Consider the following 55,451-nt stretch of genomic DNA (forward strand, 5'->3'; position numbering starts at 1 on the left):
GGCCGCTTCGGCCGGCAACGGCGCGTGGCCGAAGTATTCGGCGCCCAGCTCGGCAAAGCCGAATTCTTCTTCACCGGCCACTTCCCACAGGAAGTCGAGGTCGATATCGGCGGACACGGCCTTGGCCTGGTCCATCAACTCGGTGGGCGACGGCTTTTCGTATTGCAGCAGCACGTCCTTGATCTTGACCTTGGTACGCTTGCCGCTGGCCATTTCCACCTGGTAGGCCTCGCCTGCTTGCGACATGATGGCGCCGACCTTGAAATCGCCGGATTCTTCGAAAAATAGATTCATTGCTCTTCTGTTCTTTATATATTGACTTGTTTCAGTTCCATCACAGAAGGCAAAAACACTTCCGTAACCAGCAGGGTACCGCGCCGGCGCCGATATAGACAGCGCCGTGCATATAATATGTTCGGCCGGGCCGACTCTCCTCCAAGCGCCGCCCGGGCACGCTGCGCCAGGGGATGACCTTCGCGCAATCTTGCAAATTCGAGCACACTGCGCCGCACCAGCGGATCGCCGAACAGCGTGGTGCCCAGCGACCGTTCGCCCAGCACACCAAACAGCGGCCAGTCGCTGGCGGTCGCCGACAATGGCACCACCGTGTGCGCAAATACTGCCGCCGTATTATCACACCGCAGCAGTACTTCCCTCTCCCATACCTGGCCAGGCCGCTGCAGGCCGATGGCTGCCGCCTCGTCCGCCAGGCAGCGGGCGGTGCGCTGGTGCAGGCACTGCACGCGGAAGGCGTGGCTGTGCGCTTTCAACCTGGCCGTGAGCGAACCGGCAGTGGTGAGCCAGTCGCGCAACACCGGCGGCGCGCTCAACAACAATGCTTGCGGCTGCCATACAGCCTGGCGCAACGACGCGCCACGCCGGCCTTGCGCAACGCTCAAGCTGCCGCCTCGACGCCGCAAAAAGCCAGTACCGCATCGCGATAGGCGGGGAATTCGGAAATGCCGTGGTCGCTGCCAGCGATCACGTGCTGGCGCGCGCCCGCATAATGCTTGACCATATCGCGATAGTCCAGCACTTCGTCGCCGGTGGCGGCGATCAGGAAATAGCGTTCGGGACGCGTGATCGGGTCCACCGCCAGCGCCCGTAATTCGTCGATGTATTCGCGCTTGAATTCAAACGGTTCGTCGGAGTGATACTGCGTGGTCACGCCCACGTGCTTGTCGAGATCCTGCAACGGCACGATGGCCGGATTGAGCAGCACCGCACGGCAGCCAAGGCGCTCGGCCAGCCAGGTGGCGTAGTAGCCGCCCAGCGACGAGCCGATAATGGCCAGCTCGTCAGCCGGCACGTCCTCGACCAGCGACAGCGCCAGTTCCATCGCCAGCCTGGGCGACGCCGGCAGTTGCGGATTCATCAGTTGGTCGGACAAACCAAGTTCGGCCATGCGGCCAGCGATCACCCGTGCCTTCATCGACTGCGGCGAGGACCGGAAACCGTGCAAATACAAAATCATGCGAGCGCTTTCAACAGCTTGGCGTGAACGCCGCCGAAGCCGCCATTGCTCATCACGATGACGTGGTCGCCCGGTTGCGCCGCTTGTGCCACGGCCGCCACCAGGGCATCGAGGTCTTCGAAGGCGCTGGCCTTGTCGCCCAGGGGCGCGAGCGCGTCGCCCAGGCTCCAGCCCAGCGCCTCGTGGCTGCCGAAGCCGAACACCAGGTCGGCATCGACCAGGCTGCCCGGCAGCGCATCTTTCATGGCGCCGAGCTTCATGGTGTTTGAGCGCGGCTCCAGCACGGCCAGGATACGGTTGTCGACGCCCAGCTTCTGGCGCAGGCCGCCCACGGTGGTGGCAATCGCGGTCGGATGATGGGCGAAGTCGTCGTAGACGGTGATGTCGCGCACCACGCCGCGCACTTCCATGCGGCGCTTGACGTTCTCGAACGTGGCCAGCGATTGCGCGGCCTGCGCCACCGGCACGCCGACATGGCGGGCGGCGGCAATCGCGGCCAGCGCGTTGGCGCGGTTGTGCTTGCCGGTCAGTTGCCAGGCCACGTGGCCGGCCGTCTCTCCCTTGAAGATGACGTCGAAGCTGCCGTCGTCGTGTTCGACCAGCGACCAGTCGGCGCCCTCGGTGCGGCCAAAGTTTTCGTGCTCGCTCCAGCAGCCGCGTTTCAGTACGCGCGTGAGCGACGCTTCGTCGGCATTATGGATCACGCGGCCAATGCCGGGCACGGTGCGCACCAGGTGGTGGAACTGGGTTTCGATGGCGCCCAGATCGGGGAAGATGTCGGCGTGATCGTACTCGAGGTTGTTGAGGATGGCGGTCTTGGCGTGGTAATGGACGAACTTGCTGCGCTTGTCGAAGAACGCGGTGTCGTACTCGTCGGCCTCGATCACGAAGAAGATCGAGTCCCCTTTGTCACTCTTGCCCTGGATGCGCGCCGACACGCCGAAGTTGCGCGGCACGCCGCCGATCAGGAAGCCCGGCGCATAGCCGGCGTCCTCAAGGATCCAGGTCAGCATGGCGCTGGTGGTGGTTTTGCCGTGCGTGCCGGCCACGGCCAGCACCCAGCGGTCTGTTAATATATGTTCGCCCATCCACTGCGGGCCGGAGACATAGGGCAGGCCGCGATTGAGGATTTCTTCCATCAGTGGATTGCCGCGCGACACCACGTTACCCACCACGTACAGGTCGGGGTTGAGCGCGGTCTGCTCGGGGCCGAAGCCCTGTATCAATTCGATACCCTGGGCTTCCAGCTGCGTGCTCATGGGGGGATAGACATTGGCGTCGCAGCCGGTCACGCGGTGGCCCGCTTCTTTTGCCAGGACCGCCAGGCCGCCCATGAAAGTGCCGCAGATGCCGAGTATATGTATGTGCATAGTAAGTAAGACTGTGGAGACGTACGTAGAGACGCGCGATCGAATACACGATTTTACCTGAGCCGACGCCTATTTCCCGGATCAGGGTATTATCTCGTCCATGACGCCCAACGTGATCGATGAAGTCCAGCTGCTGCGTGCGGAAATTGCCGCTGCCGCCGCGCGCCTGATTGCCGAGGACGGCGCCGACTACGGCATCGCCAAGCGCAAGGCCGCCAGACAAATCCTGGGCGACCAGCCGCCGCCCGCCAATGTCCTGCCCGACAACGCCCAGATCGAAGCCGAGGTGCGCGTATACCAGTCGCTGTTCCACGCGGACACGCAACCGGCGCGCCTGTTCCGCCTGCGCACGCTGGCGGTGGACATCATGGACAAGCTGGCGCAGTTCAACCCGTTCCTGACTGGCGCCGTGCTGGGCGGCACCGCCGGCCCGCACGACGACATCCACCTGCAACTATTTGCCGACAGCGCCAAGGAGGTCGAAATCTTCCTGCTCAACCGCAACGTGCAGATCGACATTTCCGAGTCGCCCCACTTCAAGGGTCCGCGCTACGATCCGGTCGAGACCGTGAGCTTCCTGTGGCAGCAGGAAGGCGTGCACGCCGAGCTGTACGAACTCGACGATTTGCGCGGCGCGGTCAAGGCCAGGGGCGACAAGGTGCAGCGGGCCGATATCGCTGCCGTGCGCGCACTACTAGTTAACAGTACAAGCAGTACTCACTCTTCCGAATCGAACCATGAATAAAAAACATCTTGCCGTCTATGCCGGCGTTGCCGTGCTGTTTGCCGCTGCCGGCGCTTACACCGGCATGAAGAAACAGGATGCGGCGCCGATCACGGCTACCGCCCCGGCCGGTGTGACCGGTCCGGTACAAACGCTGCTGGCGCAAACCATGCCCGACGCGGCCGGCAAGGCCACAGCGCTGGCGCAGTTCCAGGGCAAGGCCATGCTGGTCAATTTCTGGGCCACGTGGTGTGCGCCGTGCGTGCAGGAAATGCCGGAGCTGTCCGAACTCTCTTCCGGAGAAGCCGGCAAGAAGCTGCAAGTTCTCGGGATCGGTATCGATTCGCCAACCAACATCGCCGAATTTAGCGCCAAGTATAAAATCACCTACCCGGTGCTGGTGGCCGGCATGAGCGGCACCGACCTGTCGCGCCAGTTCGGCAATGTTAACGGCGGCCTGCCGTTCACGGTGCTGATCGGCGCCGATGGCCAGGTCAAGAAGACTTACCTGGGCAAGCTGAAGTTTGACGAGCTGCACAAGGATTTGGCAACGCTGTAATCTGGCAGACAGTGGCTACACGCATTTTTTTCTCTTGCCAATGCACGCAGTTGGCGGCAAAATGCGAAACTTTCGCGGAAAACAGTCTCGAACATGGCAAAAAACCTCCTCCTCCTGAACGGCCCCAACCTGAATTTATTGGGCACCCGGGAGCCGGAGATTTACGGCGCCGCCACCCTGGCCGATGTTGAACAAGCAGCCCAGGCGCAAGCGCAAGCCGCTGGCGCCACCTTGTCTTGTTTTCAGAGCAATCACGAAGGGGCGTTGATCGACCGCATCCATGCTGCCCGCACCGAGGGCGTGGACGCCATCGTCATCAACCCGGGTGGACTCACGCATACCAGCGTGGCCCTGCGCGACGCCCTGGCGGGCGTGGCCATTCCGTTTGTAGAAGTGCATATTTCGAATATTTACCAGCGCGAGTCGTTTCGCCACCATTCATTCCTGAGCGCGATCGCGATCGGCACGATCTGCGGACTCGGTATCGAAGGATATCGGTTTGCCATCGACTTCGTTCTTAAAAGGCGATAATCTACGCGATCTGCGCGCAATTTAACGCGGCTGCGCCCAAAAGGCGTTGCCGTCATCACTTAAAAACAAGATATTCCTGGGGGTTACATGGATCTACGCAAACTGAAGACCTTGATTGATTTGGTCGCAGAATCCGACATCGCAGAGCTCGAAGTGACCGAAGGCGAGAGCAAAGTCCGCATCGTCAAATCGTCGGCCATGCCGCAAAACCAGATGGTGATGATGCAGCCGCAAGGCATTCCTCAGTACCATGCAGCACCGGCGCCGGCCGCCGCCCCGGCTGTCGCAGCCGCGCCTGCCGTAGCCGCCGAGCCAACCGGCCACATCGTCAAATCGCCGATGGTCGGCACCTTCTACCGTTCGTCGGCGCCGGGTTCGGCAGCTTTCGTCGAAGTGGGTTCCACCGTCAAGGAAGGCGAAACCCTCTGCATCATCGAAGCGATGAAGCTGCTCAACGAAATCGATGCCGACAAGTCCGGCACGATCACCCAGATCCTGGTCGAGAATGGCCAGCCGGTCGAATTCGGCCAACCGCTGTTTGTGATAGGCTAAGACGAGTTTCAGCGCCCGCCCCGCCGCACAGTCGGTGACGGGCGCGCCGTCTTCCGCATCCCCTCCCTACTTGATGTTACCGGTCTCTGCCGGTGATCACAGAAATACGCGAACCTACCATGTTTGAAAAAATCCTCATTGCCAATCGTGGCGAAATTGCCCTCCGTATCCAGCGCGCTTGCCGCGAACTGGGCATCAAGACGGTCGTGGTCCACTCGGAAGCGGACAAGGACGCCAAGTACGTCAAGTTGGCCGACGAGTCGGTATGTATCGGCCCGGCCGCCTCGACGCTCAGCTACCTGAACATGCCAGCCATCATCAGCGCGGCCGAAGTGACCGACGCCGAAGCGATCCACCCGGGCTACGGCTTCCTGTCGGAAAACGCCGACTTCGCCGAGCGCGTGGAAAAATCGGGCTTCGTGTTCATCGGCCCGCGTTCGGAATCGATCCGCATCATGGGCGACAAGGTGTCGGCCAAGCAAACCATGATCAAGGCCGGCGTGCCCTGCGTGCCCGGCTCGGAAGGCGCGCTGCCCGACGACCCGAAAGCGATCGTGCAGATCGCCCGCAAGGTCGGCTACCCGGTCATCATCAAGGCGGCCGGTGGCGGTGGCGGTCGCGGCATGCGCGTGGTGCATACCGAAGCGGCGCTGATCAATGCCGTGGCCATGACCAAGACCGAAGCCGGTACCGCCTTTGGCAATCCGGAAGTGTACATGGAAAAGTACCTGGAAAATCCGCGCCACGTGGAAATCCAGATCCTTGCCGACGAACACAAAAACGCCGTCTGGCTGGGCGAACGCGACTGCTCGATGCAGCGCCGCCACCAGAAGGTGATCGAAGAAGCACCGGCGCCGGGCATCCCGCGCAAGCTGATCGAAAAGATCGGCGACCGCTGCGCCGAAGCCTGCCGCAAGATCGGCTACCGTGGCGCCGGCACCTTCGAGTTCCTGTATGAAAACGGCGAGTTCTACTTCATCGAGATGAACACCCGCGTGCAGGTCGAACACCCGGTTACCGAAATGATCACCGGCATCGACATCGTGCAGGAGCAGATCCGCATCGCCTGCGGCGAGAAGCTGCGCTTCCGCCAGCGCGACGTCATGCTCTCGGGCCACGCCATCGAGTGCCGTATCAATGCCGAGGACGCGTTCAAGTTCACGCCGTCGCCGGGCCGCATTACGTCGTGGCACGTGCCGGGAGGTCCCGGCATCCGCGTCGATTCGCACGCGTACGCTGGCTACTACGTGCCGCCGCATTACGATTCGATGATCGGCAAGGTCATTTCGTACGGCGCCACCCGCGAGCAGGCCATCCGCCGCATGCAGATCGCGCTGTCCGAAATGGTCGTTGAGGGTATTTCCACCAACATCCCGCTGCACCGCGAGCTGATGATCGACGCCCGTTTCATCGAAGGCGGCACCAATATTCACTACCTCGAGCACAAGCTGGCCGACATGCCGGAACTCAATAAACTGAGCCTGAACCCGAAAGCACCACAATGAGCTGGACCGAAATCGTCATCGAAATCGCGCGCGAACACGCCGAAGCCCTGTCCGAAGCACTGATGGACGTGGGCGCGCTGTCGGTCTCCGTCGAGGACGCCGATGAAGGCACCGATGCCGAGCGTCCGCTGTTCGGCGAGCCGGGCATGGAGCCGACCGAAGCGGCCTGGGACCACAGCCGCGTGGTGGCCCTGACCGACGAAGCCGACGACCAGGCGGTGATCGTGGCTGCTGCCGCCGGCCAAGCCGGCCTGGCCAAGCTGCCCAAGTTCACCACCCGCAAGGTGGAAGAGCAGGACTGGGTGCGCCTGACGCAATCGCAGTTCGCGCCGATTCACATCGGCAAGAACATCTGGGTCGTGCCGAGCTGGCACGAAGCGCCGGATCCTGACGCGCTGATCCTGGAACTCGATCCGGGCCTGGCGTTCGGTACCGGCAGCCATCCGACCACACGCTTGTGCATGGAATGGCTGGAAGCCCATCCGGCGCCCGGCAAGACCGTGCTCGACTACGGCTGCGGTTCCGGCATCCTGGCCATGGTGGCCAAGAAGGTCGGCGCTGGCGAAGTCGTGGGTGTGGACATCGATCCGCAAGCGATCGAATCGGCCGCCGACAATGCCCAGCGCAACCATTGCGAGATCGAATACTTCCTGCCCGATACCTTTGCCCAGTCAGCGCATGCCGAGCAGAAGTTCGACATCGTGGTGGCGAATATCCTGTCGAGCCCATTGAAATTGATGGCGCCGATGTTGTCGGGCCGCGTCGCGCCCGGTGGCGCACTGATCCTGTCGGGCGTGCTGGCGCGCCAGGCCGAGGAAGTGGCTGCCGCTTACGCACCGTTCATCAAGCTCGGCGTATGGGCCGAACAGGATGGCTGGGTCGCCCTGCACGGTCGCCTCGGCAGTGACGTGGTTCCCGCCGCGCGCTAATCACACCCATGGCGCTTGCCACCAAATGCCCCCACTGCAACACGATATTTCGGGTCGCTCATGACCAGCTGAAATTACGTGGGGGCATAGTGCGCTGTGGCTCCTGCAACCAGGTGTTTGATGGTAATGCGGCGTTGCTGGAGCCGCTGGCGCCGCCTGCCGCTACTCCTACCGCCATTGTGCCGGCCGCCGAACCAAGCGAGTTCGATCTCGATTTCGACGGCCTCGACGACGCTATCCCGCCGCCGCTGCCGATGATGGAAGAAGTTAATCTGCCGGACTCGGTGGCGGCGCTCAGCCTGGATTTCGATGATGAGGCCGGGACTTCGGCGGCCGAACCTGCGCCGCAGCCATTGTCCGCACAGTGGCGTGTCCGGCCGCCGGCGCCGCCAGCGGCGCCGGTATCGCTCACCAAGCCTGAGCCCGAGCCGCTGCCGGAGCCTGCTGTACTGGCTGACCCCGAGCCAGCCCCCCTCCCCGAACCAACCGCGCAAGACCTGATCAGCGGCGACACGCTGTCCGAGGAAGAGTTGCAAGCGGCGATCGAGGTGGAGCTGGCCGCGCTGGACGCGCGCATGGCGGCCGCGCAACCGGCGCCGGCGGTGCAAGCCATCCGGGAAGTCAAACCGGCACGCAGCGACGAGCGCCGTGAACCCACGCTCGACTTTTCCCCGCGTCCTGACGAACTCGACGAAGAAGACGAGCAAGCGCTGCTGCAACTGTCCCATGGCGGTCTTGCCGCCCAGGCGCAAGACGATATTCCGCCCAGCCATACGCTGCTGCGCACCGTCTCCGCCCCGCCCGCAGACCGCTATTACGAGCCGGAATTCCACAGCACTGAAACACTGGTGGCCGAGTCCGCGGTGGACCACCACACGCTGGAACCTGAGGCAAAGACCCCGGCAGAGGCAATTGCAGAGCCTGCAGACGACGAACCCGGCTTCGTCAAGCGCGAACGCCACCGCGAGCGCTATGGCCGCGCCACCACCATCGCCCTGTGCCTGGGCATCGTACTGATGCTCGGCGCACTGGTGGCGCAGGGACTGACCACCTTCCGCAACCCGCTGGCAGCGGCCATGCCGTCGCTCAAGCCGGCGCTGGTGGCCGCCTGCAAACCGCTCGGCTGCAAGGTCGAACTGCCGTCGCAGATCGACGAGCTGGCCATCGAACAGGGCGAGCTGCAAACCCTGAGCGACAACACGTTTTCGTTCTCCACGTCGCTCAAGAACAGCAGCGGCAGCGCCCAGGCCTGGCCGCACATCGAACTGGTGCTGGACGATGCCAACGACAAGACCATGTTGCGCCGCGTCCTCGCGCCGCGCGATTATCTCGATCCCGAAGTCGAGATCGCCCAAGGGTTTCCCGCACGCAGCGAACAACCTGTCAAACTCTACTTTGAATTGAAACAGCCCAGGGCATCGGGCTATCACATCGCAGTCTTTTATCCATAAAGAACCATCATGACCCAGACCTCCTTGATTTGCGGCTCGCTCGCGATCGACACCATCCTGCAGTTCCCGGGCCGCTTCGACAGCATCCTGCTGGCCGACCAGCTCCATAAAGTGAACGTGTCGTTCCTGGCGCCAACCATGCGCACCGAATTCGGCGGCTGCTCCGGCAACATCGCCTACAACCTCAAGATGCTGGGCGGCGATCCGCGCATCGTCGGCGTGATGGGCCAGGACAACGCGGCCTATATTGCCCGCCTGGCCAAGCTCGGCATCCCGTCGGACAACATCCTGATCAAGGAAGATGCCTACAACGCCCAGTGCTTCGTCACGGCCGACCAGGACGGCAACCAGATCAACGCCTTCCACCCGGGCGCCATGTCCTATGCGCACGAGAACGATATCGCCAGGGCCGGCCCTGCCGCGCTAGCCATCATCTCGCCGGACGGCCACCTGGGCATGCAAAAGCACGCGGCCGACCTGGTCAAGCTGGAAATCCCGTTTATCTTCGATCCGGGGCAGCAACTGCCGATGTTCAACGGCGAAGAACTGACCACCTTCATCGACCAGGCCACCTACGTCACCACCAACGATTACGAAATCGAGCTGCTGACGGAGCGCACCGGCTTGAGCGTGACCGACATCGCCAGCCGCGTGGAAGCGCTGATCATCACCCGTGGCGAGCAGGGTTCGGAAATTTACACCCGTGGCGAGCGCATCGACATCCCGGCCGTGCCTGCCACCGAAGTGCTGGACCCGACCGGCTGCGGCGACGCCTACCGCGCCGGCCTGCTGTTCGGCATCACCAACGGCTGGAAATGGGAAACCACGGGCCGCCTGGCCAGCCTGCTGGGCGCGATCAAGATCGCTAGCAAGGGTGCGCAAAACCACCGCCTGACGGCAGCCGAGATCGCCGACAAGTTCGAAGCCGCGTTCGGTTACCGCTACTAATCCTGCAGCCGTAAAAAAGCCCGCGCCGGTGAATAACCGGCGCGGGCTTTTTTGCGTGCTGTCGGGTCAGCGGCCGTTGAAGGCCAGTCCCAACAGCAACTGCGCGATCTGGAGCAATATCAGCGCCACCAGCACCGACAAATCGAGATTACCGATCAGCGGCACCACCTTGCGGATCGGACGCAGCAGCGGCTCGTTGAGCGCCCGGATGAACGGCGCCAGCGGCGCATGCGGGTTGATCCAGCTAAAGATGACCTCGATCACCAGCAGCGCCATGAAGCCATACAGTATCCACGACAGGAAGCGCTCGAACGCCACCAGCAAGACCAGTTGCACACTCCAGCCCGCGAGGAAGAACACGCAGGTGGCCAGCAGCACGATCAGGAAGGCGCCGATCAGGCTGGCCCAGTCGTAGCCGCCCATGCCCGGCACCACGCGCCGCAGCGGGCGCACCAGCCAGTCCGACAACTGGAACGTGAATTGCGCCACCTGGGCCGGTGGCCGCACGCGGATCGCCTGCATCCAGAAACGCAGCAGTAATGCCGAACCGAGCAGAACCGCAATGGCATCGACAATCAACTTCAGTATTGTTACAAGCACGGAGTCCCTCCAATAAAAAAGCCGCTGTGTGATTGTCTCACACAGCGGCCCGATTGCCTCAGCAGAAGCCTTCGATTACGAAGGACGGGTGCTGGTTGGGAACGGCCATGCGGCAGCTGGTGCCAGCACGGTTTTGGCGGCAGGTGCAGGCGTAGCGGCCGGAGCGGCTGCTGGCTTGACAGCAGCTTCCTTCGGCGCGGCAGGCTTTTTAGGCGCTGCTGCTTTTTTCACTGCTGGTGCAGCGGCGGCTGGTGCCGCTGCTACTGCTGCCGGCGCTGCTGCTACCGGTGCGGCTGCTGGCGCTGGAGCGGCAGCGACAGGCGCCGGGGCGGCTGCCGGTTTGGCGGCGGCTTTCTTGGCGGCTGGTTTTGCTGCTACAGGTTTTGCGGCTGCTGGTTTGGCAGCAGCAGGTTTCGCTGCAGCTGGCTTGGCGGCAGCTTTTGCGGCAGGCTTGGCAGCTGGTTTCGCTGCAGCCTCAACCGGCTTTTTTGCTGCTGGCTTAGCCGCGGCCTTTGCAGCCGGTTTGGCTGCTGCTTTTACTGCTGGTTTGGCGGCGACAGCTTTTTTGGCTGCTGGTTTGGCGGCGGCTGGTTTTGCAGCTGCTTTAGGTGCGGCTTTGGCGGCTGGTTTCGCTGCTGCTTTAGGAGCGGCCTTGGCTGCGGCTTTAGGTGCTGCTTTAGGTGCTGCTTTGGCTGCTGCTTTAGGAGCTGCTTTGGCTGCTGGCTTGGCGGCTGCCTTCGGTGCTGCTTTCGCTGCTGGCTTGGCGGCGGCTTTAGGAGCTGCTTTGGCTGCGGCTTTAGGTGCTGCTTTGGCTGCGGCTTTAGGAGCTGCTTTGGCTGCGGCTTTAGGAGCTGCCTTGGCTGCTGCTTTAGGAGCGGCTTTCGCGGCTGGCTTGGCGGTGGCCTTTTTCGCTACCGGCTTGGCGGCGGCCTTAGTTGCAGCTTTAGGAGCGGCTTTTGCTGCTGGCTTGGCGGCTGCTTTAGGAGCGGCTTTCGCTGCCGGTTTAGCGGCGACAGCTTTTTTCGCTACTGGCTTGGCGGCTGCCTTGGTTGCTGCCTTAGGTGCGGCTTTCGCTGCCGGCTTGGCTGCTGCCTTAGGTGCTGCCTTAGGTGCTGCTTTAGGAGCTGCTTTTGCGGCTGGCTTGGCGGCTGCCTTCGGTGCAGCTTTCACTGCCGGTTTGGCGGCGACAGCTTTTTTCGCTACTGGTTTAGCGGCGGCTTTGGCTGCCGGTTTGGCGGCTGCGGCTTTGGCGGCGACAGGCTTTTTGGCTGCGGTGGTGGTGGTGGTCGCGGCGGCTTTAGTAGCCGGCTTTTTTGCTGCTGGTTTTTTTGCGGCGGTTGCCATAACTAGTTCTCCTTCATCGGGGATGGGAAAATTCACATACAAGATTTAAAACCCGTCCGACCCCGGATTGGGCCAGGCGAATTATTCATCGGCGCAAACGATGTCGGTTGCGCTAATGAATTCGGCACTAGCTGAACTGCTGCATCCCCTCACGAGTGCAGCGCTTCAGCCATCAAGCTGGTCGCCGTCCGTGGCCGGCGCGGCGGACAGCATAAAATCTTGTTGCGACGTGTGCGGTAGGTCGGGCGTATCCTCAGCTCCATGACCTTCGTCGCAGCCACCATCGCTTTCGATTCAAACAAAAAACCGCCCGGCCTGAACCCGGTCAGGCAAGACGGCTGTTCGAAAACGGTGTGGTCTTGTGCATAGGTGTGAATCAATGTCCCGGTATTTCATCTCGCGGTCAGTGTTTACATACACGCTTTTTCATGTTCGTAAAGTACACGAAAACCTTATCGGTGCGCAACCAGCACAGCAGCGAATCGCGGGCTTTTTTACTTCATATGCTCGGCATTTCACATACGCGCTGCGCCGCGCTTCCAGCGCGCCGCGCCGTCGCACCGCGTCGCGTGCGCTCGACCGGTCCGGGAAGCGCGCCTGCCGCGCCGCGCAAAACTTGATCGCTTTAAAGCGCACCAGTCTCCGCCTGGGTGTCTGCGATTCCGACTCGCACTGCACGCGCCGCGCGCCACCCTATTCCTGATCCGGAAGCGCTTGCGCATCGCTTGCGCGCCATCGCCACATACCGTTTTCAAATTCGTCGCGATTATGAGACACAGTCCGGCGAATGGCAAGCACAAAGCAGCGGTGCACCGCATGGGCACTGCGTTTGAGAGGCACGCGCAGCGCGCTCGCAGCGTGTAAATCGGCGTTAAGCACATCGGCGTCCGCGACGAAAACCCTTGCGGGCATTGGCGCGCTTCGATGCGACGCAATCGCCGCATCGATCATCGGGACGACCTGCGCGCTGATGCTATGGATGCTCGGCATATGCACCGGGTACTGCTATCGGACGCGTGAAGTGTCGTCGCATTTAAGGAGTAGTATCTTATCCATTAGGTGCTCGTCTTCCGCATAGGAGGCAATATGTTTGACTTTACGCTGGCGACCACGCCGGAGATTTGCGTCGAGTTGGGACGACGTTTGCGCGCGCGCCGGCTGGTGCAGGGATGGTCGCAAATCGAACTGGCGCAGCGCGCAGGCATCTCGGCAGGCACCATCAAGAACCTCGAAAAGCACGGCAGGGCGACACTCGAATCCTTCATCCATGTCGTCGCCGCGCTCGGCCTGTCCGACGAGTTGCGTGACATTTTCCTGATCCGGATGGTGTCTATCGCCGCCATGGAAAAGGCCGAACGCGCCAACCGCCAACGCGCACCGCGCAAGGCATCGAGATGAAGCGGCTCGCCGTCATGTACAAGGGATGGGGCGAGGACTGGCACCTCGGTACGCTGGCCGACAACGGTCTGGGTATCCTGTTCGAATACTCGCCGGCCGCACTCCATCGCGGCATCGAACTCTCGCCGCGCCACCTGCCGCTGCGGCCGGGTGCCTTCCACGGTTTCCCGCCACACCAGCACCACTTGCCCGGCCTGATCGCCGACTCTCTGCCTGACGGTTGGGGGATGCTGCTGATGGACCGTCTGTTCCGCAAGCAGGGACGCGCGCTCAATAACATCTCGCCGCTCGACCGCCTGGCCTTTATCGGCGACCGGGGCATGGGCGCGCTCGGTTATGTGCCGCCCGACCCGATGGAACTGTCGCCTGACGATCTCTCGCTACTCGACATGGCGAAAGCAATGCAGACGGTCCTGCAGGGCAGGGATAACGTCCTGCTCAAACAGCTGAGCATGCTGGGCGGCTCACCGCATGGATCGCGCCCGAAGGTGCTGCTGCGCCTCGATCCCGCCAGCGGCGCCGCCACCACCCGCGACGATCCGGGTTGGGGACAGCCGTGGATGGTGAAGTTCCCGGCGCAGGGTGAACACAAGGAGGTGTGCGCAATCGAGCATGTGTATGCCGAACTGGCGCGGGCCTGTGGCTTGCCGATGCCGGCCACCCGTCACTTCGACCTGGACCGACGCCTGGCAGCGTTCGGGGTCCAGCGCTTCGACCGGTACGCCGGGATGCGGGTGCCGGTGCATACGCTCGCTGGCCTGCTGCACGCCGACTTCCGGCTGCCGTCACTCGACTACAGCACCTTCCTGCGCGCTACCCGGCTCGTCACCCGCGACGAACGCCAGGTCGAGGCGGCGTTCGAACGTTGCGTGTTCAACGTGCTGTTTAATAACCGCGACGATCACGCCAAAAATTTCTCCTATCGAATGGAGCGAGATGGCAGCTTCCAGCTATCGCCATGCTACGACATCGGCTTCCACCCCGGGCCTGGCGGCGGACACCAGATGGCAGTCATGGGCGAAGGCGCAGCGCCCGCGCTGGACGACCTGCTGCGCCTGGCCACGGATGCCGCCCTGCCCGAACGACGGGCGCGCGATATCATCGCCGCGATGGTGACGCGGGCCGGCCTGTTCGCACAGCTGGCCCGCAATGCGCCCATCCGGGCCGCGACAGTGAAAGCCATCACCCGCGCCATCCTGGCCAACCGTGACCGGCTTCACTAAGAAAAAAGGGAGTGCAAATTTCTTTGCCCTCCCCTCAGCCAGCCATCAAATCCGGACTAACCATCAATCCCAGTTCAGCGCGCCGCCGGTCTGGTATTCGATCACGCGCGTCTCGAAGAAATTGCGTTCTTTTTTCAGGTCGATCATCTCGCTCATCCACGGGAACGGATTTTCTTCCTGGTCGAACAGCGTCTCGAGGCCGATCTGGGTGGCGCGGCGGTTGGCGATGAAGCGCAGGTAGCCTTTGAACATGGTCGCGTTCAGCCCGAGCACGCCGCGTGGCATGGTGTCTTCGGCGTACGCGTATTCGAGGTCCACGGCCTGCAGGAACAGCTGCTTGATCTCTTCCTTGAAGGCCGGAGTCCACAGCAGCGGATTTTCCATCTTGATGGTGTTGATCAGGTCGATGCCGAAATTGCAGTGCATCGATTCGTCGCGCAGGATGTACTGGTACTGCTCGGCGGCGCCCATCATCTTGTTCTGGCGGCCCAGCGCCAGGATCTGGGTGAAGCCGACGTAGAAGAACAGGCCTTCCATCAGGCACGCGAACACGATCAGGGACTTGAGCAGTTTCTGGTCGTTTTCCACGGTGCCGGTGGTGAAGGCCGGGTCGGTCAGGGTGTCGATGAACGGGATCAGGAATTCATCCTTGTCGCGGATCGATTTGACTTCGTTGTAGGCGTTGAAGATTTCGGCTTCGTCCAGGCCCAGCGACTCCACGATGTACTGGTAGGCGTGGGTGTGGATCGCTTCCTCGAACGCCTGGCGCAGCAGGTACTGGCGGCACTCTGGCGCGGTGATGTGGCGGTAGGTGCCCAGCACGATGTTGTTGGCGGCCAGCGAGTCGGCGGTGACAAAGAAGCCGAGGTTGCGCTTGACCAGGCGACGCTCGTCGTCGGTCAGGCCGTTCGGGTTCTTCCACAGCTCGATATCGCGCTGCATGTTCACTTCCTGCGGCATCCAGTGGTTGGCGCAGCCTGCCAGGTATTTGTCCCACGCCCACTTGTACTTGAACGGTACCAGCTGGTTGACGTCGGTTTTGCCGTTGATGATGCGCTTGTCGTCGGCGTTGACGCGGCGCGCCACTTGCTCGGCGGTGGTGCCCTCGCCTTCCAGCGCGGCAGGGTTGATGGCGGCGGGTGCAGCCGGTGCGGTGTCTTCGTCCCAGGAGAGCGACATAATGGATTCCTTCTATATATATGTGGTCCCGGCAGCCCGGGACGGCAAAGCCGTCGTCCCCGCAAGGGAGGACGACGGCGCTCAAGCTAAAGGTGCCGGGCGGTGTTCAAAACGCGCCCACTGCACCGTGGCGGATTATTGGCAGGCTTCGCATTCCTCGAAACCGTCGTCACCAGGACGCAGGTAGCAGGCTTCGCCGTCTTCCTCGGCGGATGCGGCAACTGCTGCGGCAGCTACCGGGGCAGCAGCAGCTACCGGAGCGACTGGTGCCGCAGCCTTGGCGCTGGCCGACATGCCGCCATCGACTGCCACGGCGTTCAGGGCGCCGGTCTTGGAGGTCGATTTCTCGGTATGGGTGGCCGAGGTGGTGCGCAGGTAGTACGTGGTTTTCAGGCCGCGCAGCCATGCCAGTTTGTAGGTCTCGTCCAGCTTTTTACCCGACGCGCCAGCCATGTAGATGTTCAGCGACTGCGCCTGGTCGATCCATTTCTGGCGACGCGATGCCGCTTCCACCAGCCAGCTCGGCGAGACTTCAAACGCGGTAGCGTAAATGTCGCGCAGGTCGTCCGGGATGCGGTCGATCTTGGTCAGCGAGCCGTCGAAGTATTTCAGGTCGGCGATCATGACTTCGTCCCACAGGTCGCGCGCCTTCAGGTCGCGCACCAGGTAGCCGTTGATCTCGGTGAACTCGCCCGACAGGTTCGATTTCACGTACAGGTTCTGGAACGTCGGCTCGATGCAGGCCGACACGCCGATGATGTTCGAGATGGTGGCGGTCGGAGCGATCGCCACGCAGTTCGAGTTGCGCATGCCGAACTTGGCGATGCGTTCGCGCACCGGGGTCCAGTCCATGGCCGACGACAGGTCCTGCTCGAGGTAGCCGCCGCGCTCTTCAGCCAGCAGATTGATCGAGTCTTGCGGCAGGATGCCACGGTCCCACAGCGAACCTTTGTACGACGCATAGTGGCCACGCTCTTCGGCCAGTTCGGTCGAGGCCAGGTAGGCGTAGTAGCACACCGCTTCCATCGAGGTATCGGCGAAGTTCACGCACTCTTGCGAGGCGAAAGGCACGCGCATCATGTGCAGGCAGTCCTGGAAGCCCATCACACCCATGCCCACCGGACGGTGACGCATATTGGCGTTGCGTGCTTTTTCGACGGCGTAGTAGTTGATATCGATGACGTTGTCGAGCATGCGCATCGCGGTACGCACGGTTTTCTGCAGCTTGACGTGATCGAGCTTGCCTTCTTTCATGTGCGCCGGCAGGTTGACCGAACCGAGGTTGCAGACGGCGATTTCGTCAGGACCGGTGTTCAGGGTGATCTCGGTGCACAGGTTGGAGCTGTGGACCATGCCCACGTGCGATTGCGGCGAACGGATGTTGCATGGGTCTTTGAACGTGATCCATGGGTGGCCGGTTTCGAACAGCATCGACAGCATCTTGCGCCACAGGTCGAGCGCGGCGATTTTCTTGAATACGCGGATCTCGCCGGCAGCAGCACGGGCTTCGTACGCGACGTACGCTTTTTCGAAGGCCTTGCCGACCAGGTCGTGCAGGTCAGGCGTGTCCGACGGCGAGAACAGGGTCCAGTCGCCTTTTTCCATCACGCGCTTCATGAACAGGTCGGGAATCCAGTTGGCCGTGTTCATGTCGTGGGTGCGGCGGCGGTCGTCGCCGGTGTTTTTACGCAGGTCCAGGAACTCTTCGATGTCCATGTGCCAGGTTTCCAGGTAGGCGCAGACTGCGCCCTTGCGCTTGCCGCCCTGGTTGACCGCCACGGCGGTGTCGTTGACCACTTTGAGGAACGGCACCACGCCTTGCGACTTGCCGTTGGTGCCCTTGATGTGGGCGCCCAGGGCCCGCACTGGCGTCCAGTCGTTACCGAGGCCGCCGGCGAACTTGGCCAGCAATGCGTTTTCCTTGATGGCGTCGTAGATGCCTTCGAGGTCATCCGATACGGTGGTCAGGTAGCACGACGACAGCTGCGAGCGCAGCGTGCCCGAGTTGAACAGCGTGGGCGTGGACGACATGAAGTCGAACGACGACAGCAGCTGGTAGAACTCGATGGCGCGCGCTTCGCGGTCCTGTTCGTTGAGCGACAGGCCCATGGCCACGCGCATGTAGAACGCCTGCGGCATTTCGATGCGCACGTCGCGCACGTGCAGGAAGTAGCGGTCGTACAGGGTTTGCAGGCCGATGTAGCCGAACTGCAGGTCGCGGTCGGCGACCAGCGCCTTGGCCAGGCGCTCGAGGTCGAACTCGGCCAGCTTGGCGTCGAGCAGTTCGTTCTTGATGCCGTTGGCGATGTATTGCGGGAAGTACGTGATGTACTCGGCAGCGGCCGCGCCTTGCGCGACTTCCTTGCCGAAGACTTCCTTGCGGATGGTGTGCAGCAGGATGCGGGCCGTCACTTGCGAGTAGGCCGGGTCTTTTTCCATCAGCGCGCGCGCCGCCAGGATGGCGGACTTGTGCAGCTCTTCGACCGGCACGCCGTCGTACAGGTTTTTCAGGGTTTCAGCCAGGATGGCGTCGGCATCGACGTGCTTTTCCAGGCCGATGCAGGCGGCGTTGATCAGGCTGGTGACGCGGCTCATTTCCAGCGGCTTGCGCTCGCCGTTTTCCACCACGTGGATTTGCGGCGCGGCGATGGCGGCGGCACCACCTTGGGCTTCCTTGGCCAGGCGGCGCTCTTCCATGTGCTTGGCGCGGTACAGCACGTAGGCGCGGGCCACGTCATGCTCGCCCGAGCGCATCAGCGCCAGTTCCACCTGGTCTTGCACGTCTTCGATGTGGAAGGTGCCGCCCGAAGGCTGGCGGCGCACCAGGGCCGACACGACGCTGGCGGTGAGCTGCTCTACCAATTCGCGAATGCGGGCCGAAGCGGCGCCCTGGCCACCGTTCACGGCCAGGAAGGCCTTGGTCACGGCGATCGCGATTTTCGACGGTTCAAACGCGACGACCGCGCCGTTACGGCGGATGATGCGGTAGTCACCGAGGTCGCTGGCGGCCGTGGACGGGCTGCTGGCGGCGCTCGCAGCGGCTGCTGGGACCAGCGCTGGATTGAAGGTGTTGTCTTGAGTAGATTGCATTGAAGCTCCCCGGTAACAGCGTGCAGCCGTGCTGCGCGATGTATGTTTGTAAATAAAATGGCAAAAATAAAGCATGCAGCCGGGCGAACCAGGCTGGCTTATTGTTGCGGAATATAGAGCTGAAATGGATGTTGCCCTGGCCCTGTGCCTTACAACAGGTTAAGAACCAGTGCCTTGAGAACTACTACATCTAGTGTTTAAACGAATTCCATGCACTGATTGTAGTAGGCGCAAAGTACCCGTGCAAGGGTATTTTTTAGCGGTAAAGGCAATTTTTCAATTGACTTTACAGGAGGCCTTTCACTACGCGCAGTCCGGGGTTAGCAAGTACTAACGACGGACTGCTCTCGGCATATTTTTTCCAGTCAAAAAACGCGCCGGGGTCGGTTTTGCGGCCCGGCGCGACGTGTTCGTGTCCTTGTATATCGGTGACCGGATACCGCGCCAGCAACGCCCCGGTCAGGTCCGCCAGCGCCGCATATTGCGCCGCCTCGAACGGGGTGTGGTCATTGCCTTCGAGCTCGATACCGATCGAAAAATCATTACATTTTACCCGCCCGCCGAACATCGAGACGCCGGCATGCCAGGCGCGCGCGCCGGCCGGGGCGTACTGCACCACGCGGCCGTCGCGCCGGATAAAGAAGTGGCTCGACACCCGCAGATCGCGCAGGTCTGCCAGCGAAGGGTCAACATTATAATCGAGGCGGCCGGTGAACAGGTCCGACACCTGCGGACCGCCACAGCGCCCGCCCGGCAAACCGATGTTGTGGATGACCAGCAGGGTGATGTCTTCGGGATCGGGCCGCGCGTCGATGAACGGGCTGTCATAGCGCGCCGCCGCCGGCCACCAGCCGTCGGCATCGACGGCAACTACAGGTTTCATGCTTCAGGTTCCTGGATATTCAGTTTCTGCATTTGATAGCGCAACTGGCGAAAGCTGATGCCCAGCAGCTGCGCGGCCTGGGTACGGTTGAATTGCGTCTGCGCCAGTGCCCGCAATATGATATCGCGCTCGATGGCGATCAGGTAGTCGGGCAGGTTGGCCGGCAAGTCGGCCGGCGCGGACGACGATATGGCAGACGACGCGGCAGACGACGCGGCCACCGCCACCCCATCGCCACCCTGGCTCACCTGCCCGGCCTTGAGCGCCAGGTCAGCCACCTCGATCACGCCGTCGTTGGCAAACGCCAGCGCGCGCTCGAGGATGTTTTCCAGTTCGCGCACATTGCCGGGAAAGCGGTAGCCGGCCAGCGCTTCGAGCACGCCCGGCCCCAGCGCCGCCTTGTGGCCGCCGCCACCGAGGCGTTCGAGGATGGCGTCGGCCAGCGCCGGCAGGTCGCCCTGGCGTTCGCGCAGCGGCGGCACTGCCAGTTCGATCACGTTCAGGCGATAGAACAGGTCCTGGCGAAAGGCGCCCTGCTCCACGCAGCGCGCCAGGTTCTTGTGGGTGGCGCTGATCAGGCGTACATCGACCGGCTCCTCCGACGTGGCGCCGATCTTGCGCACGCGCCGCTCCTGGATCGCGCGCAGCAGCTTGACCTGCATCGCCAGCGGCAGGTCTGCCACCTCGTCGAGCAGCAGGGTGCCGCCGTTGGCGGCCTGGAAAAAGCCGTCGCGGTCGTCGGCTGCGCCGGTGAAGGCGCCCTTGCGGTAGCCGAAAAACTCGGCTTCCATCAGCGCCTCCGGGATCGCACCGCAGTTGACCGCAATGAAAGGCTGGCCGGCACGCGGGCTGCGGGCGTGGATTTCGCGCGCCGCCAGTTCCTTGCCGCTGCCCGATTCGCCGTGGATGGCGATCGGCGCCATCGACCGCGCCAGCCGGCCGATCTGCGCGCGCAGCGCCGCCATCACGGCCGATCCGCCCTTGAGCCGGCCGTCCACCGCCTCGGCATCGGCCGGGCCATTACTATGGACACCGGGCGCGGCCTCGTGCACCCGCAGCGCCGAGCGCACCAGCAGGCGCAGTTGGTCGAGGGCGACCGGTTTGGCGATGTAGTCGAACGCGCCGGCCTTGAGCGCGACCACCGCGTTGTCGGCACTGCCGAAAGCGGTGACCACCGCGATCGGCGTGTTCTTGTATGTGGTGGCCACGTCGCGCACCAGTTCCAGCCCCAGGCCGTCGGGCAGGCGCATGTCGGTCAGTACCAGTTGATAGGGGTGGCGGGCCAGCAGCGCGCGGGCCTCGGCCACGGTGGCGGCGCTGTCGACATCGAGCCCCATTTTTACCAGGGTCAGCTCCAGCAGTTCGCGCAGGTCGGCTTCATCATCGACGACGAGCACGCGGGGGGACCTCACGCTCATGGACAGCCTTTCGATTACTTTTGCGGTGGTGCGAAAGTGATGACAAAGCGGCCGCCGGACCGGCGATCGACGCGATGACTGTCGTGGCTGTTTTCGATACCCTCGTCGATACCAACACTATCGAAGCGGTATTCATAATCGAGCCGCGCTTCATTATTCAAACACATTTCACGCGCCAGATACAGCCCCAGCCCGGTTCCTTTGCTCGATGTGGTGTAAAACGGTTCAAACAGATGCGCGCGCACCTCACCGCTGATGCCAGGACCGTCATCCTGCACGTGCAATTCCAGCCAGTTCGGCTGCCGCACCAGGTCCAGCCGCACCGACGCCGGCGCGCCGCTGGCGTAGCGCAGGGCATTGCCAACCAGGTTGGCGATCACCTCGCGCAGGTGCAACGGATCGAAATGCACGGTGGTCCCGGGGGCAACCGACACGGCAATCTGGTCTTCGGCCAGGCTGTGGGTTTCGATGAACTCGTCGCGCATCTCTTCCAGGAAACTGCCCAGCGCCAGCGGCTCGTACTGGACGTGGGATTTACGCGACAGTTGCAGGATGTCCTCGACGATGCGGTTGACCCGTTTGACGTTGTCCCCGACGATGCGCAGCAGGCGGCGCTGGCCGGGATCGGCGATGTCTTCCTCGAGCAGCGCGGTGGCGTGGCCGATGGCCGACAGCGGATTGCGCACTTCGTGCGCAATGCTGGCGGTGAGCCGGCCCATCGAGGCCAGCTTGAGCTGCTGCGCGCGTTCCTCGATCTCGCTCACCTCCTGCAAAAAAATCACGCTGCGCGCCAGGTTGGGACCACCGGCGATGACGTCGCCGAGATCGACGGCGGCAAACCGCGCCTTGAGGCGGATGCTGAAATACGGCTTCAGGGTGATGAAGGCGGTATCGAGCGCGGGATCCGCGCGCCACTCGGCGTAGGCCAGCGCCAGCGGCGCGTGGTCATCCGATGCCGACAGGTCCTGTCCGGTCAGACCGAGCATCTGCTGCGCGGCCGGGTTGCCGGCCCAGATGCGGCCATCGGCATCGACCACCAGCACGCCGTCGGCCACGTTGGCCATCACCAGCCGGTTGACCGCCTGCTGCACGCCGATCTCCACGCCGCGCCGGATCGCCAGTTCTTCCTGGCCGATCAGCCGCGCCGCCATGCGGTTCACCCCCAGCACGGCGGCAAAATACGCGGCGCCGTACAGGCCAGATTGCAAGAGCACGTGTTCGCCCTCCATCTCCAGCACCTGGATCACGCCCACGCCCAGCATGAACAGCGCGACCAGCGCGGTGCAGAACAGCGCCAGCACCAGCGGCGCCAGGATGGCCGTGCCGGCGAGCGGAAACAGGTACAAGATGGCCAGGCCGCTGCGCAAGCCGCCGCCGTCCACATATAACAGGGAGATGATGACCAGGTCGCAGGCGATTTGCGTAAGCACCTGCGCCAGGAAGCGGCGCTGCAAGTACACCGCCGTCAAGGCAAAGCCGATCGCCAGCACCAGGTAGGCCAGGCAGATCCACAAATACAGGTAGTGGCCGGAAGACCGCAGGCCGCGACCGTCAAAGCTCAGGTAAACCAGCAGCACCACCGCGATGACGATGCGGGTGGCGTTGAGGGTTTGCAGCGAGCGCCAGAACGTCGCGCGCGTGGGATGGGAGTTGCCTGGCAAAGCCGGAGTGGCTTGCAGGCGCTCCATGGCGTCAGTTCGGTGGCAGGGCGGCGTGCGCCTTGCTGCAATAAATGGCGCCGTCGAAGCGCACCGCCTCGCCGGCCGGGAAGAATACGCCGCAGTGCGCGCATTCGAGCATGGTTTCAGCCTCGATGGCGGGCTTTTGCGCGCCGCGCGGCGCGTAGCCGGCCGGACCGCCCGGCGCCTGCTGCCGTTGCTGCGCGTCGCGCATTTGTTGTTCGGCGCGCTTTTGCGCGCTGCGAATCTTGCTGCGGATCGCGAAGACGATCAGGCAAATCAAACCCACCCAAAACAAAATGCGGCTCATGCCCATCCTTTATGCAGTACCACTTCAAACACGAAACGGCTGCCGACATACGCCAGCAGCAAGGTGGCGAACCCCGCCAGGGTAAAACTCAGCGCCGTCTTGCCGCGCCAGCCGCGCAAGCGGCGCCCGGCCAGCAGCGCCGCGAACAGCAGCCACGACAACATGGTAAACGCCGATTTATGGTCCCACTTGAGCGCCTGCCCGAACAGTTGTTCGGAAAACACGATGCCGGACAACACGGTCAGCGTGAGCAAGGTAAACCCGATGCCGATCATGCGGAACAGCAGCTTTTCCATGGTGAGCAGCGCCGGCAACTGGTCGAGCGCGCCCGACAAAAAACTCTTGCGGTCGGTAGCCGCGTGCAGACGCGCTTCCTGCAAGGCCATCAGCACGGCGTGGAAAGCGGCAATGGTAAGGGTGCTATAGGCCAGCGTGGCGACCGCGATGTGCCAGCCGAACAGCGGGGTCTTGTCGCCCAGCGCGATCAGGGCGCCGGGATAGATCGCCTGCAGCGCGACGGTGAACGCAGCGGCCGGCATGACCAGGCGGCGCAGACCGTCGAGGCCGAAGTTGCGGTTCTCAAACCAGTACGCAGCCACCGACACCCACAGCGCCGACGACAGCATGGCTGCAAAACCGAGCCGCAGCGAGCCGTCGGCAGCGACGTCGGTCCACAGCCCGGCGCCATGCACCAGCCAGGCCACGACGGTCACCGCCGACACCAGCGTGCCGCGGCGCGACGGCAACGCGGCGCAAAGTAGATACAGCACGATGGCTGCGATGAACAAATAGGTCTGCATGCACCCAGTTTACACTATCGCTCAATCGGCGGCAGCCCCTCAATCGACCGCCGCCATGCGCAGTTCGTCGTGGTGGTGGCGTTGTTGCTCCTCCATCACCAGTTGTCCCAGTTCGCGCTTGAGGGCGTTGAACGATGCATCGGCCGGATCGCGCAGGCGCGGCAGGTCCACCAGCAGGTCGCGCTTGATGGTGCCGGGGCGGTACGTCATCACCACGATGCGGTCGGCCAGGTAGATCGCCTCCTCGATGCTGTGGGTGACAAAGATGATGGTCTTGTTCAGCGCCGCCCACAGCCGTAGCAGCTCGTCCTGCAAATTGCGGCGGGTGAGCGCGTCGAGCGCGCCGAACGGCTCGTCCATCAGCATGATCGGCGAATCGAGCGCCAGCACGCGGGCGATCGCCACGCGCTGGCGCATGCCGCCCGACAGGTCTTTCGGGTAGCGGTGGCGAAAATCGGCCAGCGACAGCATCGCCAGCAGTTGCTCGACCCGGGCGCCGGTCGCCGCTTCGCCTTTGCCCTGGATGCGCAGGCCGAAGCCGATATTGTCGGCCACCGTCATCCACGGGAACAGCGCGTACTCCTGGAATACCATGCCGCGCTCGGGGCCGGGGCCGGTCACCAGCCGGCCGCCGGCGGTAATGGTGCCGGCGGTGGGCGGCGCAAAGCCGGCCACCGCGTTGAGCAACGTCGATTTGCCGCAGCCCGAAGGCCCCAGCAGACAGACGAACTGCCCTTGCGGAATGGCGAGATCGATGCCCTGCAACGCCACCATGTCGCGCCCGGCCGTATGAAACACCTTGCCGACGCCGTCGATCAGAATATGCGGGTTCATTGCTGCTCCAGGCCGCGGTGCCAGCGCAGCAGATGGTTGTTCAACCGGTTCATCGCCACGTCGATCGCCAGGCCCAGCAGGCCGATGGTGACCATGCCGGCGATGATCTTGTCCGACCAGAAGTACTCGCGCGCCTCGAGGATGCGGAAACCGAGGCCGTTGTTTACGGCGATCATCTCGGAGACGATCACCACGATGAAGGCAGTGCCGATGCCGATCCGCACGCCGGACAATATATATGGCACGGCGGCAGGCAGGATCACCCGCACGAACAGGGTGGCGCCGGTGGCGCCCAGGTTGCGCGCGGCGCGCAGGTAGATGCCATCGACCTGGCGCACGCCGGCGATGGTGTTCATCAGCACCGGGAAGAATGCCCCCAGCGCGATCAGGAACACGGCCGGCGGATTACCGAGCCCGAACCACAGGATCGACAGCGGAATGTAGGCGATCGGGGGAATCGGCCGCAGCAGCTGCACCATCGGGTTGAACCAGCGGTAGGCGCGGGCATCGGCGCCCATGGCCAGGCCCAGCGGCAGCGCCAGGCCGGCGCCAATGGCAAACCCCACCGCCACGCGGTACAGGCTGCCGAGCGAGTCGACGATCAACTCGCCCGAGCAGGCCCAGGCCAGCCAGCTGCTGTCGGCGGCATGGTACGGTTGCAGCGGCAGCAGGTACTCGATCCATTTGCCCACCACCGCCAGCGGCGATGGCAGCACCTGCGGATTGACCCAGCCCAGCGCGGTGGCGGCCTGCCACAGCACGATCACCAGCGCCGGCACAATGGCGCCGACCAGGCCGGCGCCCGCGCGCTGCCAGGAGAAGGACGCGGCGGCCATCTATTTCACACCCAGGGTTTTCTTGGCCGCCACCAGCAGGTCGGTGCGCACCCAGTCGTGGGCGGTCGGCAAGTTGCGCAAGCGGCCCACGCCGGTCTTGAGCATGGTGTCGGCAGTGACCTGGATGTGTTCGGGCGTGATGTCATAGCTGAACGGCGAATTGCCGATGGCATCGACAAAATCGGCACTGCTCAACTGGCCCTTGAACAGGACTTCGCGCACGTATTTTTCGGCGGTGGCCGGCTGCTCGATGAAGGTCTTGGTGGCCTGCACGAAGCAGCGCATGAATTTCTCAGCGAGCGGGCGCTGTTGCGTATAAAACTTTTCGGTCATCACCATGGTGCGTACCGGTTCGCCGATCGGGGTGTCGTAGGGTTTCAGGATTTCGCTGCCAAAGCCCTGGCTCAGCGCCTGCGACGACTGCGGCTCGGACTGCATCATGGCGTCGATATTGCGGCCCAGCAGTGCATGGTTGAGGTCGGCATAGGCAAGGAACACCAGCCGCACGTCCTTGCCCGGCTGGTCGGACGCGGTCATGCCGTGCTTGTGCAATTCGGCCAGCAGCAGCACGTCCTGGATGGCGCCGCGCGTAACACCCACGCGCTTGCCCTTGAGATCGCGCACGCTCTTGATCTGCAGGTCGCTGCGGCCCACCAGCCGCGCCCCGCCCCGGGCAAAGCCGGCCACGACAAAAATCGGCGCGCCGCCGGCACGGCCGAGAATGGCCGCCTCCGACGCGGTGGTGCCCACGTCGAGTTCGCCGGCGATGATGGCCTGCATCACGTCCAGGCCCTTGGCGAATATGTGTTCTTCGACCTTGAAGCCGCACTGCGGCGCGATTTCCTTGATATACGAGACGGCGCCGAAGTGGGCGAGCTTGAGATTGCCGAGCCGGACCACCTGCTGCGCGCCCGCGCTGTGACAGACGGATACCAGGGCCAGCAGGCAGCCCAGTGCTTTGAGGTTCATCCGATTCTCCTGATAATTGTCCAGCGGTAAGATATACCGTGAGGCAATTATTCAGGCTTTGTGGCGGATCAACGCATGGGACCGTTCAGCGGGCGGCGCGGATGCGCGCGATGCGCTCGCCGGTGGCCGGGTGGCTCGACAGGTAGGTAGACATCCTGTCGCCGCTAGCCTCGCCCAGTTTGACGAACGCCTGTGCCATGTGCTCGGGGTCGATGCCGTTACGGCGCAGCATGGCCACCGCGTAATCGTCGGCCTCGGACTCGGCGTCGCGCGAGTATTTCATGTCCAGCGCCACCGTGGGCAGCGCCGTCAGCATGGCCGAGATGTCGCCGAAAATCACCCAGGTGGCCGCCGCCACGGCCGAACTTTGCACCAGCCGGCGCGTCAGGTGGCGCCGGTGCAGGTGGCCCAGTTCGTGCGCCAGCACGCCCATCACGGCCTGGTCGTCCTTGAGCACGTTCACCAGCTCGTCGGTCATGACGATGTCGCCCGATGGCAGGGCCAGCGCGTTGGGGCCAATGCGGCTGCTGCGAAACACCAGCTTCCAGGTCGGCGCGTCCGGCTCGGGCGCGACCAGCGCTGCAAACTGCCGGCGCAACTGCTCCTGGCGCGCGGCCGGCAGCTTGCTCGGTCCCAGCGCGCGCTTGTCGAGAATCTCCAGCACGCCCTGCCCCATCTGGCGCTCCACCTTGACCGGCAAGGCGTTTGCCACCCAGACCGCGGCAGCGGGCAGCACGTACACATACGACGCCACCACCACGCCCACCGTGACGCCCAGCGCCACCAGCACGCCGCGCCAGCTCTGCTGCGCGCGCACCACGCCGGTGTCGCGGTGGCCGGTGGTGGCCAGCAGCTGCGCAAAAGCGGCGCGGTCGTCCACCTCGAGCCACGCGCCATCGTCGAAACTGACCTTGCGCGCTGCATGGCGCGCCCGTTCGGACACGCGCAGGCTGGCCAGCGGCGCGCTGCGTTCGACGTCGCCGGCCAGGTGCGCCATGCCGTCGGTCACGGTCAGGGTCACGCGGTGCAGGCGCGAGGTCTTGCCGTCGAAATAGCGGCCGGTGACCGCCGGGGTGTCCATGCCGGTCACAGCGAGAAGTCGAAGTCCATGAAGTCGGACACGCCCTCGCCGGCGGCATTGACATCGGCGCTGGCAGTGGCGACGAATTCGTCGAGGCTCCCCTCGGGTATCATCATCAGCGATTCGATCCGGTAGCGCATCATGCGCACCTGGGCGAACGGCAGGAACAGGCCGAGCGTGCAAATCACGCCCAGGATATTGGTGACGATGATGAACAGCATGCGGCCGGTGCGTATCTCGGAGCGGAACTCATGCCGGTCCAGGCTGGCGTTGTTCCACACCAGGTTCTGTACCAGCGCGATCAGCAGCGGCGCCATCGAGAGGATCAGGATGTAAGACAGCGCGACGCCGATAAACATGCTTGGGCTGATGCCCTCGGCGGCCATCTCGGCCGGGGTGCGGCCGGCGAAGTGGCTCGCGGCCTGGAACGCAAACAGAATGCCGAACACGACCATACCCACGATGCCCAACAGCAGGAACGCGCCGAACAACTTGTAAAAACTGCCCACGCTGGCACGCGTGGCAAACCGCGCCTGGCCGAAGCGGCTTTCGTTGAACTGCCAGGCCTTCAGGCGCTGGTAGATATAGGGCGTGGCCAGGCCGAACGTGACGATATTGAGCAAGGGGCGCAGCAGGCAGTTGATGTAGGCGTCGCGCAGTTGGCCGTCGAAGCGGAAACGGATGCCGCGCCAGGCCGAGTTATGCAGCTGGAACTGCAGGCTGCGCCAGATGAACCACGGTATCACGGCGGCCATTACCACGAACATCACGACCGCCAGCAGCGGCGAAACTTTGCCGGCAAAGGCGTAAGCCCCCACCACCACGGCGGCCACGATGCGGCCCTTGAGAATCGCGATCGGATTGCCGTGGTACTCGAAGCTGCTGCCGGCCAGCTCGGTGCTGGAGTAGAAATACTGGTTGCGGCGTACCTTGGCCCAGGCCGAATAGATGCCGAGGGTGACAATGCTGAGCAACAGGTTGACGATCCAGATGCGGAAATATTCGCTGCCGCTGGCGTGGAACTTCAGGTACTGCGGCGGCGTTGCTGCTGCCGGTGCAGGCGCAAACAGATCCGCCGGTTTATTGAAGTCAACCATGTTGTCACTCACCTTATTATCAAAAATAGAACGATGCGCCATTGCCAATATCTTGTCAATGGGAAATTTGGAGCTCAGCCTGCCAGCGCCACGACCGGGGCGAGCCCGGACGCCTTGCGGGTCGGCATATGGCCATCACCAGGCCAGTCATCACGGCGCAAGATGTCGCGCACATAGGTTTGCACGTCGAGGTTACCGTGGGGGATCACCTGGTTGCCGGTGACATTGGGCAGCACGTGCGAAATGCCCGGCACGTCGGCCAGCGCTTCGAGGTCGCCCAGGCTGATGCTGCGCCCGGGAATGCGCGAACTCTCGCCACGCGACGCCATATACAGGAGGTTGGAGCCGAAGGCGCCCAGTTGCGCCATCACCTGCTGGCGCGTGCCGAGGCCGATGGCCAGCATCACGATCACCGACGCCACGCCGATGACGATGCGAGCAAGGTCATTCCGGTGCGGAAGCGGTTGATCCACAACACCACTTGCGCGGTCATCTGCGGCATCAGTTCGCCCTCGGCGTTATCGACTTCGAACAGCACTGTATACAGGATCACCGTGCTGGTGGACGGCACCAGCACGGTGCCGGCAGCCACGCCCCCGGCCACCGCCGGCGCGGGCAGCACCTGCCGCACCTTGCCGCGCCAGCGGCGGGCGTCGCCGCCCAGGGTGGTGAAGTACACCGGCATGTCGGGTTGCACGCGGCGCACATCGGCCTCTGACACCTCGGTCCCCACCGTCATCGCCGACAGGTCGGCAATGCGCAGTGCTTTGATGCAATCCTTGCATGGTTGGCTGACGGTTGTTCGCCGCGCATCCTGAGGTAAAATGACGGCCATTGTCCGTCCGGACCCTGCCCTATCACCGCTTCCACAGGTTCATCATGCTAGATAATCTTACCCAACGCCTTGCCAAGGTGGTTAAAACCATGCGCGGCGAGGCGCGTCTGACCGAGGCCAACACCGCCGAGATGCTGCGCGAAGTGCGCATGGCGCTGCTGGAGGCCGACGTTGCGCTGCCAGCGGTGCGCGAGTTCATTGCCCGCGTCAAGGAAAAAGCCATGGGCGAGGAAGTCATTTCCTCGCTGTCGCCAGGCCAGGCGCTGGTCGGCGTGGTGCAGCGCGAGCTGGCCAGCCTGATGGGCGCCGACCTAGGCCCCGAAGCGACCCAGCTGAGCTTTGCCCAGCAGCCGCCCGCCATCATCCTGATGGCCGGTCTGCAAGGTGTGGGTAAGACCACCACCGTCGGCAAACTGGCTAAGTACCTGAAGGAAGAGAAGAAAAAGAAAGTGCTGACCGTGTCGGCCGACGTGTATCGTCCCGCCGCGATCGCCCAGCTGCAATCGGTCACCGCGCAAGTGGGCGCCGACTTTTTCCCGTCCACCGCGCAGGACAAGCCGGTCGATATCGCGCTGGCCGCGCTGGACTGGGCCAGGAAGCACTACCACGACGTGCTGATCATCGACACCGCCGGCCGTCTCGGTATCGATGAAGAAATGATGAAAGAGATCGCCGCCGTGCACAGCGCGGTCAAGCCGATCGAAACCCTGTTCGTGGTCGACGCCATGCTGGGCCAGGATGCGATCAACACCGCCAAGGCCTTCAACGACGCCCTGCCGCTGACCGGTATCGTGCTGACCAAGCTCGATGGCGATTCGCGCGGTGGTGCGGCGCTGTCGGTCCGCCATATCACCGGCAAGCCGATCAAGTTTGCCGGCGTGTCGGAAAAGCTCGACGGCCTCGAAGCGTTCGACCCGGCCCGCATGGCCAGCCGCGTGCTGGGCATGGGCGACATCATGGCGCTGGTGGAAGAAGCGCGCAAAGGCGTGGACAGCAAGGCTGCTGCCGACCTGGCCAACAAGATGAAGAGCGGCGCCAAGTTCGACATGAACGACTTCAAGGCGCAGCTGGGCCAGATGAAAAAGATGGGCGGCATGGCCAGCCTGGTCGATAAACTGCCGGCACAGTTCCAGCAGGCCGCCGGCAACGCCAACATGGGGCAAGCCGACAAGCAGGTGCGGCGCATGGTCGGCATCATCGATTCGATGACGCCGCAGGAACGCGCCAAGCCGGAACTGATCAAGGCCACCCGCAAGCGCCGCATCGCGGCCGGCGCCGGCGTGCAGGTGCAGGAAGTCAACCGCATGCTCAACCAGTTCGAGCAGATGCAAACCATGATGAAAAAGCTGTCCGGGGGCGGCATGGCGAAGATGATGCGCTCGATGAAAGGCATGATGCCGGGCATGCGCTAAGCGTGCGGCAAATCCGCTGAAAACCGCGCCAATACAGGGAAAAACCCCAGTGCACGCCCCTCCGGGGTGCACTGGCGCGCATAGCCACACAATTACGTGGTGTTTCCAAGCCAAAACGCGAAAAACACTTGCATAAGGCCTAAATCCCCACCAATATTAGCCGGTGCGATCAATTGCGCAATTTTCCATGTGTTCGTTAAGGAGGCTCGAATATGGCAACAGCCAAAAAAACCCCAGCAGCACCCGCTAAGAAGGCCCCGGCCGCAGCCGCAGCCGACAAACCGGCCCCTGCCAAAAAAGCAGCCGCACCAAAAGCAGCCGCCGCAAAAGCAGACAAGCCAGCAGCTAAATCAGCCGACAAGCCAGCAGCGAAAAAAGCCGCCGCCCCTGCCGCACCGCGCAAACCGAACGCCGCCTTCATGAAGGCGCTGACCCCGTCGGCATCGCTGGCAGCCGTGGTAGGCGAAGCACCGCTGCCGCGTACCGAAGTGACCAAAAAAGTCTGGGATTACATCAAAAAGCTGGACCTGCAAGATCCGGCCAACCGCCGCATGATCAATGCCGACGACAAGCTCAAAGCTGTGTTCGGTGGCAAAGCCCAAGTTTCGATGTTTGAAATGACCAAGCTCATTTCCGACCACCTGAAATAATCCTCAGCGCTGCGGCCCCGCAGCCGCGCCGGGATGCCCCCACCGCTCACGCGCTGGGGGCATTTCTTTTTGAAGGTCGCAAACGGGGATAGTTTGCTATTTCCAGTTGTTCCAGGCCTTGAGTACCGCGTTCGGATAGTCGGGCTTGCCCCGGCTGCCGTTGTAGCGGCCCAGCGCCAGGTAAAGGTTGCCACCTTCCATGTCGATGTACATGCGCAGGATCGCGCAGCCGTAGCGCAGGTTGGTTTGCATGTGGAACAGGGCGCTGCGGTTGCGGTCGCCGATCACATTGGTCCAGAACGGCATCACCTGCATGTAGCCGCGCGCGCCGGCAATCGATACCGCGTACTTGCGGTAGGCCGACTCCACCTGGATCAGCCCCAGCACCAGCCCCGGATCGAGCCCGGCGCGGCGCGATTCGTACCAGGCGGTGGCGAGGAATTCGTTGCGGGTCTGGTCGTCGGGCAGCTTGCGCTGCAGGCGCGCCGACATGGTGGCCAGCCACATTTCGTAGCGCTGGCGGTCGGCGTCGTTACGGAAGGTGGGTCGCGGCGGCGTGGGGTCCTTGATGGCGTTGGCCAGCGCCACGCGCACGGAGTCGGCGAGTGCCTCCTCCTTCTGGTTGCCGGCGGTGGAGGTGTCGGACAATGCCAGCATCGCCGCCAGCACCGCCGTGCACCACCAGCCGCGGCGCCGTCGTTCCGGCGCAGGCCGGAATCCAATTCCTGCCTGCACCGACGCAGCAACTGGATTCCCGCCTGCACGGCGGTCCGCCGAAGCGGAACGACGACTCATGATCACTGGCCGAGTTTGCCTTGAACGAAACTCAGGATGTCCGCTACCGGCACGGCAGTTGCCTCGGCATCGCGGCGGCCTTGATACTCGAGGTTACCCTCTTTCAAACCACGGTCACCGATCACCACGCGGTGCGGCACGCCGATCAGTTCCCAGTCGGCAAACATCTGGCCCGGACGCAGACCACGGTCATCGACAATGACGTCGATGCCGGCAGCGACCGCATCGGCATACAGCTGCTCGGTCGCTTGCTTGACCGCCTCGCTGCGGTCCATGCCCATCGGGCACAGCACCAGTTCGAACGGCGCCAGCGACGTCGGCCAGATGATGCCTTTGTCGTCGAAGTTCTGTTCGATCGCCGCACCCAGGATGCGGGTGATGCCGATGCCGTAGCAACCCATCTGCAGTGGCGCCGGCTTGCCGTTTTCGTCGAGGAACGTGGCCTTCATGGCGGCCGAGTACGCGGTACCCAGTTGGAACACGTGACCGACTTCGATGCCGCGCTCGATGGTCAGCACGCCCTGGCCGTCCGGCGAGGCATCGCCTTCGACCACGTTGCGCAGGTCGGCCACGATCGCAGGTTCGGCCACATCGCGGCCCCAGTTGGCGCCCGTGTAGTGGTAGCCGGCGTCGTTGGCGCCGCAAATAAAATCGGCCATGTTGGCAACGGTGCGGTCGGCCACCACGGTGACTGGCGCCTTGGTGCCGATCGGGCCCAGGTAGCCGGGTACGCAGCCATAGACTTCGGCGATTTCTTCTTCGGTCGAGAAGCGGTGACCGGCAAGGCCGGCCACCTTGGTGACCTTGATCTCGTTGAGCTCATGGTCGCCGCGCAGCAACAACATGAAATACTGTTTAGCTGCTTTGCCGTCTTTTTCCGTTTCCACGGTCAGCGCCAGGGTTTTCACGGTGTGCGCCAGCGGCAGGCCCAGTTGGGCGGCAACCAGTTCGCACTTGGTGGCGTCTGGCGTGGCGACCTTGGTCAGCGCCTGGGCGGCAGCTGCGCGCTCGGCGGTGGCTGGCAGCGCTTCGGCCGCTTCCATGTTGGCAGCGTAGTCGGAGGTGGCGCAGTAGACCAGCGCGTCTTCGCCGGTGTGGGCGATGACGTGGAATTCGTGCGAGCCGGTACCGCCGATGGCGCCGTTATCGGCCGCTACCGCACGGAACTTCAAACCGAAACGGTTGAAAATACGTACATAGGCGTCATACATGATCTTGTACGACGCCTGCATGCCGGCCACGTCGCGGTCGAACGAGTACGCATCCTTCATGGTGAACTCGCGGCCGCGCATCAGGCCGAAGCGTGGACGGCGTTCGTCGCGGAACTTGGTCTGGATGTGGTAAAAATTCAACGGCAACTGGCGGTAGGATTTGATTTCCGAGCGCACGACGTCGGTGATCACTTCCTCGGCCGTGGGCTGGAACGCGAATTCGCGGCCGTGGCGGTCCTTGATGCGCAGCAGTTCGGCGCCCATCTTGTCCCAGCGGCCCGTCTCCTGCCACAGCTCGGCCGGCTGAATCAGCGGCATCAGCAGTTCGACAGCGGCGGAACGGTTCATCTCTTCGCGCACGATGGCTTCGACCTTGCGGATCACGCGCAGGCCGATCGGCATGTACGTGTAGATGCCCGAACCGAGGCGCTTGATCATGCCTGCACGCATCATTAACTGGTGGGAGACGATCTCTGCATCGGCTGGTGCTTCTTTAAGCGTGGAAATAAAAAAACGTGAGGCGCGCATACGGTGAATTCTTTTTAAAAAGAGAGAGTTATAATCAACCTAATTTTAAAGGATTAGCTGGCTGATGCGTCCATACTTTATACAAATGCGTTCAATACATGGCCCTTCGACCGATTTCGTACCGCGGAATTCCCGCCGAAGCGTCTTTTTGTGGGCAAAAATATAAGCAGGGAGCTCAGTCGCAGAAAGTTTGAGGTGCAATATGCTGGATCGTGAAGGGTTTCGGCCCAACGTCGGCATCATCCTGCTCAACGCCCAGAACGAGGTGTGGTGGGGCAAGCGGGTGCGCGAGCATTCATGGCAGTTTCCACAAGGTGGTATCAAGTACGGAGAAACGCCTGAGCAGGCGATGTATCGGGAGCTGGAGGAAGAAATCGGTTTGCGGGCCGAGCACGTCAAAATCGTCGGTCGCACCCGCGACTGGTTGCGTTACGAGGTGCCCGACCATTTTATCAAGCGGGAAATCCGCGGCCATTACCGTGGCCAGAAACAGATCTGGTTCCTGTTGCGCATGTGTGCGCGCGACAACGACGTCAATCTGCGCCTGACCGACCACCCCGAGTTCGACGCCTGGCGGTGGCACGAGTACTGGGTGCCGCTCGACGTTGTCATCGAGTTCAAGCGCGATGTGTACCAGCGCGCGCTGCAGGAACTGTCACGGTTCCTCACCTGGCCGCCCAACGGCCACGAGCGCCGCCACGGCTCGCGCTACCTGCGTCAGCCCCGCGCGGGTGCAGGTGCCGGCGCCGAAGTGGAGCGCCGCGCCCAGGTGGCCGCGCAGGTTGCCGAACCGTCGGCCATCAGCGCACCGCCTGCGATCATCAAGACCGGCAGCTAAGGTCTGGCAAGGTCCCCTCCCCGGCATGCAGATGCCGGGCGGGGTACAATGTCGCCATCATGTTCAATCCCTCTTCCGACGATGTGCGCCGCTTCTTTTGCGAGGTTTTTCGCAAGCAGCGCGCCAATCAAATCCTGACCCCGCTCGAAGCGATGGCAGCCGACTGGGTGCGCCACCACCCCGAACACCACGACGTGCTGGCCGACGTCGAGTCCGCACTGGGCCGCAACTATTCGGTCGAAGGCGCGCAGGCCAATCCGTTCCTGCATTTGTCGATGCACCTGTCGATCGACGAGCAGATCTCGATCGACCAGCCGCCCGGCATCCGCGACGCCGCCACCGCTCTCACCCTCAAGCTCGACGACGCCCACGCGGCGCAGCACGAAATCATGGAATGCCTGGGCGAAATGATCTGGACCGCCCAGCGCAACGGCACACCGCCCGACGGGCTGGCGTACGTCGAGGCGATCCGCCGGCGTATCCGATAAGCGTCCGCCAGGCATCCGCTAATCGCATAAATCGTTTCCCCAATGCAAAAGGCCACGCATCGCGTGGCCTTTTTACTGTAGCGCCTGGCTTAGTTGGCGGCTGCCACCGGCACCACGGCCGGACCTGGCTGCGCGTTGCCGGTTTCATCGAGCGTGAACGCTTTCAGGCCCAGCACCGAGCTGCTGTACTGGCGAATCTTGTTAGCCAGTACCGGATCGTTGTTCAGCTTTTGACCATACGATGGCACCATGGCCTTCATCTTGGCATCCCATTCCGGCGTGGCCAGCTTGGCCTTGAACGCGGTTTGCAAGACCTTGATCATGATCGGTGGTGCGGTCGATGCACCTGGCGAAGCACCGAGCAGGGCCACGATGCTGCCATCGGCCGAACCGACGACTTCGGTACCGAACTGCAGTACGCCGCCTTTTTCAGGCAGGTCCTTGACGATCTGCACGCGCTGGCCGGCGTTTTGCAGGGTCCAGTCTTCCATTTTCGCTTCCGGCAGGTATTCGCGCAGCGTGGCCAGGCGGTCTTCCGGCGAATTCATGACCTGTTCGATCAAGTACTTGGTCAGCGGAATGTTATCCCAGCCGGCTTGCAGCATCGGACGCACGTTGCCAGTGCCGATCGAGGCTGGCAGGTCCACCCACGAACCGTTTTTCAGGAACTTGGTCGAGAACGTTGCGAACGGTCCGAACAGCAGTGCTTTCTTGCCGTCGATGATGCGGGTGTCCAGATGCGGTACCGACATCGGTGGCGAACCAACCGACGCCTTGCCGTACACCTTGGCAGCATGCTTTTCCACCAGTTCCGGATTGGTGGTCACCAGCCATTGGCCGCCGACCGGTACGCCGCCGTAGCCCTTGGCTTCCGGGATGCCCGATTTTTCCAGCAGCGGCAGCGAACCGCCGCCGGCGCCCACGAACACGAACTTGGCGCGCACGGTTTTCACGGCGTTGGTATCGAGGTTCTTGACGGTGACGTTCCAGTTGCCGTCGGTGCCGCGCTTGATGTCTTCCACTTGCGTACGCAGGTTGACGGTGGCGCCGTGCGAGTCGGTCAGGTGCTTGACCAGCGCGCGGGTCAGCGTGCCATAGTTGACGTCGGTACCGATGTCCATACGGGTGGCGGCGATCTTTTGCGACGGATCACGGCCGGTCATCACCAGCGGCGCCCATTCGGCAATCTTGGCCGGGTCTTCCGAGTACAACATGCCCTTGAACAGATTTTCCTTTTGCAGTGCAGCATAGCGCTTGCGCAGGAAATTGATGTTGTCATCGCCCCAGACAAAGGCCATGTGCGGCACATTGTTGATGAAGGTGTTCGGGGCGCCGAGGTAGCCGTTCTTGACCTGGTAGGCCCAGAACTGCTTCGACACTTCGAACTGTTCGTTGATATCGACTGCTTTCTTGGTCTCGATGTGGCCGTCAGCCGCTTCCGGAGTGTAGTTCAGTTCGGCGAATGCCGAGTGGCCGGTGCCGGCGTTGTTCATCGCGTCCGAGCTCTCGGCAGCCACTTTGTCCATGCGCTCGTAGAAAGCCATGGTCAGGGTGGGGTCGAGTTCCTTGAGCATGGTGCCCAGGGTGGCGCTCATGGTGCCGGCGCCGATCAACAGGACGTCGACCGGTTTGTCGTCGGTCGGTGCCGGCGACTTGCTGCATGCGGCCAGGATCAGGCACGACATCAGGATAAGAATTGACTTACGCATACGTAACTCCGTTGTGGTGATCGTGATGGACAGTGCGGCCGGCCATCGCCAGGGACGATGAAAAGGTATCGTAGGTGGCTGTCTGCCGCTGAGGCGGATGAGGGGGTGACGGCTGCCGGCGCAAGCACGCACAAGAACGCGCGCGTGTCCATAATTAAAATCAAGGATATCGATTTTAGCAGTGTCCACCCGGGGCGAAAATGGGGATAACACTTACGCAAAAGGTGTGAAACTACGTAGTTACTAACCGCAGCAAGATGCAAAAAAGCCACGACAACCAGCGGTTGGCGTGGCTCTCAGGAGCGTCAATCGGTCAGCGGTGGACGGCCATCGTGCCTGGCAAACTATGCAGGTAAGCAGCCAGATCCTTGATGTCCTTGTTGCTCAGCGGCTTGACCTGGCCCGTCATGATGGCGTTGTTGCGGCCATAGGCGCCATCGCCGCGCTTGTAGGCGACCAGTGCATGTTCGAGGTAGTCGCGGTGCTGGCCGGCCAGTTTCGGGTAGCTGGGATCGAGCGGCGTGTTGTAGTCCTTGCCGTGGCAAGTGAAGCAGTTGTACTTGTCGGCCAGCGCCTTGCCGTTGGCCACGTTACCGGCGGCCTGGGCCGTCATGGAGATGGTGCCGCAAACGAGCGCCACAACTAAAGCTTTGAGATGATTCATTTTGCGCTCCCGGCCCTGGTTTGCTGCGCATAGAATGCGGCGACGTCGGCAATGTCCTGGTCAGACAGGCTGGCGGCAATGCCGCGCATGCTCGGATGCTTGCGGTCACCTTTTTTGTACGCTTGCAACGCCGCCTCGATGTACTTGGCGCCCTGCCCGCCGATCATCGGCACTTGGTAAACTTCCGGGAAGGTGGCCTTGTAGCCGGGGATGCCATGACAACCGATGCACATTTCGATCTTCGCTTTGGCGGCCTGGGCATTGCCCACGATTTCCGCCGCCGTGCCCACTTGGGTGAAGCTGACTAAGACAAGTAGTGCTGTGATTTTTTTCATGGTCTTTGCTAGGTGGGTAATCGACGCAGCTGCTGCGCGTATTCAGAACCTACTGCCGAAAGCGAAACTTGACTTTTGCACTACCAGTGCAGGGATTCTAACCTAACAAATTTGACAAAGCTACTCAGTATCGTCGCTGGAAACAACACCGGCGGCGCCGTCTTTTGCAGTGCAGCGTAAAGCGCGCCAGTCCCTTTCTCCACTATACTTGGCCCCATCGTCCACACCCCGAGACCCACGCATGCAAGCTACTGCCCGCTTTGAAGGTTCCGACCAGTACGTCGCCACCGCCGACCTGAAACTGGCGGTCAACGCCGCCCTCACCTTGCAGCGTCCGCTGCTGATCAAAGGTGAGCCCGGCACCGGCAAAACCATGCTGGCCGAAGAAGTGGCCGCCGCGCTCGACATGCCACTGATGCAGTGGCACATCAAGTCCACCACCAAGGCGCAGCAGGGCCTGTACGAATACGACGCCGTCTCGCGCCTGCGCGACTCGCAACTCGGCGACGAGCGCGTGCGCGACATCCAGAACTACATCGTCAAGGGCGTGCTGTGGCAGGCCTTCACGGCGCCGGAACCGGTGGTGCTGCTGATCGACGAGATCGACAAGGCCGACATCGAATTCCCCAACGACCTGCTGCGCGAACTCGACCGCATGGAGTTCTACGTGTACGAAACGCGCGAGATGGTGCGCGCGGTGCACCGGCCGCTGGTGATCATCACGTCCAACAACGAAAAGGAACTGCCCGACGCCTTCCTGCGCCGCTGCTTCTTCCACTACATCCAGTTCCCCGACCGCGACACCATGGCGCGCATCGTCGAAGTGCACTACCCGCATTTGAAAAAAGAGCTGCTGGCGCAGGCCCTGCAAACCTTTTACGCGGTGCGCGACGTGCCGGGCCTGAAGAAAAAGCCATCGACGTCCGAATTCCTCGACTGGCTCAAACTCCTGATGGCCGAGGACATCTCCCCCGAAGAACTGCACGGCACCGACCACAAGGCCAGCGTGCCGCCGCTGCATGGCGCCCTGCTCAAAAACGAGCAGGACGTGCACCTGTTCCAGCGCCTGGTGCAAATGGCTAGGACCAACCGCTGATGAAAGAAATCGCTCCCGTCACCCTGGAACTGCACGGCGTGCGCCTCGAACCACTGGCGCCGCACCACGCCGAAGGCCTGCGCGCAGCAGCCACCGACGGCGAACTGTGGACGCTGCGCGTGACCTCCGTACCCGAACCGCACGACGTTGACGGCTACATTTTCAAAGCGTACGAGATGCGCGGCAGCCGGCTGGCGTTTGCCGTGGTGGACGCAACCAGCGGTGCGGTCATCGGCACCACCAGCTACCACGACATCGTGCCCGCCATCGGCCGTCTCGAAATCGGCTACACCTGGTACGCCAAAAGCCGGCAGCGCACGCATGTCAATGCCACCTGCAAGCTGCTGCTCCTGACGCACGCGTTCGAGACGCTGGGCGCGGCGCTGGTCGGCCTGCGCACCGATAACTTCAACCACGCGTCGCAGGCGGCCATCGAGCGCCTGGGCGCCAAGAAGGACGGCGTGCTGCGCCACCACGCCGTGCGCCGCGACGGCACCGTGCGCGACACCGTCATGTACAGCATCGCCGCCGGCGAATGGCCCGAGACCAAGGCCCAGCTGCTGTACCGGCTCGCGCGCCACGGCCGGAGCTAACATGCTGATCGATTTCTTCTTCACTTTGAAGGACGCCAGAATCCCGGTGTCGATCAAGGAGTTTCTGACGCTGCTCGAAGCGCTGCAAAAGAATGTCATCGACACCTCGCTCGACGACTTTTACTACCTGGCGCGCCTGACGCTGGTGAAGGACGAAGCCCACTACGACAAGTTCGACCGCGCCTTCGGCCTCTACTTCAAGGGCATCGCCGCCAGCTTTGACGAGAAAAGCCCGATTCCGCTCGACTGGCTGCTGCAGCGGATGAAGCGCGAGCTGACCGACGAGCAAAGGGCGCAGCTGGAAAAATTCGGCTACGACAAGCTGATGGACCGGCTGGCCGAACTGCTGAAAGAACAGAAGGAGCGCCACGAAGGCGGCAGCAAGTGGATCGGCACCGGCGGCACGTCGCCGTTCGGCCACGGCGGCACCAACCCGGAAGGCATCCGCATCGGCGGCAAGGGCGGCAACCGCACGGCGGTCAAGGTGTGGGAAGAGCGCGCGTTCAAGGACTACGACGGCGAGCGCGAAATCGGCACCCGCAACATCAAGGTGGCGCTGCGCCGGCTGCGCAAGTTTGCCCGCGAAGGCGCACACGAGGAACTGGCGCTCGACGCCACCATCCACGCCACGGCCAGCAATGCCGGCTTCCTCGATCTGAAAATGCAGCCCGAGCGCAAGAACAACATCAAGGTGCTGATGCTGTTCGACGTGGGCGGTTCGATGGACGATCATATCGAGCGCACCGAGGAACTGTTCGCAGCGTCGCGCACCGAATTCAAGAACATGGAGTTCTATTACTTCCACAACTGTGTATATGACTTCGTGTGGAAGAACAACCGCCGCCGCCAGTCCGAGCGCTTTGATACCTGGGACATCCTGCGCAAGTACCCGCCCGACACCAAGCTGATTTTCGTCGGCGACGCCACCATGAGCCCCTACGAGGTGCTGCACCCGGGCGGCTCGGTCGAGTACAACAACAAGGAAGCCGGCAGCGAGTGGCTCACGCGCTTTACCAACGCGTTTCCGAAGTTCGCGTGGTTGAATCCCGAGCCGGAAGGGTTATGGCAGTACCGGCAGTCGATCGCCATCATCCGCCAGTTGATGAGCAACCGCATGTACCCGATTACCATCGATGGGCTGGAGCGGGCGATGCGGGCGTTGAGCAAGTAGCGGGGAAATTAACTACGCCGGCAGCTGCAAGCGATAGCCGACAGCCGTCTCGGTCAGCAAAAACTTCGGCTGCGTCGGATCTGCTTCGAGCTTGTGGCGCAGGTGGCCCATGTAGATACGCAGGTAGTGGCCGTTCTCCGACTGCGACGGCCCCCACACGGCGCGCAACAGCTGCGGGTTGGTCATTACCCGGCCCGCGTTGGCCACCAGCACCGCCAGCAGGCGGTACTCGGTGGGCGTCAGGTGCACGTTTTCTCCGCCGCGCGTCACGCGGCGGTTTTGCAAATCCACGGCCACGTCGCCGAACGCGATCAGGCCGTCCTGGCTGGCCGCCGGCTGGCGCTGGCGGCGCAAGGTCGCGCGCACCCGGGCCAGCAACTCGCCGACGCCGAAAGGTTTCGTCAAATAATCGTCGGCGCCGGCGTCGAGCGCGCGGATCTTGTCCGCTTCGTTGACCCGGGCGGAGAGCACGATCACCGGCACCGTGGACCATTTGCGCAAGTCCAGCACAAAGTCGATGCCGTCGCCGTCAGGCAGACCCAGGTCGAGCACGATCAGGTCCGGCTTGCGGGTGCCGGCGTCGATCAGCCCACGCTGCAGCGTGGCCGATTCGAACACCTGCCAGCCCTCCTCTTCCAGCGCAGCGCGCACGAAGCGGCGGATTTGCGGTTCGTCTTCCACCAGCAAGGCGGTGGGGGTGGTGATGTGTTCCGTCATGCGGTCTCCGGTTCAGGCTCCAGCTCCGGCATGGCCGGCGGTGTGCCCAATGGCAGGGTAAAGGTGAAGGCGGCGCCGCCCAATGGTGACGCGTGCGCGGCGGCGCTGATGCGGCCACCGTGCGCCTCCACGATGGCGCGGCAAATCGCCAGCCCCAGGCCAACACCCGGCTTGGCCGATTCGCGCTCGCCCCGCGTGAATTTTTCAAAGATCGCTTCCTCGCGGCCCGGCGGCAAGCCGGGGCCGTCGTCGGCCACGGTGATATTGATCCACTGGCCGTGCAGCGCGGCGCCGATGGCAATGGTCGATCCGGGCGGCGTGTACTTGGCGGCGTTTTCCACCAGGTTGGCCAGCACCCGCTCGATCAGCACGGCATCGTAGCGCAGCAGCGGCAAGTCCTTGGGCAGCTCGGTGCGCACGTGGTGGCCGGTCAATTGCGAACCGCTGGCGCGCAAGGCGCTGCCCACCACTTCTTCGAGCGGCTGCCACTGCAAATTGAATTTCACTTCGCCGCTCTGGATGCGCGCCATGTCGAGCAGATTGGCCACCATGGCGCTCATGCGCAGCGCCTCGTCGTGCAGCGCCACGGCCACCTCGCGCTGGGGGTCGGGCAGCGGCGGTTTGGCGCCGGCCAGCGCTTCGGACAGGCCGACGAGCGACGTCAGCGGCGTGCGCACATCGTGCGACAGCGCGGCCAGCAGCGAATTACGCAGCCGTTCCGACTCCATGTTGACCAGCGCATTCTGCGCCACCTCGATGTAGTGCACGCGCTCGAGTGCAATCGCGGCCAGCGCGGCAAAGGTGTCGAGCTGCTGGCGTTGTTCGGGAATCAGGAGCCAGCGCTGGCGCAGCGGCACAATCGCCAGCACGCCCCGGGTGCGCATCGGCGCCACCAGCGGCAGGTAAAACAGCGTGCTGGCCGGCAACGTGTCGGTGCCCAGGCCGGCGCTTTCGGCGTTGTCGAAGGCCCACTGGGCGATGCCGATATCGAGCGTCATGCCGGCCGGCGGCGGCAGCAGGCGGCCGTCGGCGTCGGGCAGCAGCAAGGTGGCGCGGGCGCGGAAGGCGTTTTCGATGAACAGGCGCGTGGTATCGAAGATCTGTTCCGTTTGCAGGGCGCCCGACAGTTCGCGGGCAAACTCGTACAGCGCGCGCGAACGCTTTTCGCGCTGCGCCGCCACCCGCGCCTGAAAGCGCAGGCCCGACGTCAAATGGCCGGTAATCAGACCCACGGCCAGCATCACCACGAAGGTGATCACGTACTGGAAGTCCGACACGGCAAAGTCGAAGCGCGGAGAAACAAAGAAAAAGTCGAAGCAGGCCACGCTCACGCACGTGGCCACCACCGACGGCCCGCGCCCGAACCGCACGGCCGTGAGCAACACGCCGAGCAGGAACAGCATGGCGATATTGGCCAGGTCCAGCCAGGCCAGCAGCGGCATGGCGGCCAGTGCGATGGCGAAGCTGGCTGCGACAGCGACGGCATAGCCGGTAGCGCGCTGCGGGCGCCACGGCAGACGCGTTGCACCGGGCACGCCTACGTCGCCGCGCTCGCCATAGCCGTCCTCGCGGGCGCCAGGGTCGGCGTCGGCCGTGGCATCGGCACCCCACGCGCTGCCGGTGCTGGCGGTACGTGCACCGGCCGGTGTGTCGATGCTGGCAGCGCCGATTTCGACCAGGTCGAGGTCCGGCGCATAGCGGGCCAGCCGCTTGATGTGCGGGGTTTGCCACGGCAGCGACGACCGCGAACGGCCCAGTACGAACTTGGACAGGTTGTGGCTGCGTGCATATTCCACCGCCGCCAGCGCCACATCGCGGCCCGGCACCACGGCAGTGGTGGCGCCCAGGTCCTCAGCCAGCTTCAGTGTGCGCAGGATCTGCTCGCGTCGCGCGGCCGGCAGCTTTTGCAGCGCCGGCGTCTCCACGTAAATCGCGTGCCAGTCGGTACCGAGCTGGCCGGCCAGGCGCGCCGTGCTGCGCACCGTGTGTTCGGCGCCGGGGCTCGGTCCCACGCACGCCAGCAGCGCGGCGCCGGTTTTCCAGATGTCGGCAATCGACTGCTCCACCCGGTAGGCGCGGACGTCGTCCTCGATGCGGTCGGCGGTGCGGCGCAGCGCCAGCTCGCGCAGCGCGATCAGGTTCCCCTTGCGGAAGAAGTTTTTCGACGCCCGCTCGGCCTGCGGCGCCTGGTACACCTTGCCGGCCTTCAGGCGCGCCAGCAGTTCGTCGGCCGGCAGATCGACCAGCACCACCTCGTCGGCCTGGTCGAACACGGTGTCGGGCACGGTCTCGCCCACGCGGATGCCGGTGATGCCGCCCACCACGTCGTTGAGGCTTTCCAGGTGCTGGACGTTGACGGTGGTCAGCACGTCGATGCCGGCGTCGCGCAGCTCCTCGACATCCTGCCAGCGCTTGGGATGGCGCGAACCGGGCGCGTTGGAGTGCGCCAGTTCGTCCACCAGGATCAGCGGCGGATGGCGCGCCAGCGCGGCATCGAGGTCGAATTCGGCGAGCGTGCGGCCACGATGTTCGACCGCGCGCGGCGGCAGCACGTCGAGGCCGGCCAGCATGGCGGCGGTCTCGCTGCGGCCATGGGTTTCCACCACGCCGACCAGCACCGCATGTCCGTCGGCTTGCAGCTTGCGGGCGGCAGCCAGCATGGCGTAGGTCTTGCCCACACCGGCCGACGCGCCTAAATAAATGCGCAGCTTGCCGCGCGCGGCGCGCCGCTCCCCCGCCTGGACTTGCGCCAGCAAGGCGTCGGGATCGGGGCGCGAACTATCGTGAGGGATGGACATGCGGCGATTCTACCTTGGATTGATCAACGGCCGGTCTGGTCGAGCGCCAGGTTGAGCGCCAGTACATTGACGCGCGGCTCGCCGAAAAAGCCGAAGTATTGCGGCCGCGTGTGCTGCTCGATCAGCGCCAGCACCTGGTTGGTGTTGAACTGGCGGGCGGCGGCCACGCGCGCAGCCTGGTAGCGGGCGGCGGCCGGGCTGATCTCGGGATCGAGGCCGCTGGCCGATGCGGTGACCAGGTCCACGGGAATCGGCTGGGTGTTGCCGGGATCGGCCGCCTTGAGGGCCTCGATACGGCCTTTGACGGCATCGATCAGCGCCGCGTTGGTGGGACCAAGGTTGGTGCCGGAAGAACCGGCGCCGTTGTTGGGCATCGGACCGGTACCCGACGGACGGCCCCAGAAGTACTTCGGTGAGCTGAAGGACTGGCCGATCAGCGACGAGCCGACGGTTTTGCCGTCAACCTCGACCAGGCTGCCCGCAGCCTGGGATGGGAACACGGTGGCGGCGACGCCGGAGACGGCGAGCGGGTACAGCACGCCGCAAAGAATGGTGAGGGCGCCGAAGATCACAAAGGCGGGACGTAAATGGGATGTCATGACAGCTCCAGAAAATGGTTAAACCAGGTGCAAGGCAGCGAGCACCATGTCGATCAGCTTGATGCCCACGAACGGCAAAACGATCCCGCCCAGCCCATACAGCAGCAGGTTGCGGCGCAGCAGCGCCACCGCGCCGATGGCCCTGTATTTCACGCCCTTGAGCGCCAGCGGGATCAGCACCACGATGATCAAGGCATTGAAAATCACCGCCGACATGATCGCCGACGACGGGCTGGCCAGCTGCATCACATCGAGCGCCTTCAGTTGCGGATACGTGCCCACGAACGCCGCCGGGATGATGGCGAAGTACTTGGCGATGTCGTTCGAGATCGAGAACGTGGTCAGCGCGCCGCGCGTCATCAGCATCTGCTTGCCGATTTCGACGATTTCAAGCAGCTTGGTCGGATTCGAATCGAGATCGACCATGTTGCCAGCCTCCTTGGCAGCCTGCGTGCCCGAGTTCATCGCCACCGCCACGTCGGCCTGCGCCAGCGCCGGGGCGTCGTTGGTGCCGTCGCCGGTCATCGCCACCAGGCGGCCTTCGGCCTGGTATTTGCGGATCAGCTTTAATTTGTCTTCCGGCGTGGCTTCGGCCAGGAAGTCGTCCACGCCCGCTTCGGCGGCAATCGCGGCGGCGGTCAGCTGGTTGTCCCCGGTGATCATCACGGTCTTGATGCCCATGCGGCGCAGTTCGCCGAAGCGCTCCTTGATGCCGCCCTTGACGATGTCCTTCAATTCCACCACGCCCATCACGCGGCCACCGTCGGTGACCACCAGCGGCGTGCTGCCCCGGCGCGAGATATCGTCCACGGCGCGGCCCACTTCGGCCGGGTAGGCATTGGGCTGGCCGAGCGACTCGACGTAGCGGCGCACGCTGTCGGCCGCGCCCTTGCGCACGGCCCTCGCATCAGCGCCGATCCCGATATCGACACCGCTCATGCGGGTTTGCGCGGTGAACGGCACGAACACGGCATTCAACGACGCCATCTCGCGTTCGCGGATGTTGAACTTCTGCTTGGCCAGCACCACGATGCTGCGCCCTTCCGGGGTTTCGTCGGCCAGCGACGCCAGTTGCGCCACATCGGCCAGCTGCTGCTCGGTCACGCCGGGCGCCGGCACGAAGCTCGATGCCTGGCGGTTGCCGAGCGTGATGGTGCCGGTTTTATCGAGCATCAGCACATCGACGTCGCCCGCCGCTTCCACCGCGCGGCCCGACGTGGCGATCACGTTGGCCTGCATCATGCGGCTCATGCCGGCCACGCCGATGGCCGACAGCAGGCCGCCGATGGTCGTCGGAATCAGGCACACCAGCAGCGCGATCAGCACCGTGATGGTGACCGGCGTGCCCGATTGGGCCGCCTGCACCGAGAACAGCGAGAACGGCAACAGGGTAATCGTCACGATCAGGAACACGATGGTCAGCGCCACCAGCAGGATCGTCAGCGCGATCTCGTTCGGGGTTTTCTGGCGCTTGGCGCCTTCCACCATCGAGATCATGCGGTCGAGGAACGTCTCGCCCGGATTGACGGTAACCTTGACCACCAGCCAGTCCGACAGCACGCGGGTGCCGCCGGTGACCGACGAAAAGTCGCCGCCCGACTCGCGGATCACGGGCGCCGATTCGCCGGTGATCGCGCTTTCGTCGACCGAGGCCACGCCTTCGATCACTTCGCCGTCGATCGGAATCACGTCACCGGCTTCCACCAGGATGTAATTGCCCTTGCGCAGGTCGGTGGCCGGCTGCGGCAGCCAGGTGGTGCCGTACTTGGGCGAGGCCAGCTTCTTGGCGCTCACGGTTTGCTTGAGGTTGCGCAGCGACGCGGCTTGCGCCTTGCTGCGGCCTTCGGCCACCGCCTCGGCAAAGTTCGCGAACAGCACGGTGAACCACAGCCAGACAGAGATCGCCAGGATGAAACCGGCCGGCGCCTCGCCCTGGCCGAACAGCGCCTGCAGGTACAGCAAGGTGGTGATGATGCTGCCGACATACACCACGAACATTACCGGGCTGCGCACCTGCGTCGCGGGGCTGAGTTTTTTGAACGCGTCGGCAATCGCCGGCAGCAGCAGTTCGCTGTCGAACAGGCGCAGTTTTTTAGGCGCTGGATTGGTAAACAGCGTCATTTCTTTTTGAGTTGTTGACATGATGAGATCCTGCGAATTAATGAGCAAACATCTGCAAGTGTTCAACCACGGGACCGAGCGCCAGCGCCGGCACGTAATTGAGCACGCCGACCAGCACCACCACGCCGATCAACAGGCCGATGAACATCGGACCGTGGGTGGGCATGGTGCCGGCGTTGGCGCCGAGGCGCTGCTTGCCGGCCAGCGAACCGGCCACCGCCAGGATCGGCACGATCACGGCAAAGCGGCCGAACCACATGGCCACCGCCAGCAAGGTGTTGTAGAACGGCGTGTTGGCGGACAGGCCGGCAAAGGCGCTGCCGTTGTTGTTGGCGGCAGAGCTGAGGGCATACAGGATTTCGGAGAAGCCGTGGGCGCCGGGATTGAGGATGCCGGCGCGGCCGGCATCGGTCATCACCGCCAGCGCGGTACCGGCCAGCACCAGCGTCGGCGTGACCAGGATGGCGATCGACGTCATCTTCATCTCGTAGGCCTGGATTTTCTTGCCCAGGTATTCCGGCGTGCGGCCGATCATCAGGCCGGCGATGAACACGGCCAGGATGGCGAAGATCAGCATGCCGTACAGGCCCGAACCGACGCCGCCGAAAATCACTTCGCCGAACTGCATCAACACCATCGGGATCATGCCGCCGAGCGGCGTGAACGAATCGTGCATGGCATTGACGGCGCCGCACGAGGCAGCGGTGGTCACCGCGGCAAACAGCGTGGAGGCGCTGATGCCGAAGCGCGTCTCCTTGCCTTCCATATTGCCGCCCGATTGCAGGCTGCTGGCCGACTGGTCGATGTTCATCGCCTGCAGTGCCGGGTGGACCTGCTGTTCGGCACCCATCACCACCAGCGTGGCAGCGACGAACAGCACGGTCATGGCGCCGAGCACCGCCCAGCCCTGGCGACGGTCGCCGACCATGCGGCCGAAAGCGAAGCACAGGCCGGCCGGAATCAGGAAGATCGCCAGCATCTGCGCGAAGTTGGTCAGTGCGGTCGGGTTTTCATACGGGTGCGCCGAGTTGGCGTTGAAGAAACCGCCGCCATTGGTGCCCAGCATCTTGATCGCTTCCTGCGACGCCACCGGGCCCATGGCCAGGGTTTGCGTGCTGGTGGTCAGGGTTTCGGTCACCGGTTCGCCCTTGGCATCCTTGAGCGGCTGGTTGTCGGCGTCCACTTTTGGCTGGGTGTACGTGACCGGTTCGATCAACTGCACTTCCTTATATGCGGAGAAGTTCTGGATCACGCCCTGGCCGGCCAGGAAGACCGCCAGGATCATGGATAGCGGCAGCAGCACGTACAGGGTCGAACGGGTGACGTCGGCCCAGAAGTTACCGATCGATTTGGTCGAGCGCGACGAGAAGCCGCGTATCAGCGCGTAGCACACGGCGATGCCGGTGGCGGCCGAGAAGAAGTTCTGGCCGGTGAGCACCAGCATCTGGGTCAGGTAGCTCATGGTCTGCTCGCCACTGTATCCCTGCCAGTTGGTATTGGCGACGAAGCTGACTGCGGTATTGAAGGCCGAATCCGGGCTGACATTGGCCAGGCCCTGGGGATTGAGCGGCAGGAAGGCTTGCAGGCGTTGCAGGCCGTAGACTGCGACGGCGCCGAGGGCATTGAATGTCAACAGCGCGACGGCATAGGCTTTCCAGCCCTGGCCCTGCGGCTGGCCTTCTTTATCGGCGATGCCGGCGGCGCGGTACAGCAGGCGCTCCGCACCACCGAGCCAGCCCATGCCGGGCACCCGTGAACCGTCGCCTACGTGCGCCAGCAGCACGCCCAGCGGCCAGGCCAGCGCCAGCAGCACGGCCAGGAAGGCGACCAGCAGCAATATCGATTGGGTGGTCATCACAGTTCCTCCGCTTTGAGCAGCGCCAGCACCAGGTACACCAGCAGCCCGGCGGACGCGATGCCGCCGATCAGATAAAAGATGCTCATGGCTGGCCTCCCAGCTTGTCGCAGCCGGCGGCCATCGCCCAGATCGCGGCGGTGAAGGCCACGATCACACCCATAAATATAAAATCCATCACACCCTCGAAGGTCTTGTTTTGATGGATGAAAGGTTAGCGGCAGGGGTCTAAAGATTTTGTAAAGACTTCGGCGGCCGGTGTAAACAAACCGTAAAAATCGCCGTCTTTTACGATTTGTTTACGAGTGCGTAGTGACTTTTTAGACCATTTTTACGGGCGCCGGCATAGGCTGAAACTGTCTTCCACTACCTGTAAAAATCATGAATACCTGGAACTGGCCAGCGGCGCTCGATGCAATACCGTACTATGTACCGGCGTATCATCGCCACGAGGAGGTAACCGCATGATCGTCGCACTCACCGGTAACACCGAACACGATGGCAACCACGCCGTCTCCGACCTGGCCGAGGAACTGGCGCTGCTGCGGGTAGCCGCCGGCAACCGCGTGCTGCTGGTCTGCCCCGAACCCTGCGCCTACGATCCCCAGCTCTACGACGACCTGGTAATCGATGCCTCGCGCAATGAAGAGCGCGATGAGGCTTCGCTGGCCGGCGCCGCCGTCATCGTCGCGCTGCTGCGCCGCGCCGACCTTCAACACCCTGACCACCAGGACCACGCACCGCTGCTGGCCCGCCTGCGCGCCGCCAGCGCGGCCAACCCCGGCGCCCGGGTACTGGTCACCGTGGCCCACGGCAGCGAACCGCTCACGCCGCACCAGACCGGGTGCCTGCTGGTATTCGTGGCCCAGCTGCCCGGCGCGCGCCTGGCCGACACTTTAGTGCTCGACCACGACACCTACCATACACACCACAGCGCCTTCGAGGCGGATGCGTACAAGACCGCCAACGTGCTGTGCGCGCCCGAGGTGCGTCACCTGTATCGCCAGGTATTCAGCAGCAGATAAGCAATAGATAAAAAAGCGGGCCGGGCGGGTGCTACCCGGCCGGCCCGACGAAGGAAAATCCGCTGATCAGAAAGTCTTGCTGATGGTGACCAGCAGCGCAGTCTTGCCGGTGAACTTGCCGTTGACCGGCGACGCGTAAGCGGTCTTGCTGGCGTTCGTCCCCACCACGGCCAGCGCACCGGTGACGATGCCGAAGTCTTTGGTCGCGCCCACTTTCCAGTCAGTGTAGTCGGCCGCTTCGTTGTTCTTCACCTTCTGGTGGCCGGCGTGCAGGTTGATGATAAAACCTTCGCCTGCCTCGATATTGGCGCCCACGTCGATATAGCCGCTGTTCTTGCTGTCCACGAAGCCGAACAGGTTGGTCACCGCGTGCGAATACTTGACGTAGACAGGACCGACACCGAGCTGGCCATACACCTCGGTGGTGTCGGCGTTGGCAAAGCCAGCCACGTGTTTCAGGCCGTTCGACGGATACACATAGGTCAGCACACCGACGTCGTAGGAAACGGCATCGCTCATTTGCCCGCGCTTGCCGGCGTAGATATCGAGTTCCAGGTCGCCGTCGCCGCCGGCATCCTTGGTCCACTTGATCGACGACGCCCAGGCGCCGATATACAGGCCGGTGGGGTTGTTGACGTAATCGGCGCCGCCCTGCACCGCCGGCTGCAGGCGCGTTTGCGAGATGCCGCGATAGCGGTAGTCGGACACCACGGCGGCGTTGAAGCTGACCTCGTTATCGGGCTTGGCGGCTTCCTGGGCCTGCACCGCACCGGCGGCAAGGGCGGCGCTCAATGCGGCGGCCAGTATCAATTTGTTCATGTTGCGCTTTCTATTAGTAGTGGGATGTCTGAGTAAATCGCCCGAACTCCGCGCCGGGCAGCGACTGCATCACCGCGTCCATCACCGGCGCGACCATGGCGGCACCCACGCACAGCCACACCTGCATGCGGGTGCCGTGCTCGCAGATTTCGATGCGGATGAATTCGAGCGAATCGCCGCAGATGCGCGTAACCATGCGGCGCAATTGGGTGACCGATGCTGTATCGACCTTGAGCGTCATCACGCAAGGGAAGTGATTCATGGCAGCTCCGATAAGGGTTAAGCGATGGAGCCAGCTTATCGGGCAGCCCGTAAAAACGGTCTAAAAAGACGGGGGCCTCTTGTAAACATCGTGTATAAATTGCCGCTGTTTGCTCCGGTTGAGGATAGAATACGCAAACACGCGCAATTAGCTGTACATATACCCAGTACATGAGCCCAGTAAATAAGCCCAACACATAAACCCAGTATCGACATTATCAGCTTGATCACGTATGGCCACTAAAAAACCAGTTTCCGACTATAGCGAATCATCCATCCGGGTCCTCAAGGGCCTGGAACCTGTCAAGCAGCGCCCGGGCATGTACACCCGCACCGAGAACCCGCTGCACATCATCCAGGAAGTCATCGACAACGCCTCGGACGAAGCACTGGGCGGCCACTGCAAGAACATCATCGTCACCCAGAACGCCGATGGCAGCATCACGGTGGAGGACGACGGCCGCGGTATTCCGGTCGGATTGCACCCAGAAGAAGGCGTGCCGACGGTGGAAATCGTGTTTACGCGACTGCACGCGGGCGGTAAATTCGACAAGGGTTCGGGCGGCGCGTACGCGTTCTCGGGCGGTTTGCACGGCGTGGGCGTCTCCGTCACAAACGCGCTGTCCAAGCGCCTGGAAATCACGGTCTGGCGCAAGGAACCCAATGGCACCGGCCTGCACCACCTGGTGTTCGAACATGGCGACGTGGTCGAGCCGCTGACGTCCGTGGTCGCGCCGCGCGACGGCAAGAAGTCCGGCACCCGCGTCACCGCCTGGCCCGATGCCAAGTACTTCGACTCGCCGGCCATCTCGCAAACCGAGCTGCAACGCCTGCTGCGCTCCAAGGCCGTGCTGCTGCCCGGTGTGACCGTTACGCTCACCAATGCCAAGACCGGCGAATCGCAGACCTGGCAGTACAACGACGGCCTGCGCGGCTATCTGACCGAAGCGCTGGCCCAGGCCACCGATGGCGAAACCCTGATTCCGCTGTTCGAAGGCGCGCAGTTCGCCGGCCCCGACGCCGAAGGCTTTGCCGAAGGCGAAGGCGCGGCATGGGTGGTGGCGTGGACCGAACAAGGCGCGGTAGTGCGTGAATCGTATGTCAACCTGATCCCCACCCCCAATGGCGGCACCCACGAATCGGGCCTGCGCGACGGCCTGTATGGCGCCGTCAAGAATTTCGTCGAGATGCACTCGCTGCTGCCGAAAGGCGTCAAGCTGCTGCCCGAAGACGTGTTTGCGCGCGTGTCGTTCGTGTTGTCGGCCAAGGTGCTGGACCCGCAATTCCAGGGCCAGATCAAGGAGCGCCTCAATTCGCGCGATGCGGTGCGCCTGGTCTCCACGTATTCGAAACCTGCGCTCGAACTGTGGCTCAATCACCACGTCGATTACGGCAAAAAGCTAGCCGAGCTGGTGATCAAGCAGGCGCAGTCACGTCTGCGCTCGCTGCAGAAAGTGGAAAAGAAAAAGTCGTCTGGCGTGGCGGTTTTGCCGGGCAAGCTGACCGACTGCGAATCGACCGATGTCACCCGCACCGAATTGTTCCTGGTCGAGGGTGACTCGGCAGGCGGTTCGGCCAAGATGGGCCGCGACAAGGAATTCCAGGCCATCCTGCCGCTGCGCGGCAAGGTACTCAATTCGTGGGAAACCGACCGTGACCGCCTGTTCGCCAACAACGAGATCCACGATATCTCGGTGGCGATCGGCGTCGATCCGCACAACGCCACCGACACCCCGGACCTCTCCGGTCTGCGCTACGGCAAAATCTGCATTCTTTCGGACGCGGACGTCGATGGCTCGCACATCCAGGTACTGCTGCTCACGCTGTTCTTCAAGCACTTCCCGGGCCTGATCGCCAACGGCAATATCTGCATCGCCCGCCCGCCTTTGTACCGCGTCGATGCGCCGGCGCGCGGCAAGAAGCCGATCCAGAAGCTGTATGCGCTCGACGCCGGCGAACTGGTGGCGATCGAGGACAAGCTGCGCAAGGACGGCTTGAAAGAAGGCGCCTGGTCGATCTCGCGCTTCAAAGGCCTGGGCGAGATGAACGCCGAGCAGCTGTGGGAAACCACGATGAACCCGGACACGCGCCGCCTGTTGCCAGTCGCCCTGGGCGAGTACGAGCACGGCGCCTCGGCCGCACGTTTCAATATGCTGATGGGTAAAGGCGAAGCCGCCGCCCGCCGCGCCTGGATCGAAGAACACGGCAACGAAGCCGAAGCAGACATCTAATACGAACCACTATGACTCAAGCAAATCTCTTTGACGAATCGCTGCCGGACCCGGACGGCGCCCTGCCGCCCGGCGGCCCCACCGACGGCGGCGAAACGCTGACCCTGTCCACGTTTGCCGAACGCGCCTACCTCGATTACGCCATCTCGGTGGTCAAGGGCCGCGCCCTGCCCGACGTGTGCGACGGCCAGAAGCCTGTGCAGCGCCGCATCCTGTACGCGATGAACGAAATGGGCCTGAACTCCACCGCCAAGCCGCGCAAATCGGCCACCGTGGTCGGCGACGTGCTTGGTAAATTGCACCCGCACGGCGACCAGTCGGTGTACGACGCCATGGTGCGCATGGCCCAGGATTTTTCGCTGCGCTATCCGCTGGTCGATGGCCAGGGTAACTTCGGCTCGCGCGACGGCGACGGCGCCGCTGCCATGCGCTACACCGAAGCGCGCCTGACGCCGATCGCCAAGGTGCTGATGGACGAGATCAATCTCGGCACCGTCGATTTCCAGGCCAACTACGACGGCTCCACCGAGGAACCGAGCCTGCTGCCGGCACGCCTGCCCATGGTGCTGCTCAACGGCGCCTCCGGTATCGCTGTCGGCCTGGCTACCGAGATCCCGTCGCACAACCTGACCGAAGTGGCGCAGGCGGCGGTGGCGATGATCCGTAATCCGAAAATTTCGCACGCCGAACTGATGGCGCTGATTCCGGGGCCCGACTTCCCCGGCGGTGGCCAGATCATCACCACGGCCACGCAGATCAGCGATATGTATTCCACCGGTCGTGGCAGCATGAAGGTGCGCGCGCGCTGGAAGATCGAAGAACTGGCGCGCGGCCAGTGGCAGGCAGTTGTCAACGAACTGCCGCCCGGTACCTCGTCGCAAAAGGTGCTCGAGGAAATCGAGGAACTGACCAATCCCAAGGTCAAGCTGGGCAAGAAGGCGCTGTCGCCGGAACAACTGGCGTTGAAATCGCTGATCTTGAATTCGCTCGACACCATCCGCGACGAATCGGGCCGCGCCGCGCCGGTGCGCCTGGTGTTCGAGCCGAAATCGAAGAACCAGGACCAGACCGAATTCATGCTGATGCTGCTGGCGCACACGTCGCTCGAGTCGTCGGCGTCGATCAACCTGGTGATGATCGGCGGCGATGGCCGGCCGCGCCAGAAAGGGTTGACCGAAATTTTGCAGGAGTGGATCGAGTTCCGCTTCGGTACCGTCACCCGCAGAACGCAATTCAAGCTGGGCAAGGTCGATGCGCGCATCCATATCCTGGAAGGCCGCGAGACGATTCTGCTCAATATCGATGAAGTGATCCACATCATCCGCAACTCGGACGAGCCGAAGTCCGCGTTGATGGAGCGCTTCCGCCTGTCCGAAATCCAGGCCGAAGACATCCTGGAAATCCGCCTGCGCCAACTGGCGCGCCTGGAAGCGATCAAGATCCAGCAGGAACTGGCCGAACTGCGCAAGGAAAAAGGCACGCTGCAAGACCTGCTCGACAACCCGTCGTCGATGAAGCGCCTGATCATCAAGGAAATCGAGAACGATTCCAAGACCTATGGCGATGCCCGCCGTACCGTGATCGAAGAAGCGCAAAAAGCGGTCGTGGAACAGAAAGTGGTGGACGAACCGGTCACCGTGATCATCTCGGAAAAAGGCTGGATCCGCGCCCGCACCGGCGTGGGCCACGACGCCGGTCAATTCACCTTCAAGGCCGGCGATGCGCTGTACGGCGCTTTCGAATGCCGCACGGTGGACAACCTGCTCGCCTTCGGCAGCAACGGCAAGGTGTACTCGGTGCCGGTGGCGGCCTTGCCGAACGCGCGTGGCGACGGCGTGCCGGTCACCACCCTGATCGACCTGGCCACCGGCGCGCGCATCCTGCACTACTTCGCAGGCAGCGGCGCCACGCAACTG

56 protein-coding genes and 1 pseudogene (2 of these 57 running past the window's edge) are annotated in these 55,451 nt (G+C 63.3%); 23 read left to right on the plus strand and 34 right to left on the minus strand.

The window, feature by feature from the left end:
- The 4 genes in view from ASF04_RS02205 to mpl are tightly spaced (at most 14 nt apart) and all read right to left on the minus strand, a layout consistent with a single transcriptional unit that may run on beyond the window.
- On the minus strand, nt 1–294 hold the start of the coding sequence (locus ASF04_RS02205; RefSeq protein ID WP_056137742.1) for a ribonuclease catalytic domain-containing protein. It extends 1,758 nt beyond the left edge of the window; 294 of the gene's 2,052 nt are visible here — the first part of the coding sequence; the start codon lies at nt 292–294; the stop codon falls past the left edge of the window.
- A gap of 14 nt (nt 295–308) precedes the next feature.
- Nucleotides 309–899: a chorismate lyase gene (locus tag ASF04_RS02210; protein ID WP_082488495.1), complete on the minus strand. Its 591-nt coding sequence runs from the start codon at nt 897–899 to the stop codon at nt 309–311.
- Nucleotides 896–1,474, minus strand: a complete 579-nt coding sequence (locus tag ASF04_RS02215; RefSeq protein WP_056137745.1) for a YqiA/YcfP family alpha/beta fold hydrolase — start codon at nt 1,472–1,474, stop codon at nt 896–898. The genes ASF04_RS02210 and ASF04_RS02215 overlap by 4 nt, the downstream gene beginning before the upstream one ends.
- Complete coding sequence (mpl, locus tag ASF04_RS02220) at nt 1,471–2,844, minus strand: UDP-N-acetylmuramate:L-alanyl-gamma-D-glutamyl-meso-diaminopimelate ligase (protein ID WP_082488496.1); 1,374 nt, start codon at nt 2,842–2,844, stop codon at nt 1,471–1,473. The genes ASF04_RS02215 and mpl overlap by 4 nt, the downstream gene beginning before the upstream one ends.
- Nucleotides 2,845–2,944: 100 nt before the next feature.
- Between mpl and ASF04_RS02225 the strand changes: the two genes are divergently transcribed.
- From ASF04_RS02225 to ASF04_RS02260, 9 genes and pseudogenes are all read left to right on the plus strand, one after another.
- Nucleotides 2,945–3,589 (plus strand): hypothetical protein, encoded by a 645-nt coding sequence (locus ASF04_RS02225; protein WP_056137749.1) that lies wholly within the window; start codon nt 2,945–2,947, stop codon nt 3,587–3,589.
- Nucleotides 3,582–4,127: a TlpA disulfide reductase family protein gene (locus ASF04_RS02230; RefSeq protein ID WP_056137750.1), complete on the plus strand. Its 546-nt coding sequence runs from the start codon at nt 3,582–3,584 to the stop codon at nt 4,125–4,127. Before ASF04_RS02225 ends, ASF04_RS02230 begins: the two co-directional genes overlap by 8 nt.
- A 93-nt stretch (nt 4,128–4,220) precedes the next feature.
- Complete coding sequence (gene aroQ, locus ASF04_RS02235) at nt 4,221–4,658, plus strand: type II 3-dehydroquinate dehydratase (RefSeq protein WP_056137752.1); 438 nt, start codon at nt 4,221–4,223, stop codon at nt 4,656–4,658.
- A gap of 87 nt (nt 4,659–4,745) precedes the next feature.
- A complete protein-coding gene (gene accB, locus ASF04_RS02240) occupies nt 4,746–5,210 on the plus strand; it encodes an acetyl-CoA carboxylase biotin carboxyl carrier protein (RefSeq protein WP_056137753.1) in 465 nt (154 codons plus the stop codon).
- Between the two features lie 119 nt (nt 5,211–5,329).
- On the plus strand, nt 5,330–6,715 hold the full coding sequence (gene accC / locus ASF04_RS02245; protein WP_019923128.1) for an acetyl-CoA carboxylase biotin carboxylase subunit: 1,386 nt from the start codon (nt 5,330–5,332) through the stop codon (nt 6,713–6,715).
- Nucleotides 6,712–7,644 carry a 50S ribosomal protein L11 methyltransferase gene (gene prmA / locus ASF04_RS02250; protein WP_056137756.1) on the plus strand — a complete coding sequence of 311 codons (933 nt, stop codon included), beginning with the start codon at nt 6,712–6,714 and terminating at the stop codon, nt 7,642–7,644. Before accC ends, prmA begins: the two co-directional genes overlap by 4 nt.
- Nucleotides 7,645–7,652: 8 nt before the next feature.
- A pseudogene (locus tag ASF04_RS28650) lies at nt 7,653–7,754 on the plus strand (MJ0042-type zinc finger domain-containing protein); the annotation flags it as partial.
- Nucleotides 7,755–7,757: 3 nt separating this feature from the next.
- Nucleotides 7,758–9,095, plus strand: coding sequence for a DUF3426 domain-containing protein (locus ASF04_RS02255; RefSeq protein WP_056137758.1), 1,338 nt, complete (start codon nt 7,758–7,760; stop codon nt 9,093–9,095).
- A 9-nt stretch (nt 9,096–9,104) separates the two neighbouring features.
- Nucleotides 9,105–10,043 carry a carbohydrate kinase family protein gene (locus ASF04_RS02260; protein WP_056137760.1) on the plus strand — a complete coding sequence of 313 codons (939 nt, stop codon included), beginning with the start codon at nt 9,105–9,107 and terminating at the stop codon, nt 10,041–10,043.
- 66 nt (nt 10,044–10,109) lie between these two features.
- On the opposite strand, the gene ASF04_RS02265 is transcribed toward ASF04_RS02260, so the two are convergent.
- Together ASF04_RS02265 and ASF04_RS27875 are read right to left on the minus strand one after the other, a co-directional pair.
- On the minus strand, nt 10,110–10,643 hold the full coding sequence (locus ASF04_RS02265) for a YggT family protein (RefSeq protein WP_229204884.1): 534 nt from the start codon (nt 10,641–10,643) through the stop codon (nt 10,110–10,112).
- A gap of 75 nt (nt 10,644–10,718) precedes the next feature.
- Nucleotides 10,719–10,874: a hypothetical protein gene (locus ASF04_RS27875; protein WP_193333536.1), complete on the minus strand. Its 156-nt coding sequence runs from the start codon at nt 10,872–10,874 to the stop codon at nt 10,719–10,721.
- A 20-nt stretch (nt 10,875–10,894) separates the two neighbouring features.
- Here ASF04_RS27875 and ASF04_RS27880 point away from each other — a divergent pair, with 20 nt between their 5' ends.
- The gene (locus ASF04_RS27880; RefSeq protein ID WP_200931055.1) at nt 10,895–11,146 is read left to right on the plus strand and encodes a hypothetical protein; all 252 of its coding nucleotides are present in this window, start codon (nt 10,895–10,897) and stop codon (nt 11,144–11,146) included.
- Nucleotides 11,095–12,036: a hypothetical protein gene (locus tag ASF04_RS27885; RefSeq protein ID WP_200931056.1), complete on the plus strand. Its 942-nt coding sequence runs from the start codon at nt 11,095–11,097 to the stop codon at nt 12,034–12,036. Before ASF04_RS27880 ends, ASF04_RS27885 begins: the two co-directional genes overlap by 52 nt.
- 644 nt (nt 12,037–12,680) lie before the next feature.
- On the opposite strand, the gene ASF04_RS27260 is transcribed toward ASF04_RS27885, so the two are convergent.
- Nucleotides 12,681–12,977 carry a hypothetical protein gene (locus tag ASF04_RS27260; protein WP_156368506.1) on the minus strand — a complete coding sequence of 99 codons (297 nt, stop codon included), beginning with the start codon at nt 12,975–12,977 and terminating at the stop codon, nt 12,681–12,683.
- 96 nt (nt 12,978–13,073) lie between these two features.
- Here ASF04_RS27260 and ASF04_RS02275 point away from each other — a divergent pair, with 96 nt between their 5' ends.
- Both ASF04_RS02275 and ASF04_RS02280 read left to right on the plus strand, forming a co-directional pair.
- Nucleotides 13,074–13,385: a helix-turn-helix domain-containing protein gene (locus tag ASF04_RS02275; protein WP_056137765.1), complete on the plus strand. Its 312-nt coding sequence runs from the start codon at nt 13,074–13,076 to the stop codon at nt 13,383–13,385.
- Between the two features lie 14 nt (nt 13,386–13,399).
- The gene (locus ASF04_RS02280; RefSeq protein ID WP_229204885.1) at nt 13,400–14,608 is read left to right on the plus strand and encodes a type II toxin-antitoxin system HipA family toxin; all 1,209 of its coding nucleotides are present in this window, start codon (nt 13,400–13,402) and stop codon (nt 14,606–14,608) included.
- Nucleotides 14,609–14,671: 63 nt separating this feature from the next.
- Here ASF04_RS02280 and ASF04_RS02285 read toward each other — a convergent pair whose 3' ends face one another.
- The 14 genes from ASF04_RS02285 to ASF04_RS27740 all read right to left on the minus strand — a co-directional run bounded on the left by ASF04_RS02285 (nt 14,672) and on the right by ASF04_RS27740 (nt 29,619).
- Nucleotides 14,672–15,787: a ribonucleotide-diphosphate reductase subunit beta gene (locus ASF04_RS02285; protein WP_056137768.1), complete on the minus strand. Its 1,116-nt coding sequence runs from the start codon at nt 15,785–15,787 to the stop codon at nt 14,672–14,674.
- A gap of 135 nt (nt 15,788–15,922) precedes the next feature.
- Complete coding sequence (locus ASF04_RS02290) at nt 15,923–18,877, minus strand: ribonucleoside-diphosphate reductase subunit alpha (RefSeq protein WP_056137769.1); 2,955 nt, start codon at nt 18,875–18,877, stop codon at nt 15,923–15,925.
- Between the two features lie 286 nt (nt 18,878–19,163).
- Nucleotides 19,164–19,760, minus strand: a complete 597-nt coding sequence (gene ampD / locus ASF04_RS02295; protein ID WP_056137770.1) for a 1,6-anhydro-N-acetylmuramyl-L-alanine amidase AmpD — start codon at nt 19,758–19,760, stop codon at nt 19,164–19,166.
- The gene (locus ASF04_RS02300) at nt 19,757–21,178 is read right to left on the minus strand and encodes a sigma-54 dependent transcriptional regulator (RefSeq protein WP_082488499.1); all 1,422 of its coding nucleotides are present in this window, start codon (nt 21,176–21,178) and stop codon (nt 19,757–19,759) included. Before ASF04_RS02300 ends, ampD begins: the two co-directional genes overlap by 4 nt.
- 14 nt (nt 21,179–21,192) lie before the next feature.
- Nucleotides 21,193–22,866, minus strand: a complete 1,674-nt coding sequence (locus ASF04_RS02305) for a PAS domain-containing sensor histidine kinase (protein WP_056137771.1) — start codon at nt 22,864–22,866, stop codon at nt 21,193–21,195.
- A 4-nt stretch (nt 22,867–22,870) separates the two neighbouring features.
- Entirely contained in the window at nt 22,871–23,167 is a 297-nt protein-coding gene (locus ASF04_RS02310; RefSeq protein WP_026637520.1) for a PP0621 family protein, read from the minus strand.
- Nucleotides 23,164–23,967: an inner membrane protein YpjD gene (locus ASF04_RS02315; protein ID WP_056137772.1), complete on the minus strand. Its 804-nt coding sequence runs from the start codon at nt 23,965–23,967 to the stop codon at nt 23,164–23,166. Before ASF04_RS02315 ends, ASF04_RS02310 begins: the two co-directional genes overlap by 4 nt.
- 39 nt (nt 23,968–24,006) lie before the next feature.
- Complete coding sequence (locus ASF04_RS02320) at nt 24,007–24,801, minus strand: ABC transporter ATP-binding protein (RefSeq protein ID WP_056137773.1); 795 nt, start codon at nt 24,799–24,801, stop codon at nt 24,007–24,009.
- Nucleotides 24,798–25,637, minus strand: coding sequence for an ABC transporter permease (locus tag ASF04_RS02325; protein WP_056137775.1), 840 nt, complete (start codon nt 25,635–25,637; stop codon nt 24,798–24,800). Before ASF04_RS02325 ends, ASF04_RS02320 begins: the two co-directional genes overlap by 4 nt.
- Nucleotides 25,638–26,606, minus strand: a complete 969-nt coding sequence (locus ASF04_RS02330) for an ABC transporter substrate-binding protein (protein ID WP_056137777.1) — start codon at nt 26,604–26,606, stop codon at nt 25,638–25,640. It abuts the gene before it with no gap.
- A gap of 85 nt (nt 26,607–26,691) precedes the next feature.
- The gene (locus tag ASF04_RS02335) at nt 26,692–27,687 is read right to left on the minus strand and encodes a M48 family metallopeptidase (RefSeq protein WP_056138399.1); all 996 of its coding nucleotides are present in this window, start codon (nt 27,685–27,687) and stop codon (nt 26,692–26,694) included.
- Between the two features lie 5 nt (nt 27,688–27,692).
- Nucleotides 27,693–28,784, minus strand: a complete 1,092-nt coding sequence (locus ASF04_RS02340) for a YjgN family protein (RefSeq protein WP_056137779.1) — start codon at nt 28,782–28,784, stop codon at nt 27,693–27,695.
- A 74-nt stretch (nt 28,785–28,858) separates the two neighbouring features.
- Nucleotides 28,859–29,206 carry an ABC transporter permease gene (locus ASF04_RS02345; RefSeq protein WP_056137781.1) on the minus strand — a complete coding sequence of 116 codons (348 nt, stop codon included), beginning with the start codon at nt 29,204–29,206 and terminating at the stop codon, nt 28,859–28,861.
- On the minus strand, nt 29,194–29,619 hold the full coding sequence (locus ASF04_RS27740; RefSeq protein ID WP_056137783.1) for an HlyD family efflux transporter periplasmic adaptor subunit: 426 nt from the start codon (nt 29,617–29,619) through the stop codon (nt 29,194–29,196). The genes ASF04_RS02345 and ASF04_RS27740 overlap by 13 nt, the downstream gene beginning before the upstream one ends.
- Nucleotides 29,620–29,663: 44 nt before the next feature.
- Here ASF04_RS27740 and ffh point away from each other — a divergent pair, with 44 nt between their 5' ends.
- Together ffh and ASF04_RS02360 are read left to right on the plus strand one after the other, a co-directional pair.
- Nucleotides 29,664–31,031: a signal recognition particle protein gene (ffh, locus tag ASF04_RS02355; protein WP_056137785.1), complete on the plus strand. Its 1,368-nt coding sequence runs from the start codon at nt 29,664–29,666 to the stop codon at nt 31,029–31,031.
- 212 nt (nt 31,032–31,243) lie between these two features.
- Nucleotides 31,244–31,681: an SWIB/MDM2 domain-containing protein gene (locus ASF04_RS02360; RefSeq protein WP_019923150.1), complete on the plus strand. Its 438-nt coding sequence runs from the start codon at nt 31,244–31,246 to the stop codon at nt 31,679–31,681.
- A gap of 96 nt (nt 31,682–31,777) precedes the next feature.
- On the opposite strand, the gene ASF04_RS02365 is transcribed toward ASF04_RS02360, so the two are convergent.
- Complete coding sequence (locus ASF04_RS02365; RefSeq protein ID WP_056137788.1) at nt 31,778–32,338, minus strand: lytic transglycosylase domain-containing protein; 561 nt, start codon at nt 32,336–32,338, stop codon at nt 31,778–31,780.
- 140 nt (nt 32,339–32,478) lie between these two features.
- The gene (locus ASF04_RS02370; protein ID WP_056137790.1) at nt 32,479–34,215 is read right to left on the minus strand and encodes a proline--tRNA ligase; all 1,737 of its coding nucleotides are present in this window, start codon (nt 34,213–34,215) and stop codon (nt 32,479–32,481) included.
- Nucleotides 34,216–34,417: 202 nt separating this feature from the next.
- On the opposite strand from ASF04_RS02370, the gene ASF04_RS02375 reads away from it, so the two are divergent.
- Nucleotides 34,418–35,053, plus strand: a complete 636-nt coding sequence (locus ASF04_RS02375; protein ID WP_056137792.1) for an RNA pyrophosphohydrolase — start codon at nt 34,418–34,420, stop codon at nt 35,051–35,053.
- Between the two features lie 59 nt (nt 35,054–35,112).
- Entirely contained in the window at nt 35,113–35,541 is a 429-nt protein-coding gene (locus ASF04_RS02380) for a DUF1841 family protein (protein WP_056137794.1), read from the plus strand.
- Between the two features lie 89 nt (nt 35,542–35,630).
- Here ASF04_RS02380 and mqo read toward each other — a convergent pair whose 3' ends face one another.
- The 3 genes from mqo to ASF04_RS02395 form a co-directional block, all read right to left on the minus strand.
- Nucleotides 35,631–37,250, minus strand: a complete 1,620-nt coding sequence (mqo, locus tag ASF04_RS02385) for a malate dehydrogenase (quinone) (protein ID WP_051120355.1) — start codon at nt 37,248–37,250, stop codon at nt 35,631–35,633.
- A 313-nt stretch (nt 37,251–37,563) separates the two neighbouring features.
- Nucleotides 37,564–37,914 (minus strand): cytochrome c, encoded by a 351-nt coding sequence (locus tag ASF04_RS02390; protein WP_056137796.1) that lies wholly within the window; start codon nt 37,912–37,914, stop codon nt 37,564–37,566.
- The gene (locus ASF04_RS02395; protein WP_056137799.1) at nt 37,911–38,249 is read right to left on the minus strand and encodes a cytochrome c; all 339 of its coding nucleotides are present in this window, start codon (nt 38,247–38,249) and stop codon (nt 37,911–37,913) included. Before ASF04_RS02395 ends, ASF04_RS02390 begins: the two co-directional genes overlap by 4 nt.
- A 241-nt stretch (nt 38,250–38,490) precedes the next feature.
- On the opposite strand from ASF04_RS02395, the gene ASF04_RS02400 reads away from it, so the two are divergent.
- From ASF04_RS02400 to ASF04_RS02410, 3 genes are read left to right on the plus strand one after another with little or no spacing between them, the layout of a single operon-like run.
- Nucleotides 38,491–39,345, plus strand: a complete 855-nt coding sequence (locus ASF04_RS02400) for a MoxR family ATPase (RefSeq protein ID WP_056137801.1) — start codon at nt 38,491–38,493, stop codon at nt 39,343–39,345.
- Nucleotides 39,345–39,938 (plus strand): GNAT family N-acetyltransferase, encoded by a 594-nt coding sequence (locus ASF04_RS02405; RefSeq protein WP_056137803.1) that lies wholly within the window; start codon nt 39,345–39,347, stop codon nt 39,936–39,938. Before ASF04_RS02400 ends, ASF04_RS02405 begins: the two co-directional genes overlap by 1 nt.
- Nucleotide 39,939: 1 nt before the next feature.
- Nucleotides 39,940–41,109, plus strand: coding sequence for a VWA domain-containing protein (locus tag ASF04_RS02410; protein ID WP_056137804.1), 1,170 nt, complete (start codon nt 39,940–39,942; stop codon nt 41,107–41,109).
- A 12-nt stretch (nt 41,110–41,121) separates the two neighbouring features.
- On the opposite strand, the gene kdpE is transcribed toward ASF04_RS02410, so the two are convergent.
- From kdpE to ASF04_RS02440, 6 genes are read right to left on the minus strand one after another with little or no spacing between them, the layout of a single operon-like run.
- The gene (gene kdpE, locus ASF04_RS02415; protein ID WP_019923163.1) at nt 41,122–41,826 is read right to left on the minus strand and encodes a two-component system response regulator KdpE; all 705 of its coding nucleotides are present in this window, start codon (nt 41,824–41,826) and stop codon (nt 41,122–41,124) included.
- Entirely contained in the window at nt 41,823–44,624 is a 2,802-nt protein-coding gene (locus tag ASF04_RS02420) for a DUF4118 domain-containing protein (RefSeq protein ID WP_056137807.1), read from the minus strand. Before ASF04_RS02420 ends, kdpE begins: the two co-directional genes overlap by 4 nt.
- A gap of 23 nt (nt 44,625–44,647) precedes the next feature.
- Entirely contained in the window at nt 44,648–45,223 is a 576-nt protein-coding gene (gene kdpC / locus ASF04_RS02425; RefSeq protein WP_056137809.1) for a potassium-transporting ATPase subunit KdpC, read from the minus strand.
- 18 nt (nt 45,224–45,241) lie between these two features.
- Nucleotides 45,242–47,344 carry a potassium-transporting ATPase subunit KdpB gene (kdpB, locus tag ASF04_RS02430; protein ID WP_056137811.1) on the minus strand — a complete coding sequence of 701 codons (2,103 nt, stop codon included), beginning with the start codon at nt 47,342–47,344 and terminating at the stop codon, nt 45,242–45,244.
- A 37-nt stretch (nt 47,345–47,381) separates the two neighbouring features.
- On the minus strand, nt 47,382–49,199 hold the full coding sequence (kdpA, locus tag ASF04_RS02435; protein WP_056137813.1) for a potassium-transporting ATPase subunit KdpA: 1,818 nt from the start codon (nt 49,197–49,199) through the stop codon (nt 47,382–47,384).
- Nucleotides 49,199–49,288, minus strand: a complete 90-nt coding sequence (locus ASF04_RS02440; RefSeq protein WP_019923168.1) for a potassium-transporting ATPase subunit F — start codon at nt 49,286–49,288, stop codon at nt 49,199–49,201. Before ASF04_RS02440 ends, kdpA begins: the two co-directional genes overlap by 1 nt.
- 375 nt (nt 49,289–49,663) lie before the next feature.
- Here ASF04_RS02440 and ASF04_RS02445 point away from each other — a divergent pair, with 375 nt between their 5' ends.
- The gene (locus ASF04_RS02445) at nt 49,664–50,224 is read left to right on the plus strand and encodes a hypothetical protein (protein WP_056137815.1); all 561 of its coding nucleotides are present in this window, start codon (nt 49,664–49,666) and stop codon (nt 50,222–50,224) included.
- 66 nt (nt 50,225–50,290) lie between these two features.
- Here ASF04_RS02445 and ASF04_RS02450 read toward each other — a convergent pair whose 3' ends face one another.
- Nucleotides 50,291–51,043 (minus strand): TorF family putative porin, encoded by a 753-nt coding sequence (locus ASF04_RS02450; protein WP_056137817.1) that lies wholly within the window; start codon nt 51,041–51,043, stop codon nt 50,291–50,293.
- 13 nt (nt 51,044–51,056) lie between these two features.
- Nucleotides 51,057–51,305, minus strand: coding sequence for a hypothetical protein (locus tag ASF04_RS02455; RefSeq protein ID WP_229204886.1), 249 nt, complete (start codon nt 51,303–51,305; stop codon nt 51,057–51,059).
- A gap of 232 nt (nt 51,306–51,537) precedes the next feature.
- On the opposite strand from ASF04_RS02455, the gene ASF04_RS02460 reads away from it, so the two are divergent.
- The gene (locus ASF04_RS02460; protein WP_019923174.1) at nt 51,538–53,535 is read left to right on the plus strand and encodes a DNA topoisomerase IV subunit B; all 1,998 of its coding nucleotides are present in this window, start codon (nt 51,538–51,540) and stop codon (nt 53,533–53,535) included.
- Nucleotides 53,536–53,546: 11 nt separating this feature from the next.
- Nucleotides 53,547–55,451: the 5' portion of a DNA topoisomerase IV subunit A gene (gene parC, locus ASF04_RS02465; RefSeq protein WP_056137821.1), read on the plus strand. It continues 441 nt past the right edge of the window; only the first 1,905 of its 2,346 coding nucleotides appear in the window; it begins with the start codon at nt 53,547–53,549; the stop codon falls past the right edge of the window.

The organism is Duganella sp. Leaf61 (assembly GCF_001421905.1).
Classification (GTDB): Bacteria; Pseudomonadota; Gammaproteobacteria; order Burkholderiales; family Burkholderiaceae_D; genus Rugamonas; species Rugamonas zoogloeoides.

What these genes read in the sequence shown, in the direction of transcription:
- kdpC (WP_056137809.1), bottom strand. Translation starts at nt 45,223, where the DNA reads ATGACATCCCATTTACGTCCCGCCTTTGTGATCTTCGGCGCCCTCACC.
- ampD (WP_056137770.1), bottom strand. Translation starts at nt 19,760, where the DNA reads ATGAAACCTGTAGTTGCCGTCGATGCCGACGGCTGGTGGCCGGCGGCG.
- ASF04_RS02440 (WP_019923168.1), bottom strand. Translation starts at nt 49,288, where the DNA reads ATGAGCATCTTTTATCTGATCGGCGGCATCGCGTCCGCCGGGCTGCTG.
- kdpA (WP_056137813.1), bottom strand. Translation starts at nt 49,199, where the DNA reads ATGACCACCCAATCGATATTGCTGCTGGTCGCCTTCCTGGCCGTGCTG.
- ASF04_RS02305 (WP_056137771.1), bottom strand. Translation starts at nt 22,866, where the DNA reads ATGGAGCGCCTGCAAGCCACTCCGGCTTTGCCAGGCAACTCCCATCCC.
- ASF04_RS02375 (WP_056137792.1), top strand. Translation starts at nt 34,418, where the DNA reads ATGCTGGATCGTGAAGGGTTTCGGCCCAACGTCGGCATCATCCTGCTC.
- ASF04_RS02335 (WP_056138399.1), bottom strand. Translation starts at nt 27,687, where the DNA reads ATGGACACCCCGGCGGTCACCGGCCGCTATTTCGACGGCAAGACCTCG.
- ASF04_RS02450 (WP_056137817.1), bottom strand. Translation starts at nt 51,043, where the DNA reads ATGAACAAATTGATACTGGCCGCCGCATTGAGCGCCGCCCTTGCCGCC.
- accC (WP_019923128.1), top strand. Translation starts at nt 5,330, where the DNA reads ATGTTTGAAAAAATCCTCATTGCCAATCGTGGCGAAATTGCCCTCCGT.
- ASF04_RS02315 (WP_056137772.1), bottom strand. Translation starts at nt 23,967, where the DNA reads ATGCAGACCTATTTGTTCATCGCAGCCATCGTGCTGTATCTACTTTGC.
- ffh (WP_056137785.1), top strand. Translation starts at nt 29,664, where the DNA reads ATGCTAGATAATCTTACCCAACGCCTTGCCAAGGTGGTTAAAACCATG.
- kdpB (WP_056137811.1), bottom strand. Translation starts at nt 47,344, where the DNA reads ATGACGCTGTTTACCAATCCAGCGCCTAAAAAACTGCGCCTGTTCGAC.
- ASF04_RS02400 (WP_056137801.1), top strand. Translation starts at nt 38,491, where the DNA reads ATGCAAGCTACTGCCCGCTTTGAAGGTTCCGACCAGTACGTCGCCACC.
- ASF04_RS02330 (WP_056137777.1), bottom strand. Translation starts at nt 26,606, where the DNA reads ATGAACCTCAAAGCACTGGGCTGCCTGCTGGCCCTGGTATCCGTCTGT.
- ASF04_RS02280 (WP_229204885.1), top strand. Translation starts at nt 13,400, where the DNA reads ATGTACAAGGGATGGGGCGAGGACTGGCACCTCGGTACGCTGGCCGAC.
- ASF04_RS02390 (WP_056137796.1), bottom strand. Translation starts at nt 37,914, where the DNA reads ATGAATCATCTCAAAGCTTTAGTTGTGGCGCTCGTTTGCGGCACCATC.
- ASF04_RS02455 (WP_229204886.1), bottom strand. Translation starts at nt 51,305, where the DNA reads ATGAATCACTTCCCTTGCGTGATGACGCTCAAGGTCGATACAGCATCG.
- ASF04_RS02460 (WP_019923174.1), top strand. Translation starts at nt 51,538, where the DNA reads ATGGCCACTAAAAAACCAGTTTCCGACTATAGCGAATCATCCATCCGG.
- ASF04_RS27740 (WP_056137783.1), bottom strand. Translation starts at nt 29,619, where the DNA reads ATGGCCGTCATTTTACCTCAGGATGCGCGGCGAACAACCGTCAGCCAA.
- ASF04_RS02225 (WP_056137749.1), top strand. Translation starts at nt 2,945, where the DNA reads ATGACGCCCAACGTGATCGATGAAGTCCAGCTGCTGCGTGCGGAAATT.
- mqo (WP_051120355.1), bottom strand. Translation starts at nt 37,250, where the DNA reads ATGCGTAAGTCAATTCTTATCCTGATGTCGTGCCTGATCCTGGCCGCA.
- ASF04_RS02310 (WP_026637520.1), bottom strand. Translation starts at nt 23,167, where the DNA reads ATGAGCCGCATTTTGTTTTGGGTGGGTTTGATTTGCCTGATCGTCTTC.
- ASF04_RS02360 (WP_019923150.1), top strand. Translation starts at nt 31,244, where the DNA reads ATGGCAACAGCCAAAAAAACCCCAGCAGCACCCGCTAAGAAGGCCCCG.
- ASF04_RS27260 (WP_156368506.1), bottom strand. Translation starts at nt 12,977, where the DNA reads ATGCCGAGCATCCATAGCATCAGCGCGCAGGTCGTCCCGATGATCGAT.
- ASF04_RS02370 (WP_056137790.1), bottom strand. Translation starts at nt 34,215, where the DNA reads ATGCGCGCCTCACGTTTTTTTATTTCCACGCTTAAAGAAGCACCAGCC.
- ASF04_RS02445 (WP_056137815.1), top strand. Translation starts at nt 49,664, where the DNA reads ATGATCGTCGCACTCACCGGTAACACCGAACACGATGGCAACCACGCC.
- ASF04_RS02260 (WP_056137760.1), top strand. Translation starts at nt 9,105, where the DNA reads ATGACCCAGACCTCCTTGATTTGCGGCTCGCTCGCGATCGACACCATC.
- ASF04_RS02325 (WP_056137775.1), bottom strand. Translation starts at nt 25,637, where the DNA reads ATGGCCGCCGCGTCCTTCTCCTGGCAGCGCGCGGGCGCCGGCCTGGTC.
- accB (WP_056137753.1), top strand. Translation starts at nt 4,746, where the DNA reads ATGGATCTACGCAAACTGAAGACCTTGATTGATTTGGTCGCAGAATCC.
- ASF04_RS02395 (WP_056137799.1), bottom strand. Translation starts at nt 38,249, where the DNA reads ATGAAAAAAATCACAGCACTACTTGTCTTAGTCAGCTTCACCCAAGTG.
- ASF04_RS02380 (WP_056137794.1), top strand. Translation starts at nt 35,113, where the DNA reads ATGTTCAATCCCTCTTCCGACGATGTGCGCCGCTTCTTTTGCGAGGTT.
- ASF04_RS02420 (WP_056137807.1), bottom strand. Translation starts at nt 44,624, where the DNA reads ATGTCCATCCCTCACGATAGTTCGCGCCCCGATCCCGACGCCTTGCTG.
- ASF04_RS02300 (WP_082488499.1), bottom strand. Translation starts at nt 21,178, where the DNA reads ATGAGCGTGAGGTCCCCCCGCGTGCTCGTCGTCGATGATGAAGCCGAC.
- ASF04_RS02290 (WP_056137769.1), bottom strand. Translation starts at nt 18,877, where the DNA reads ATGCAATCTACTCAAGACAACACCTTCAATCCAGCGCTGGTCCCAGCA.
- ASF04_RS02340 (WP_056137779.1), bottom strand. Translation starts at nt 28,784, where the DNA reads ATGGTTGACTTCAATAAACCGGCGGATCTGTTTGCGCCTGCACCGGCA.
- ASF04_RS02285 (WP_056137768.1), bottom strand. Translation starts at nt 15,787, where the DNA reads ATGTCGCTCTCCTGGGACGAAGACACCGCACCGGCTGCACCCGCCGCC.
- ASF04_RS02320 (WP_056137773.1), bottom strand. Translation starts at nt 24,801, where the DNA reads ATGAACCCGCATATTCTGATCGACGGCGTCGGCAAGGTGTTTCATACG.
- prmA (WP_056137756.1), top strand. Translation starts at nt 6,712, where the DNA reads ATGAGCTGGACCGAAATCGTCATCGAAATCGCGCGCGAACACGCCGAA.
- kdpE (WP_019923163.1), bottom strand. Translation starts at nt 41,826, where the DNA reads ATGACGGAACACATCACCACCCCCACCGCCTTGCTGGTGGAAGACGAA.
- ASF04_RS02365 (WP_056137788.1), bottom strand. Translation starts at nt 32,338, where the DNA reads ATGCTGGCATTGTCCGACACCTCCACCGCCGGCAACCAGAAGGAGGAG.
- ASF04_RS02275 (WP_056137765.1), top strand. Translation starts at nt 13,074, where the DNA reads ATGTTTGACTTTACGCTGGCGACCACGCCGGAGATTTGCGTCGAGTTG.
- aroQ (WP_056137752.1), top strand. Translation starts at nt 4,221, where the DNA reads ATGGCAAAAAACCTCCTCCTCCTGAACGGCCCCAACCTGAATTTATTG.
- ASF04_RS02215 (WP_056137745.1), bottom strand. Translation starts at nt 1,474, where the DNA reads ATGATTTTGTATTTGCACGGTTTCCGGTCCTCGCCGCAGTCGATGAAG.
- ASF04_RS02405 (WP_056137803.1), top strand. Translation starts at nt 39,345, where the DNA reads ATGAAAGAAATCGCTCCCGTCACCCTGGAACTGCACGGCGTGCGCCTC.
- ASF04_RS02230 (WP_056137750.1), top strand. Translation starts at nt 3,582, where the DNA reads ATGAATAAAAAACATCTTGCCGTCTATGCCGGCGTTGCCGTGCTGTTT.
- ASF04_RS02410 (WP_056137804.1), top strand. Translation starts at nt 39,940, where the DNA reads ATGCTGATCGATTTCTTCTTCACTTTGAAGGACGCCAGAATCCCGGTG.
- mpl (WP_082488496.1), bottom strand. Translation starts at nt 2,844, where the DNA reads ATGCACATACATATACTCGGCATCTGCGGCACTTTCATGGGCGGCCTG.